The 55,340-nt window shown below is 64.3% G+C and carries 54 protein-coding genes and 1 tRNA gene (1 of these 55 running past the window's edge); 26 read left to right on the top strand and 29 right to left on the bottom strand.

Going from position 1 to position 55,340, the window contains the following annotated elements; genetic code table 11:
* Both MNBBLIKP_RS15910 and MNBBLIKP_RS15905 read left to right on the top strand, forming a co-directional pair.
* On the top strand, window positions 1-438 hold the 3' portion of the coding sequence (locus tag MNBBLIKP_RS15910) for a hypothetical protein (RefSeq protein WP_088311252.1). Its footprint begins 414 nt before the window's first position; 438 of the gene's 852 nt are visible here — the last part of the coding sequence; the start codon falls outside the window, past its left edge; the stop codon is at window positions 436-438.
* A gap of 76 nt (window positions 439-514) precedes the next feature.
* Entirely contained in the window at window positions 515-1,837 is a 1,323-nt protein-coding gene (locus MNBBLIKP_RS15905) for a homoserine dehydrogenase (RefSeq protein ID WP_088311251.1), read from the top strand.
* Between the two features lie 40 nt (window positions 1,838-1,877).
* On the opposite strand, the gene MNBBLIKP_RS15900 is transcribed toward MNBBLIKP_RS15905, so the two are convergent.
* From MNBBLIKP_RS15900 to MNBBLIKP_RS15885, 4 genes are read right to left on the bottom strand one after another with little or no spacing between them, the layout of a single operon-like run.
* Complete coding sequence (locus MNBBLIKP_RS15900; protein ID WP_088311250.1) at window positions 1,878-3,758, bottom strand: ABC-F family ATP-binding cassette domain-containing protein; 1,881 nt, start codon at window positions 3,756-3,758, stop codon at window positions 1,878-1,880.
* A gap of 20 nt (window positions 3,759-3,778) precedes the next feature.
* A complete protein-coding gene (locus MNBBLIKP_RS15895) occupies window positions 3,779-5,392 on the bottom strand; it encodes an MDR family MFS transporter (RefSeq protein WP_088311249.1) in 1,614 nt (537 codons plus the stop codon).
* A gap of 4 nt (window positions 5,393-5,396) precedes the next feature.
* Window positions 5,397-6,464, bottom strand: coding sequence for an HlyD family secretion protein (locus tag MNBBLIKP_RS15890; protein ID WP_088311248.1), 1,068 nt, complete (start codon window positions 6,462-6,464; stop codon window positions 5,397-5,399).
* Window positions 6,457-6,900, bottom strand: a complete 444-nt coding sequence (locus tag MNBBLIKP_RS15885; protein ID WP_088311247.1) for a MarR family winged helix-turn-helix transcriptional regulator — start codon at window positions 6,898-6,900, stop codon at window positions 6,457-6,459. Before MNBBLIKP_RS15885 ends, MNBBLIKP_RS15890 begins: the two co-directional genes overlap by 8 nt.
* 182 nt (window positions 6,901-7,082) lie before the next feature.
* Between MNBBLIKP_RS15885 and MNBBLIKP_RS15880 the strand changes: the two genes are divergently transcribed.
* The gene (locus tag MNBBLIKP_RS15880) at window positions 7,083-7,745 is read left to right on the top strand and encodes a nitroreductase (protein WP_088311246.1); all 663 of its coding nucleotides are present in this window, start codon (window positions 7,083-7,085) and stop codon (window positions 7,743-7,745) included.
* 4 nt (window positions 7,746-7,749) lie between these two features.
* Here MNBBLIKP_RS15880 and MNBBLIKP_RS15875 read toward each other — a convergent pair whose 3' ends face one another.
* The 9 genes from MNBBLIKP_RS15875 to MNBBLIKP_RS15835 all read right to left on the bottom strand — a co-directional run bounded on the left by MNBBLIKP_RS15875 (window position 7,750) and on the right by MNBBLIKP_RS15835 (window position 16,707).
* Complete coding sequence (locus MNBBLIKP_RS15875; RefSeq protein WP_088311245.1) at window positions 7,750-8,490, bottom strand: 3'(2'),5'-bisphosphate nucleotidase CysQ; 741 nt, start codon at window positions 8,488-8,490, stop codon at window positions 7,750-7,752.
* Window positions 8,491-8,510: 20 nt separating this feature from the next.
* Window positions 8,511-10,418 carry a sulfate adenylyltransferase subunit CysN gene (gene cysN / locus MNBBLIKP_RS15870; protein ID WP_088311244.1) on the bottom strand — a complete coding sequence of 636 codons (1,908 nt, stop codon included), beginning with the start codon at window positions 10,416-10,418 and terminating at the stop codon, window positions 8,511-8,513.
* Window positions 10,418-11,323 carry a sulfate adenylyltransferase subunit CysD gene (gene cysD / locus MNBBLIKP_RS15865; protein WP_088311243.1) on the bottom strand — a complete coding sequence of 302 codons (906 nt, stop codon included), beginning with the start codon at window positions 11,321-11,323 and terminating at the stop codon, window positions 10,418-10,420. Before cysD ends, cysN begins: the two co-directional genes overlap by 1 nt.
* Window positions 11,324-11,459: 136 nt before the next feature.
* Window positions 11,460-11,912 carry a MaoC family dehydratase gene (locus MNBBLIKP_RS15860; protein ID WP_088311242.1) on the bottom strand — a complete coding sequence of 151 codons (453 nt, stop codon included), beginning with the start codon at window positions 11,910-11,912 and terminating at the stop codon, window positions 11,460-11,462.
* Between the two features lie 15 nt (window positions 11,913-11,927).
* Complete coding sequence (locus tag MNBBLIKP_RS15855; protein ID WP_088311241.1) at window positions 11,928-13,529, bottom strand: carboxyl transferase domain-containing protein; 1,602 nt, start codon at window positions 13,527-13,529, stop codon at window positions 11,928-11,930.
* Entirely contained in the window at window positions 13,526-13,873 is a 348-nt protein-coding gene (locus tag MNBBLIKP_RS15850; protein WP_088311240.1) for a hypothetical protein, read from the bottom strand. The genes MNBBLIKP_RS15855 and MNBBLIKP_RS15850 overlap by 4 nt, the downstream gene beginning before the upstream one ends.
* Window positions 13,870-15,036, bottom strand: a complete 1,167-nt coding sequence (locus tag MNBBLIKP_RS15845) for an isovaleryl-CoA dehydrogenase (RefSeq protein WP_088311239.1) — start codon at window positions 15,034-15,036, stop codon at window positions 13,870-13,872. Before MNBBLIKP_RS15845 ends, MNBBLIKP_RS15850 begins: the two co-directional genes overlap by 4 nt.
* A gap of 148 nt (window positions 15,037-15,184) precedes the next feature.
* Window positions 15,185-15,258 (bottom strand) — tRNA-Cys (locus MNBBLIKP_RS15840).
* A 63-nt stretch (window positions 15,259-15,321) separates the two neighbouring features.
* Entirely contained in the window at window positions 15,322-16,707 is a 1,386-nt protein-coding gene (locus MNBBLIKP_RS15835; RefSeq protein ID WP_088311238.1) for an RNB domain-containing ribonuclease, read from the bottom strand.
* Between the two features lie 149 nt (window positions 16,708-16,856).
* Between MNBBLIKP_RS15835 and MNBBLIKP_RS15830 the strand changes: the two genes are divergently transcribed.
* The 5 genes from MNBBLIKP_RS15830 (at window position 16,857) to MNBBLIKP_RS15810 (ending at window position 20,996) form a co-directional block, all read left to right on the top strand.
* Window positions 16,857-17,969, top strand: a complete 1,113-nt coding sequence (locus MNBBLIKP_RS15830; RefSeq protein ID WP_088311237.1) for an S-(hydroxymethyl)glutathione dehydrogenase/class III alcohol dehydrogenase — start codon at window positions 16,857-16,859, stop codon at window positions 17,967-17,969.
* Window positions 17,970-17,992: 23 nt separating this feature from the next.
* Window positions 17,993-18,373, top strand: a complete 381-nt coding sequence (locus MNBBLIKP_RS15825; protein WP_088311236.1) for a VOC family protein — start codon at window positions 17,993-17,995, stop codon at window positions 18,371-18,373.
* Between the two features lie 207 nt (window positions 18,374-18,580).
* On the top strand, window positions 18,581-19,423 hold the full coding sequence (gene fghA, locus MNBBLIKP_RS15820; protein WP_088311235.1) for an S-formylglutathione hydrolase: 843 nt from the start codon (window positions 18,581-18,583) through the stop codon (window positions 19,421-19,423).
* Window positions 19,420-19,995 (top strand): molybdenum cofactor guanylyltransferase, encoded by a 576-nt coding sequence (gene mobA / locus MNBBLIKP_RS15815; RefSeq protein WP_088311234.1) that lies wholly within the window; start codon window positions 19,420-19,422, stop codon window positions 19,993-19,995. The genes fghA and mobA overlap by 4 nt, the downstream gene beginning before the upstream one ends.
* Window positions 19,996-20,051: 56 nt before the next feature.
* Entirely contained in the window at window positions 20,052-20,996 is a 945-nt protein-coding gene (locus MNBBLIKP_RS15810; protein ID WP_088311233.1) for an MBL fold metallo-hydrolase, read from the top strand.
* Between the two features lie 9 nt (window positions 20,997-21,005).
* Here MNBBLIKP_RS15810 and MNBBLIKP_RS15805 read toward each other — a convergent pair whose 3' ends face one another.
* A complete protein-coding gene (locus MNBBLIKP_RS15805) occupies window positions 21,006-21,425 on the bottom strand; it encodes a DUF1330 domain-containing protein (RefSeq protein ID WP_088311232.1) in 420 nt (139 codons plus the stop codon).
* A gap of 419 nt (window positions 21,426-21,844) precedes the next feature.
* Here MNBBLIKP_RS15805 and MNBBLIKP_RS15795 point away from each other — a divergent pair, with 419 nt between their 5' ends.
* Window positions 21,845-22,405, top strand: a complete 561-nt coding sequence (locus MNBBLIKP_RS15795; protein ID WP_088311230.1) for a hypothetical protein — start codon at window positions 21,845-21,847, stop codon at window positions 22,403-22,405.
* A gap of 548 nt (window positions 22,406-22,953) precedes the next feature.
* On the opposite strand, the gene MNBBLIKP_RS15790 is transcribed toward MNBBLIKP_RS15795, so the two are convergent.
* The 4 genes from MNBBLIKP_RS15790 to MNBBLIKP_RS15775 form a co-directional block, all read right to left on the bottom strand.
* Window positions 22,954-23,766 (bottom strand): crotonase/enoyl-CoA hydratase family protein, encoded by an 813-nt coding sequence (locus MNBBLIKP_RS15790; RefSeq protein WP_088311229.1) that lies wholly within the window; start codon window positions 23,764-23,766, stop codon window positions 22,954-22,956.
* Entirely contained in the window at window positions 23,756-24,535 is a 780-nt protein-coding gene (locus MNBBLIKP_RS15785) for a response regulator transcription factor (RefSeq protein ID WP_088311228.1), read from the bottom strand. Before MNBBLIKP_RS15785 ends, MNBBLIKP_RS15790 begins: the two co-directional genes overlap by 11 nt.
* Before the next feature lie 111 nt (window positions 24,536-24,646).
* Window positions 24,647-25,846 carry an LL-diaminopimelate aminotransferase gene (locus MNBBLIKP_RS15780; protein WP_088311227.1) on the bottom strand — a complete coding sequence of 400 codons (1,200 nt, stop codon included), beginning with the start codon at window positions 25,844-25,846 and terminating at the stop codon, window positions 24,647-24,649.
* Between the two features lie 44 nt (window positions 25,847-25,890).
* Window positions 25,891-26,460, bottom strand: coding sequence for a DUF2306 domain-containing protein (locus MNBBLIKP_RS15775; RefSeq protein WP_176399807.1), 570 nt, complete (start codon window positions 26,458-26,460; stop codon window positions 25,891-25,893).
* Window positions 26,461-26,542: 82 nt separating this feature from the next.
* Here MNBBLIKP_RS15775 and MNBBLIKP_RS15770 point away from each other — a divergent pair, with 82 nt between their 5' ends.
* The 4 genes from MNBBLIKP_RS15770 to clpS all read left to right on the top strand — a co-directional run bounded on the left by MNBBLIKP_RS15770 (window position 26,543) and on the right by clpS (window position 30,429).
* Window positions 26,543-27,022: a hypothetical protein gene (locus MNBBLIKP_RS15770; RefSeq protein ID WP_088311225.1), complete on the top strand. Its 480-nt coding sequence runs from the start codon at window positions 26,543-26,545 to the stop codon at window positions 27,020-27,022.
* Window positions 27,023-27,104: 82 nt separating this feature from the next.
* Complete coding sequence (locus MNBBLIKP_RS15765) at window positions 27,105-29,003, top strand: PHA/PHB synthase family protein (RefSeq protein ID WP_088311224.1); 1,899 nt, start codon at window positions 27,105-27,107, stop codon at window positions 29,001-29,003.
* 141 nt (window positions 29,004-29,144) lie between these two features.
* A complete protein-coding gene (locus tag MNBBLIKP_RS15760) occupies window positions 29,145-29,888 on the top strand; it encodes a phasin family protein (protein WP_088311223.1) in 744 nt (247 codons plus the stop codon).
* Window positions 29,889-30,054: 166 nt separating this feature from the next.
* Window positions 30,055-30,429 carry an ATP-dependent Clp protease adapter ClpS gene (gene clpS / locus MNBBLIKP_RS15755; protein WP_254913083.1) on the top strand — a complete coding sequence of 125 codons (375 nt, stop codon included), beginning with the start codon at window positions 30,055-30,057 and terminating at the stop codon, window positions 30,427-30,429.
* Here clpS and MNBBLIKP_RS15750 read toward each other — a convergent pair.
* The 6 genes from MNBBLIKP_RS15750 to MNBBLIKP_RS15725 form a co-directional block, all read right to left on the bottom strand.
* A complete protein-coding gene (locus tag MNBBLIKP_RS15750; protein ID WP_088311221.1) occupies window positions 30,426-31,169 on the bottom strand; it encodes an alpha/beta fold hydrolase in 744 nt (247 codons plus the stop codon). The two genes, clpS and MNBBLIKP_RS15750, sit on opposite strands and share 4 nt — an antisense overlap.
* A complete protein-coding gene (locus MNBBLIKP_RS15745) occupies window positions 31,166-31,630 on the bottom strand; it encodes a low molecular weight protein-tyrosine-phosphatase (protein ID WP_088311220.1) in 465 nt (154 codons plus the stop codon). Before MNBBLIKP_RS15745 ends, MNBBLIKP_RS15750 begins: the two co-directional genes overlap by 4 nt.
* The gene (locus MNBBLIKP_RS15740) at window positions 31,623-31,901 is read right to left on the bottom strand and encodes a hypothetical protein (protein ID WP_088311219.1); all 279 of its coding nucleotides are present in this window, start codon (window positions 31,899-31,901) and stop codon (window positions 31,623-31,625) included. The genes MNBBLIKP_RS15745 and MNBBLIKP_RS15740 overlap by 8 nt, the downstream gene beginning before the upstream one ends.
* A gap of 3 nt (window positions 31,902-31,904) precedes the next feature.
* On the bottom strand, window positions 31,905-33,452 hold the full coding sequence (ubiB, locus tag MNBBLIKP_RS15735; RefSeq protein ID WP_088311218.1) for a 2-polyprenylphenol 6-hydroxylase: 1,548 nt from the start codon (window positions 33,450-33,452) through the stop codon (window positions 31,905-31,907).
* Complete coding sequence (locus tag MNBBLIKP_RS15730; protein ID WP_088311217.1) at window positions 33,449-34,201, bottom strand: class I SAM-dependent methyltransferase; 753 nt, start codon at window positions 34,199-34,201, stop codon at window positions 33,449-33,451. The genes ubiB and MNBBLIKP_RS15730 overlap by 4 nt, the downstream gene beginning before the upstream one ends.
* A 133-nt stretch (window positions 34,202-34,334) precedes the next feature.
* Entirely contained in the window at window positions 34,335-34,862 is a 528-nt protein-coding gene (locus MNBBLIKP_RS15725) for a DUF1993 domain-containing protein (RefSeq protein WP_088311216.1), read from the bottom strand.
* Between the two features lie 162 nt (window positions 34,863-35,024).
* On the opposite strand from MNBBLIKP_RS15725, the gene mutM reads away from it, so the two are divergent.
* The 3 genes from mutM to dnaA all read left to right on the top strand — a co-directional run bounded on the left by mutM (window position 35,025) and on the right by dnaA (window position 38,168).
* Complete coding sequence (gene mutM, locus MNBBLIKP_RS15720) at window positions 35,025-35,840, top strand: bifunctional DNA-formamidopyrimidine glycosylase/DNA-(apurinic or apyrimidinic site) lyase (RefSeq protein ID WP_088311215.1); 816 nt, start codon at window positions 35,025-35,027, stop codon at window positions 35,838-35,840.
* A gap of 135 nt (window positions 35,841-35,975) precedes the next feature.
* Entirely contained in the window at window positions 35,976-36,236 is a 261-nt protein-coding gene (rpsT, locus tag MNBBLIKP_RS15715) for a 30S ribosomal protein S20 (protein ID WP_088311214.1), read from the top strand.
* A 501-nt stretch (window positions 36,237-36,737) separates the two neighbouring features.
* Window positions 36,738-38,168: a chromosomal replication initiator protein DnaA gene (gene dnaA, locus MNBBLIKP_RS15710; protein ID WP_176399806.1), complete on the top strand. Its 1,431-nt coding sequence runs from the start codon at window positions 36,738-36,740 to the stop codon at window positions 38,166-38,168.
* A 287-nt stretch (window positions 38,169-38,455) separates the two neighbouring features.
* Here dnaA and MNBBLIKP_RS15705 read toward each other — a convergent pair whose 3' ends face one another.
* Window positions 38,456-39,121, bottom strand: coding sequence for a response regulator transcription factor (locus MNBBLIKP_RS15705; RefSeq protein WP_176399805.1), 666 nt, complete (start codon window positions 39,119-39,121; stop codon window positions 38,456-38,458).
* Between the two features lie 187 nt (window positions 39,122-39,308).
* On the opposite strand from MNBBLIKP_RS15705, the gene MNBBLIKP_RS15700 reads away from it, so the two are divergent.
* The 5 genes from MNBBLIKP_RS15700 (at window position 39,309) to MNBBLIKP_RS15680 (ending at window position 46,406) form a co-directional block, all read left to right on the top strand.
* Entirely contained in the window at window positions 39,309-39,833 is a 525-nt protein-coding gene (locus MNBBLIKP_RS15700; RefSeq protein WP_088311212.1) for a hypothetical protein, read from the top strand.
* Window positions 39,834-40,289: 456 nt separating this feature from the next.
* Window positions 40,290-42,722: a TonB-dependent receptor gene (locus MNBBLIKP_RS15695; RefSeq protein WP_088311305.1), complete on the top strand. Its 2,433-nt coding sequence runs from the start codon at window positions 40,290-40,292 to the stop codon at window positions 42,720-42,722.
* A gap of 332 nt (window positions 42,723-43,054) precedes the next feature.
* Window positions 43,055-44,929, top strand: a complete 1,875-nt coding sequence (locus MNBBLIKP_RS15690) for a CHASE2 domain-containing protein (RefSeq protein ID WP_088311211.1) — start codon at window positions 43,055-43,057, stop codon at window positions 44,927-44,929.
* A 5-nt stretch (window positions 44,930-44,934) separates the two neighbouring features.
* Complete coding sequence (locus MNBBLIKP_RS15685; RefSeq protein ID WP_088311210.1) at window positions 44,935-45,501, top strand: SH3 domain-containing protein; 567 nt, start codon at window positions 44,935-44,937, stop codon at window positions 45,499-45,501.
* Complete coding sequence (locus MNBBLIKP_RS15680; RefSeq protein ID WP_088311209.1) at window positions 45,498-46,406, top strand: M48 family metalloprotease; 909 nt, start codon at window positions 45,498-45,500, stop codon at window positions 46,404-46,406. The genes MNBBLIKP_RS15685 and MNBBLIKP_RS15680 overlap by 4 nt, the downstream gene beginning before the upstream one ends.
* A 452-nt stretch (window positions 46,407-46,858) precedes the next feature.
* Here MNBBLIKP_RS15680 and MNBBLIKP_RS15675 read toward each other — a convergent pair whose 3' ends face one another.
* Window positions 46,859-48,568 carry a class I adenylate-forming enzyme family protein gene (locus MNBBLIKP_RS15675; protein ID WP_088311208.1) on the bottom strand — a complete coding sequence of 570 codons (1,710 nt, stop codon included), beginning with the start codon at window positions 48,566-48,568 and terminating at the stop codon, window positions 46,859-46,861.
* Window positions 48,569-48,579: 11 nt separating this feature from the next.
* Window positions 48,580-49,353: an SDR family NAD(P)-dependent oxidoreductase gene (locus MNBBLIKP_RS15670; RefSeq protein WP_088311207.1), complete on the bottom strand. Its 774-nt coding sequence runs from the start codon at window positions 49,351-49,353 to the stop codon at window positions 48,580-48,582.
* 159 nt (window positions 49,354-49,512) lie between these two features.
* Here MNBBLIKP_RS15670 and MNBBLIKP_RS15665 point away from each other — a divergent pair, with 159 nt between their 5' ends.
* Window positions 49,513-50,286, top strand: coding sequence for a HesA/MoeB/ThiF family protein (locus tag MNBBLIKP_RS15665; RefSeq protein ID WP_176399804.1), 774 nt, complete (start codon window positions 49,513-49,515; stop codon window positions 50,284-50,286).
* Here the strand turns inward: MNBBLIKP_RS15665 and MNBBLIKP_RS15660 are convergent.
* Window positions 50,275-50,976, bottom strand: coding sequence for an NAD-dependent deacylase (locus tag MNBBLIKP_RS15660; protein ID WP_088311206.1), 702 nt, complete (start codon window positions 50,974-50,976; stop codon window positions 50,275-50,277). The two genes, MNBBLIKP_RS15665 and MNBBLIKP_RS15660, sit on opposite strands and share 12 nt — an antisense overlap.
* A gap of 125 nt (window positions 50,977-51,101) precedes the next feature.
* Between MNBBLIKP_RS15660 and dapB the strand changes: the two genes are divergently transcribed.
* The 4 genes from dapB to nth all read left to right on the top strand — a co-directional run bounded on the left by dapB (window position 51,102) and on the right by nth (window position 53,756).
* Complete coding sequence (gene dapB / locus MNBBLIKP_RS15655) at window positions 51,102-51,830, top strand: 4-hydroxy-tetrahydrodipicolinate reductase (RefSeq protein WP_088311303.1); 729 nt, start codon at window positions 51,102-51,104, stop codon at window positions 51,828-51,830.
* The gene (locus tag MNBBLIKP_RS15650) at window positions 51,827-52,351 is read left to right on the top strand and encodes a hypothetical protein (RefSeq protein WP_088311205.1); all 525 of its coding nucleotides are present in this window, start codon (window positions 51,827-51,829) and stop codon (window positions 52,349-52,351) included. Before dapB ends, MNBBLIKP_RS15650 begins: the two co-directional genes overlap by 4 nt.
* Before the next feature lie 65 nt (window positions 52,352-52,416).
* The gene (locus MNBBLIKP_RS15645) at window positions 52,417-53,115 is read left to right on the top strand and encodes an ion transporter (RefSeq protein WP_176399803.1); all 699 of its coding nucleotides are present in this window, start codon (window positions 52,417-52,419) and stop codon (window positions 53,113-53,115) included.
* On the top strand, window positions 53,112-53,756 hold the full coding sequence (gene nth / locus MNBBLIKP_RS15640; RefSeq protein WP_088311203.1) for an endonuclease III: 645 nt from the start codon (window positions 53,112-53,114) through the stop codon (window positions 53,754-53,756). Before MNBBLIKP_RS15645 ends, nth begins: the two co-directional genes overlap by 4 nt.
* Before the next feature lie 180 nt (window positions 53,757-53,936).
* Here the strand turns inward: nth and MNBBLIKP_RS15635 are convergent, their stop codons facing one another.
* Window positions 53,937-55,244, bottom strand: a complete 1,308-nt coding sequence (locus MNBBLIKP_RS15635) for a dicarboxylate/amino acid:cation symporter (RefSeq protein WP_088311302.1) — start codon at window positions 55,242-55,244, stop codon at window positions 53,937-53,939.
* Between the last annotated feature and the right edge of the window lie 96 nt (window positions 55,245-55,340).

Raw genomic sequence — 55,340 nt, 5'->3', positions numbered from 1 at the left:
GCCCGAGATGCCCAGCTGGCCTGGAACCCCGCCAGTGAGGCATCCCTGAAGGCGATTCTGCAGGAACTCTATGCTCCCGGTGCGCCGCAAAAAGTGACGGGTGTGCGTGAAGTGATCCATGTTCCCGGCAACCTTTCGGGCGAGGGCGAAACCCAGTTGTTCTTGACTACCGCGAATGGCGAGCCCGCCGCTATCGCCGTGTCGCGCAGTCCGGGCCAACCGGCGCGGCTCAGCGTATCGTTCTCGGAAGTGCTGGGCGAGGCGACCGGCGCCCCCCGGCCCGGCACTCTGGCCTGGTACCGGCTGGCCTGCTTTCTGCCGCGGGTGCTGCCGGTGGGAGCCAACATATCGGAGGGTGAAAGCGCCCGCGCTGCCGCTGGGGCAGACTATCGTTACCTGCTGGATCAGCTGGGGCCCTGCGCGCGCAACCGGAAATAGCGCTGCACCAAGCATTACCTTCTTCCCAAGCGCGTCGCCGCTTGGCATGGGCGCGCCAGCATTGAAGGGAAGACAGATGGCCGAACCGCTTCGAATCGCACTCGCTGGCCTTGGTACCGTAGGTGCCGGGGTGATCCGGCTGGTCGAGGCCAATCAGGCACTGATCGCCCGCCGTGCCGGGCGCGGGATCGAAATCGTGGCAGTCAGCGCGCGCGATCGCAGCCGTAACCGCGGGGTCGATCTGTCGAAATATGCCTGGGAAGACGACATGGTCATCCTGGGCGAAAAGGACAATGTCGACGTGGTGGTCGAACTGGTAGGTGGGTCGGACGGACCGGCGCTGGCTTGCGCGCGGACCACGATCGAGGCTGGCAAGGCTCTGGTCACCGCCAACAAGGCGATGATCGCGCACCATGGGCTGGAACTGGCCGGCAAGGCCGAAGCGGCCAAAGTTGCGCTGAAGTTCGAAGCGGCAGTTGCCGGCGGTATTCCTGTGATCAAGGGGCTGCGCGAAGGCGCGGCAGCGAACGCGATCGAGCGAGTCTACGGGATCCTCAATGGCACCTGCAATTACATCCTTTCGACCATGGAAGACACCGGCCGCGATTTCGCCGACGTGCTGGCCGAGGCGCAGGCCAAGGGTTTTGCCGAAGCCGATCCGGCGTTTGACATCGAAGGCACTGATGCAGCGCACAAGCTGGCGATCCTGGCAGCGATCGCGTTCGGATCGAAAGTGGATTTCGCGTCGGTTGATACCGCCGGGATCACCCGTCTGCGCGCCGCAGACATCGCCCAGGCTGACGCGCTGGGCTATGTCATCCGCCTGATCGGCATGGCCGATACCGAAGAAGTGCCCGGCGGCACCCGTCTGTTCCAGCGGGTCAAGCCGCACCTGGTGCCGTTCGATCACCCGCTTGCCCACGTCGATGGTGCGACCAATGCTGTGGTGGCGGAAGGCAACTTTTCGGGCCGTTTGCTGTTTCAGGGCGCCGGCGCCGGCGAAGGCCCTACGGCGAGCGCAGTGGTGGCCGACCTGATCGACATCGCGCGTTCCACCATGAATGGGGGAGAAGTGGGTGCGCCCTTCTCGGTCCCGGTCGCCGAACTGGAAGAGATGGCGCCCGCCGATACCGGCCATCGCATCAGCCGCAGCTATCTGCGCTTCATGGTTACCGATCGTCCGGGCGTTCTCGCCGAAATCACCGCCGCGCTGCGTGATGCCGGGGTTTCGATCGAAAGCCTGATCCAGAAGGGCCGCGCGGGCGGCGACGGTGCAGTAATGGTAGCCATGGTCACCCACGAAGGCCCCGAAAGCGCAGTCAGCAAGGCGCTCGAACTGCTCGACGGTTCACCCAGTCTTACCGAAGCGCCGTTCGTGATGAACCTGCTCGGGGTCTAGGCTCAGGACTTCTCTCCGCCGCATCGCGGATGCACTGGCATCACGCCGCGACAATCGCCTCGAACGCTTCGCTGGCTTCCAGCCACGCGAGTTCCGCCGCCTCGATCCGGCTTTCCAGATCGGCGCGGCGTTTCATCAGGTCGGTCATGGTCAACTTGCTGAGCGACGGCGCGGCCTTGGCGGGATCGAACATCGCCTGATCGATCGCACTGCGTTCGGAGGTCAGTCGTTCCAGCTCCGCCTCGGCGGAGCGGGCGGCCTTGCGCAGGGCCTGGCCGCGTTCGCGTGCTTCGGCGTTGGCCTTGCGCTGGTCCTTCTTGTTGATCCCGCGCGCGGCGTCATCCTTGCGCACCGGGGCCGGATCGCGGGCGAGGACGAAAGCGATGTAATCGTCAATCGATCCGTCAAAGTCCTTCGCCGTCCCGCCATCGACCAGCACCAGCCGGTCAGCGGTCATTTCCAGCATGTGGCGGTCATGGCTGACGATCACCACCGCGCCCGAATAGTCGTTGAGCGCCTGGACCAGCGCCTCGCGCGCATCGACGTCAAGGTGGTTGGTCGGCTCGTCAAGGATCAGCATATGCGGCGCGTCGCGCGTGATCAGTGCCAGCGCCAGCCGCGCGCGTTCTCCGCCAGACAGTTTGCCGACCTCAGTGGTCGCCTTGGGGCCGGCAAAACCGAACCGGCCCAGCTGCGCGCGCACGGACGCCGGGCTTGCCGCTGGCATGGCCAGGGTCATGTGTTGCAGCGGGGTTTCGCCACGGTCCAGTTCCTCGACCTGGTACTGGGTGAAATAGCCCACCCGCATCCGGCTGCTGGCCGCCATCGCGCCGTCCATCGGGGTGAGCTGCGCGGCGAGCAGGCGGGCCAGCGTGGTCTTGCCGTTGCCATTGCGGCCCAGCAGCGCGATCCGGTCGTCAGGATCGATCCGCAGGTTCAGGCGGCTCAGCACCGGCACTTCGCCATAGCCGACCGAGGCCAGATCGAGCGTGATCAGCGGCGGGCGCAATTCGTCCGGCGCGGGAAAATCGAAGCTGAGCGAGGGGTCGTCGATCAATTCGGCGATCGGCTGCAGCTTGGCCAGCGCCTTGGCGCGCGATTGCGCCTGCTTGGCGGTCGAGGCGCGGGCCGAATTGCGCGCAACGTAATCGCGCAGCCGCTCGCGCATGGTGTCCTGCTTGGCCTTGGCCGAAGCGAGCTGGGCCTGGCGTTCGGCGCGCTGGCGTTCGAACGCGTCATAGCCGCCCGGGTACAGCGTCAGCTTGCCGCCCGACAGGTGCAGGATGTGATCGACCACGTTGTTGAGGAAATCGCGTTCGTGGCTGACCAGCAGGATCGTGGCGGGATAGCCGCGCAGGAAATCCTCCAGCCACAGCACCGCTTCCAGATCGAGGTGGTTGCTGGGTTCGTCGAGCAGCAGCAGATCGGGCTGCGAAAACAGCAATGCGGCCAGCGCGACGCGCATGCGCCACCCGCCGGAAAAACTTTCGAGCGGGCGGTGCTGGGCTTCTTCGTCAAACCCTAATCCGACCAGGATCCGGGCAGCCCGGGCCGGGGCCGAATGGGCCTCGATCGCGATCAGCCGCTCGTGCAGTTCGGCCAGACGGTGGGGGTCTTCGCAATGCTCGCTCTCCGCCATCAGAGTGGCACGTTCGGTATCGGCGGCGAGCACGGTTTCGAACGGGCTGGCATCGCCGCCAGGGGCTTCCTGCGCGATATAACCGATCCGACTGCCGCGCGGCATGGCAACCGCGCCATTGTCTGGCTCAAGCATGCTGGCGATGACCCGGACCAGGGTGGATTTGCCCGCACCGTTGCGTCCGATCAGCCCGATCCGCCCACGCGGCGGCAGGCTCGCGCTCGCGTCGTCGATGATCGTGCGTCCGCCAAGGCGCACCGTGATGCCGGATAGGTTGAGCATGGTTTGCGCCTAGAGCACAGTCAGTGCGGCAGGTCTACCGGGGGTTCGCCATCCGCCTTGCCGCGGGCGTTGGCGAGCCGCGCATCCACGCTGAGATCTGCCCGGCGCATGAAAGCGATCAGGGGAATGGTCAGCAGACTGAGCCACATCATCGCATAGAAATCATCAAGGTAGGCAATCATCGCCGCTTGCCGGTTCACTTCTGCGTCGATCAGCCGCAAGGCAGCCTCGCCCAGTGTCTGGAACCGGTCGAGCGCCGAAACGTCGATCATGGTCGAGAAGGAGGAGGTCACATGGCTGGCAAGGTCAGCGTGGCTGACTTGCAGGTTGCGCGCCATCAGGCTGATAACCACGGAAATCCCCACCGATGAACCGATCGAGCGCGACAGATTCAGCAGGCTGGCCCCATCGGTGCGCAAAGCGGGTGACAATGTGGCAAAAGCGCTGGCGTTAAGCGGGATGAATACCAGGCCCACCCCCACGCCCTGCACAAAGCCGGAAATGGCAATGTCCTGGTAAGACGTGTCAAGCGACCAGCCTGACATCTGGTAGAGCGAATAGCCGGCAAGGCCAAAGCCGGCGGCGATCAGCAGGCGCGGATCGACACCCTTGCGGATAATCATGCCGGATACCTGCATTGCCACCAGAGTGCCGACCCCGCGCGGCATCATGGCTTCGCCCGTATCGATCACGCCATAACCGAACAGGCGTTGCAGCATCGGGGGCAGCAGCGCCATGTTGGCGAACATCACCACGCCGACAATCAGAGTGAAGAACAGCGCGAAGAGATAGTTCGCGTCCGCAAACAGGAGCCGGTTGAACAAGGGTTCGCGGGCAGTCGCCAGATGGATCGCGCCAATCCATGCTGCCGATGCGGCGATCAGCACATAGAGCCAGCTCTCCATCGATTCGAACCAGTCGATATGATTGCCCCGGTCCAGCAGCAACTGAACGCTGGTCAGGGTCAGCGCGACCAGAAAAAAACCGGTCAGGTCAAATCGCCGCCGCAGCAGCGGGCGGGATGGCAATTCGGCAGCCATGATCGCCAGGGCAATCACCCCCAGCGGAACATTGACGTAAAACACCGATCGCCAGTTCCAGTTTTCGGTCAGCCACCCACCCAAAATCGGCCCCAGGATCGGCCCGACCATGATCCCCATGCCCCACAGTGCCATCATCTGCGATTGCCGCGATGGCTTGTTGGTATCGATCATCACCGATTGGCTGAGCGGCGAAATGAATGCTCCGGTTGCCCCTTGCAATGCCCGGAAAATCACCATCTGGGTGACGTTCTGGGCCATCCCGCACAACATCGAGGACAGCACAAAGCCTGCGACCGAAGCCATGAACAGGCGGCGTGATCCGATCCGGTCCGACAGCCAGCCGGTCAGCGGCATAGCCAGCGCGACGGCGACGATATAGCTGGTCAGGACCCAGCTGATCTCGTCCGGAGTGGCCCCCAGTGCTGCCTGCATGTGCGGAATCGCGACATTCGCGATCGTCGTGTCGAGAATCTGCAGCAACGACGCCAGCATTGTCCCCACCGCAAGCAGAGTGGGATTTTGGCATGGCAGGGTTGCTACGTCTGCAGCAGGGTTAAGCTGCGGATCGGCCACGGGGGCGCGGCTGGCCATGGCCCTAGCGTTTACGGCCGTCGGTGAAGACTTTTACCTTCACCGAAAGCCCCGCAATCAGCGTGCGGGGGCTGGCCTCGTCCAGCGCGATTCGCACCGGCACGCGCTGGGTTACTTTCACCCAGTTGCCGGTGGCATTTTGCGCGGGCAAGACCGACGCATCGCTGCCCGTGCCGGCGCCGATTGACGATACGTGGCCTTTTAGCTTGAGCCCTGGATAGGCATCGAATTTGACCTCTGCGGGCTGGCCAACGCGCATGTCAGCCAGTTCGGTCTCCTTGAAATTGGCCTCGATGTAGCTCGATCCGTCTTCGACCAGGGTCAACACGGGCAGACCGCTGATCATGTCCTGGCCAACCTGCAAGCGGCTGGCCTGGGTGATCTGGCCACTGACCGGTGCGCGCACTTCGGTACGGCGCAGTTGCAGTTCCACCGCACTGCGCTGAGCGCGGGCGGCGGCGATTTGCGGATAGACCCCGGGCAACTGCGATCCGCTGGCCAGCTTGGCCGCAGCTTCGGCTTGCTTGGCCTGGGCCAGCCGCAACGCTTCCTCGCCCATGGCGACCTGGTGCTGCGCGGCATCATAAGCTGCCTTGGTGGCAAAGCCCCGCTTCCACAGGGCTTCCTGTCGGGACAAGTTGGACCGGGCAAAAGCGATCTGTTCCTGCGCGGCCGAAATATCTGCCCCGGAAAGCGGCGCGGCATTGGCCAGCGCAACCTGGCTGGCCTGAGCCGTGGCGATGGTCGCATCGGCCTGGCTCAATTGCAGCTGGTAAGGTTCCGGATCGATCCGGAACAGCAGATCGCCGGCCTTGACATGGCCGTTGTCCTTGACCGCTACCTCGATGATCTTGCCGCTGACTTCGGCACTGATCGTAACCTTGTCGACATGGACATAGGCGTTGTCGGTTGCAACCTGGCCTTGCAGGCTTTGCCAATAGATCAGCCCGCCAATCAGCAATGCCAGCGGCAGCGAAGCCATCAGCATCAGTCGGCCCCAATTACGGCGCGGGGCGGGCTGATCAACCCGGGAGGCGGCATCAAGATCGATGCGCGGATCGGATTCAGCCATGGACAGCTACCCCTTCACTGCGCTGACCGGTGAAGTTGGCGCGGATCATGTCGAGCGTTTCCACCAGACCGTCCCGCCGGACCTGATCGAGCCCGAGCAGCATTTCATCTTCCAGTCCGGTCAGCGACTGGCGAACCTGATCGATCACCTGGCGGCTTCGCTCGGTCAGATGGACTCGCCAGGCGCGACGGTCCGCCGGATCGCGGCGACGCTCAAGCAGGCCGCTCTCTTCCATCCGGTCGATCAGGCGGCATAGCGATATCGGCTCAACCTCCAATCGCTCGGCGTAAAAGCCCTGATTTTCGCCCTCGGTGTGCTCAAGGATCAGCAGCAACCTGGCCTGGGTGCTGGTCATTCCAAGCTTGCGCACACGGGCATCAAACGCGCGCCGCAGCAGGCGCGCCGTGTCACTGAGCAGATAGGCAGCTATAGTCATCACATGCAGAGATATAATAGCCATGCTTATTAAATCAACCGCGTTCTTGCTTCTGCATGGCCGGACCGGTTCCGCCGGTCCGGCCGGTGCGCGGCGAAGCGCTTGACGCACAGGGCCTGCCGGATATGGCCGCAGGGTGATTCGGGCCGGACAGCGGCCTGCCTGTTTTGGGGGAATGCCAGATGAACGTTGCTGAAGCCGTTGCCACCCGCCGCTCAATCCGCGCTTTTCAGGACAAGGCTGTGCCGCTGGACACAATCCGCCGGGTGCTGGATCAGGCGCGGATGGCCCCCTCGGGCTGCAATTTCCAGCCATGGGAAGCTGTGGTGCTGACCGGTGCGCCGCTGAAAGCGCTGCAGGACGTCTTGCTCGCTTCTGAAGCGGACAGCCCGCTCGAATACGATTTCTCTGCCCCGGGCGAAGTGGAAAAATACAAGTCGCGGCTACAGGCAGTCGGTGCCGCGATGTACGGCGCGCTGGCGATTGGGCGCGACCAGTCCCAAGACCGGATGAATTTCGCGCGCAACAACATGATCTCGTTTGGCGCTCCGGTGTTGCTGCTGTGCCATTTCCCCAAGGCCTGCATGAAAGAGGCGCAGTGGTCGGACGTGGGCATGTGGCTGCAGACCATCATGCTGCTGCTGCGCGGCGAAGGGCTGGACAGCTGCCCGCAGGAATACATGGGCATGTACGGCCGCACCATCAAGGCGCACCTGGGGCTGGACGAGGGCCAGCTGCTGTTCTGCGGCATTGCGATCGGCTGGCGGGACGAGGAAGACCCGGTCAACGGCTTTGCCCGCGAACGCGTGCCGCTGGATGAACAGGTCCAGTTCCTGGGGTTCTGAGCGGCTATTCCGCCCCGTTCATTTCCCTGACCAGATCGAGCACCCGGTTGGCGTGCTCGGTCCGGCAGATCAGCAGGTCCGGCATGTAGGTATCGGCCTGGTTGTAGACGAGCGGGCTGCCATCGACACGTGAGCAGTGCAGGCCATGGGCCATGGCCACGGCGACGGGTGCGCAGCTGTCCCATTCATACTGGCCGCCCGTGTGCAGATAGATGTCAGCCTCACCCCGGACCACGGCCATGGCCTTGGCTCCTGCGCTGCCCATCGGGATCAGTTCTGCCCCCAGTCGCCCGGCGACGTTCACCGCTTCCGCGGCAGGGCGGGTGCGGCTGACGACCATGCGCAGTTGCTGCGGAGCAGGCGGCACGGGCGCGGGGCGGTCGCTGCGCAGCACCGTGCCCAGCCCCGGCAGCGCAACCGCACCGATGGTCGGCACGCCGTCCACCGCCAGCGCGACATGGACCGCCCAATCGGCCCGCGCCTCGCCATACTCGCGGGTCCCGTCGACCGGATCGACGATCCACACCCGCGAACTGTTCAGCCGATCGAGATTGTCCTTTTCCTCTTCGGACAGCAGGCCATCGTCGGGGCGCTGTTCGCGCAGCGCGTGGCACAGGAACTGGTTGGCCGTGGCGTCCCCGGCCTTGCCCAGCGCCTTGAGGCTGAGCACGCCGCTTTCGCGCACTTCGATCAGCAGTCGCCCGGCCACTTCGGCCAGATGTGCGGCAAGTTCGGCGTCAGTCATGGCGCGGGGCTAGCCTTCCGTCACTTCAGCGGCAAGAGCTGCTGGATGATGAAGTCGGCGGCCTGAGCGGCGGTCATCTCGGCAGTGTTGACGCGGATTTCGGGCGCTTCGGGCGGCTCATAGGGGCTGTCGATCCCGGTGAAGTTCTTGAGCTGCCCGGCGCGCGCTTTCTTGTAGAGCCCTTTGACGTCGCGCGCTTCGGCCACGGCCAGCGGGGTATCGACGTGGATTTCCACGAATTCGCCCTCGGGCAGCATCGCGCGGACCATGTCGCGTTCGGCGCGGAACGGGCTGATGAAAGCGGTCAGCACGATCAGCCCGGCGTCCGCCATCAGCTTGGCCACTTCACCGACGCGGCGGATATTCTCGATCCGGTCCGCTTCGGTAAAGCCCAGATCCTTGTTGAGCCCGTGGCGGACATTATCGCCATCAAGCAGGAACGTGTGGCGGTTCATCATGTTGAGCCGCTTTTCCACCTCGTTGGCGATCGTGCTCTTGCCCGCGCCCGACAGGCCGGTGAACCACAGCACCTTGGGGGCCTGATTCTTGAGCGCCGCATGATCTTCGCGGGTCAGGTCGGTCGCTTGCCAGTGGACGTTCTGGGCGCGGCGCAGGCTGAAATTGATCATCCCCGCCGCGACCGTGGCATTGGTCAGCTTGTCGATCAGCACGAACCCGCCCAGCGTGCGGTTTTCGGCATAGGGTTCAAACACTACGGCCTTGTCGGTGGTGATTTCGGCCACCCCGATCGCGTTGAGTTCGAGCGTCTTGACCGCGATGTGTTCCATCGAATTGACGTTCACGGCGTATTTGGGCTGCTGGACCGAGACCGAAACGGTCTGCGTCCCCAGTTTGAGCCAATAGGCCCGCCCGACATGCATTGCCGCATCGTTCAGCCAGACCAGTGTCGCTTCAAACTGGTCGGCGGCCTGCGGGGGATTGTCTGCCGCTGCAATTACATCGCCGCGCGAACAGTCAATCTCGTCGGCAAAGCACAGCGTGACCGATTGGCCGGCGAGCGCCTCGTCCAGATCACCCGCCATGGTGACGACGCGGGTGACCGTGCTGGTCTTGCCCGAAGGCAGCACCCGCACATCGTCCCCCGGCTTGACACTGCCGCTGGCGATCAGGCCCGCGAAGCCCCGGAAATCGAGGTTCGGGCGGTTGACCCATTGCACCGGCAGCCGCAGCGGCTTGTCCACATCAAGCGCGGACAGCACGTCGACTGTCTCAAGGTGCTCGACCAGCGTCGGGCCGGAATACCACGGGGTATTGGCCGATCTTGTGGTGATGTTATCGCCCTTGAAGCCGGAGATCGGCATCGCGGTGAAGCTCTCGATCCCGATCGACTGCGCGAACGCGGCATAGTCCGCCACAATCGCATCATACTTCGCCTGATCGTAATCGATCAGATCCATCTTGTTCACCGCCAGCACCAGATTGCGGATCCCGATCAGGTGGCACAGGTACGAATGCCGCCGGGTCTGCACCAGCACGCCCTTGCGTGCATCAATCAGGATCACCGCGAGATCGGCGGTGCTGGCACCGGTCACCATGTTGCGGGTGTACTGTTCGTGCCCCGGACAATCGGCGACGATAAATTTGCGCTTTTCGGTGTTGAAGAACCGATAGGCGACGTCGATCGTGATTCCCTGTTCGCGCTCCGCCGCCAGACCATCGACCAGCAGCGCAAAGTCGATTTCCTGGCCCTGGGTGCCGACTTTCTTCGAATCGGTTTCAAGCGCGGCAAGCTGATCCTCGAAGATCATCTTGCTGTCATACAGCAGCCGCCCGATCAGCGTGCTTTTGCCATCGTCCACGCTGCCGCAGGTGATGAAGCGCAGCATGGTCTTGTGCTGGTGCAGGTCCAGATAGGCGTCGATGTCATCCGCAATCAGCTGATCGGTGACGTAGATGGGGTCGCTCATCAGAAGTACCCCTGCTGCTTCTTGACTTCCATCCCGGCCCCGCCGGCATCCTTGTCAATCGCGCGGCCTTGACGTTCGCTGGTGGTGGTCAGCAAGGTTTCCTGGATGATCTGCGGCAGCGTCGCCGCGGTGCTCTCGACCGCCCCGGTCAGCGGATAGCAGCCCAGCGTGCGGAACCGGATCGAGCGTTCGACCGGCACTTCGCCGGGCTTCAGCGGGAACCGGTCATCATCGACCATCAGCAGCATCCCGTCGCGTTCCACCGTCGGGCGTTTATCGGCGAAATACAGCGGCACGATCGGCACATTGTTGAGGTGGATGTATTGCCACACGTCCAGCTCGGTCCAGTTGCTGATCGGGAAGACGCGGATGCTTTCGCCCTTGTGCTTGCGGGCGTTGTAAAGGTTCCACAGCTCAGGCCGCTGGTTCTTGGGGTCCCAGCCGTGGCTGGCGGTGCGGAACGAGAAGATCCGTTCTTTCGCCCGGCTTTTTTCCTCGTCACGCCGGGCCCCGCCGAAAGCGGCATCGAACTGCCACTTGTCGAGCGCCTGTTTCAATCCCTCGGTCTTCCACATATCAGTGTGCAGCGCGCCGTGATCGAACGGGTTGATCCCGCGCTCCTGCGCTTCGGGATTGTGATAGATCAGCAGCTCCATCCCGCTTTCATTGGCCATCCGGTCACGCAATTCGTACATCGCGCGGAATTTCCAGGTGGTGTCCACATGCAGCAGCGGGAACGGCGGCGGGCTGGGGTAGAACGCCTTGCGCGCCAGATGCAGCATCACCGCCGAATCCTTGCCCACCGAATAGAGCATCACCGGGCGCTCCGCCTCGGCCACCACTTCACGCATGATGTGGATCGCCTCGGCCTCCAGCCGTTCGAGGTGGGTCAGCGTGGCATTCATACGAAACCGATTCCTGCAAGGACTACCCGCTGCGGATAGCCGCATGGTTCCGACATTGCACCACTGTTAAGCGGATGCGCCGACAAGGAATCCTTTGTAGGTCCAAACCGGCCTTGCGCTCGCACGCCGCCGGTTCTCAGCCTGCCGCGCGCAATACCAGCGCGGATCGCAAGCAGCGGCAAACCACCTGGTTGCGCTGGTTGATCAGTTCATGCTGGAAAGTGACGATCCCGGCATTGGGGCGGCTTTTCGATGGCTTCAGTTCGACCACTTCGGTGGTGGCGCGCATGGTATCGCCGATGAACACCGGGCTGGGCATGACCAGCTTGTCGTAACCCAGGTTCGCCACCAGCGTCCCCAGCGTGGTATCCCCCACCGAAAGCCCCACCATCAGCGCGAACGTGAAAGTCCCGTTGACCAGGATCTGTCCGAACTCGCTCGCTTTGGCTGCCTCGACATCGAGGTGCAGCGGCTGGGGGTTATGAGTCATGGTGGAGAACAGCAGATTGTCTGTCTCGGTCACCGTCCGGCGGATTTCGTGGCTGATCTTGTCACCCACGGTCCATTGTTCAAAAGTGCGTCCGGCCATTGTTGCTGCTCTCCATCACATCCGGAACACGCCGAACTGCGGCCTGTCCGGGATCGGGGCCTCCAGCGCGGCGGCGAGCGCGAGGCCCAGTACGTCGCGGGTTTGCACCGGGTCGATCACGCCGTCATCCCACAATCGGGCGGAAGCGTACCAGGGGTTGCCCTCGTCCTCGTACTTCTGGCGGATCGGGGCCTTGAACGCTTCGGCTTCCTCGGCGGTCCAGTTCGCGGCATCGCGGTGGACCGTGGCGAGAACCGAAGCGGCCTGTTCGCCGCCCATCACGCTGATCCGGCTGTTGGGCCAGGTGAACAGGAACCGGGGGCTATAGGCTCTGCCGCACATGCCGTAATTGCCCGCGCCGAAACTGCCGCCAATCAGCACGGTCAACTTGGGCACCGTCGCGGTGGCGACGGCGGTAACCAGCTTGGCGCCGTGTTTGGCGATGCCCTCTGCCTCATACTTGCCGCCGACCATGAAGCCGCTGATGTTCTGCAGGAACAGCAGCGGGATCTTGCGCTGACAGGCCAGCTCGATGAAGTGCGCGCCCTTGACCGCGCTTTCGCTGAACAGCACGCCGTTGTTGGCCAGAATTGCCACCGGCATGCCCCAGATATGGGCGAACCCGCAGACCAGAGTGGTGCCGTAATGCGCCTTGAATTCGTGGAACTGGCTGCCATCGACAATTCGCGCGATCACTTCGTGGACGTCATAGGGCGCGCGCACGTCCTCCGGGACAATGCTGTAGAGGTCTTCGGCGGGGTACAGCGGCGCTTGCGGTTCCAGCACGGTCAGGCCGTGGCGGTGCGCCGGGCCAAGGTGGCTGACGATGTCGCGCACGATCGACAGCGCATGCTCGTCATTCTCTGCGAGATGATCGACCACGCCGCTTTTCTTCGCGTGAAGATCTCCTCCGCCCAGATCCTCAGCGCTGATTTCCTCGCCCGTCGCGGCTTTGACCAGCGGCGGGCCGGCCAGAAAGATCGTGCCTTGTTCACGCACGATCACGGTTTCGTCGCTCATCGCCGGAACATAGGCGCCGCCGGCCGTGCAACTGCCCATCACCGCCGCGATCTGGGCAATGCCCTTGGCGCTCATGTTTGCCTGGTTGAAGAAGAACCGGCCAAAATGGTCCCGGTCCGGAAACACCTCGGCCTGGTTGGGCAGATTCGCGCCGCCGCTGTCGACCAGATAGATGCAGGGCAGGTGGTTCGCCTCGGCAATTTCCTGCGCGCGCAGATGCTTCTTGACGGTTAGCGGGTAATAGGTCCCGCCCTTGACCGTCGCGTCATTGGCGAAAATCATGCACATCCGGCCCGAAACGCGCCCGATCCCGGTGATGATCCCCGCGCCCGGCACTTCATCGCCGTACATGCCATTGGCGGCCAGCTGGCCAATCTCAAGCAAAGGCGCGCCCGGATCGAGCAGCCGTTCGACCCGTTCACGCGGGAGCAGTTTGCCCCGGCTAATGTGACGCTCACGGCTGCGCTGATCACCGCCCAACGCGGCCGTGGCAACGCGCGCGTGCAAGTCTGCCGCCAGCGCCCGGTTGTGCGCCGCGCGGGCCTGCGTCTGTGGGTCTTCGGGGTTAAGGGTGGTGGGAAGGACGGGGGCGCTCATGGGCAGGTTCCAGCAATGGCGAGCAAGCCGGACACTGACAGTAAGGGCCAGCCGACATGCTTGAACCGGGTGTACAAGGCATCGAGCACACCCGCCAGCAACCATGCCGCTCCGGTCAGTCGGATCAGCGCCACCGGGGTGTCCGGCCATGCCACCAGCGCGGCAGTCAGCAGCATCAGCACGCTGGTATAATGCCAGGCAAATCGGACCAGTTTCGGGCGATAACCGCTGAGCACTTCGCTTGGCTGCGCGAGCAGCGGCACGATCAGGCGCTTCTCGCCGAAAGCAGAATGGGCGATCGCGGTCAGCGCCATGGCTGCTGCGGACATATAAAGCAGCGTCATCCCATTGCCCCGATCAATTCGCGCCCGATCAGCATCCGGCGAATTTCGTTGGTGCCAGCGCCGATGTCCAGCAGCTTGGCATCGCGCAGGAACCGCTCCACCGGCCAGTCCTTGGTATAGCCTGCCCCGCCCAGCGCCTGCACCGCCTCACCCGCGACGCGGAAGGCGTTTTCGGATGCGAGCAGGATCGCGCCGGCAGCGTCGAAGCGGGTGGTCTGGCCGGCATCGCAGGCCTTGGCCACGGCATAGACATAGGCCCGTGCCGATTGCAGCGCGACGTACATGTCGGCGATCTTGGCCTGCATCAGCTGGAACGTGCCGATCGGCTTGCCGAACTGCTTGCGTTCCCGGACATAGGGGATGACCACGTCAAGGCAGGCCTGGATGATCCCGATCTGCATCCCGGCCAGCACAACGCGTTCGTAATCGAGGCCCGACATCAGCACGCCGACCCCGCCATGCGTGGGGCCCATCACGTTCTCATCCGGGACGAAGCTATCGTCGAACACCAGCTCGCAAGTGGGGCTGCCGCGCAGGCCCATCTTGTCGATTTTCTGGCCAATGCTGAAGCCTGGCATGTCCTTTTCGATCAGAAAGGCGGTGATCCCGCGCGATCCGGCTTCGGGCGCGGTCTTGGCATAGACCACCAGGGTATCGGCATAAGTGCCATTGGTGATCCAGAATTTGGTGCCATTGAGCTTCCATCCGCCGCTGGCCTGTTCAGCCTTCAGTTTCATCGAAACCACGTCGGATCCCGCCCCGGCCTCTGACATGGCAAGGCTGCCGACATGCGCGCCGCTGATCAGGCCGGGCAGGTATTTCGCCTTCTGTTCGTCATTGCCCCAGCGGCGGATCTGGTTGACGCACAGGTTGGAGTGCGCGCCATAGGACAGGCCGACTGCGCCGCTCGCCCGGCTGACTTCCTCCACCGCGATCACGTGATCAAGATAGCCCAGGCCCAGCCCGCCCCATTGTTCCTCCACGGTGATTCCGTGCAGCCCCAGCGCGCCCATCGGCTCCCACAACTCGCGGGGAAAACGGTCATTACGGTCGATCTCCGCCGCCAGGGGCATGATCTGTTCATCGGCAAACCGACCCGCTGCTTCGCGGATCATCAGGGCGCTTTCGGTCAGGCCGAAATCGAAGTCTGGAGTGGCACGCATTGCAATTCCTCTGCCGGGCCGGAGCCCGCATCTTGTGTCTGAATGGGGTCCTTATGGCGGCAAAAGTGCGCTTTGCCTATCGGGCCAGATGCACGGCAATTCAGCACCATGCGTGCTGCGGGGCGCTTGAGCGGTGCTGAAGGAAAGGTGGAGGCCCGAGCCGGAATCGAACCGGCGTAAACGGATTTGCAGTCCGGTGCGTAACCACTCCGCCATCGGGCCTCACCTGCGGCATAGCGCAGAGACGGCGCCCCTAGCGGAGGCGGCGCGGCGGTGCAACTTGAATCATGAGACGCGGGTAAAGTGCAATTCGCGCCGTATCGGGTCGCTGCTGTCGAGCCTGACTCGCACCTGTCCGCCCGGCAGGACGGAGTGGGCATCGACCCGCGCCACCACTGGCGCATCGCACAGCTGGATCCGCGCGCCGTTCTGACCAAGGTCCGTGATGACTGCGGCAAAAGTCTCGCCCTCGCGCCCCGCCAGCGTGGCGGTTTCCGCCAGGTCGATCACCGCGCGGTCGATCTGGCTGGCGCGGGCGTCGGCCTTGGCCATGACTGCGGGCAGGCGCTGGAACGCTTCGTTCACCGCCAGCGGCACCGGCTGGCCATTGGCGATCGCATGGGCGGCGCGCAGGACATAGCGGTCGGCCAGTCGGCGCAAGGGCGCGGTCATGTGGCAATAGGTTGCGGCCATCGCGGCGTGCCACGGTTTGACCCCCGGCTGATAGGGCACATAGCTCGCCCCGTCGCCAGCCTTGCGGATCGCCAGCATGAACGCCTGCGCGGCGGGTTGGGCGGGATCGAGGCTGCGTTCGAACTGTTCGATCGGCATGGCGCCGGGCCAGCTGAGCCCGAAAGCGGCGGCCGTATAGCGCAGCCGCGCCACGGCCCGCGCATCGGGCCCGGCCATGACGCGGAACAGTCCGGTCCCTGCGGCATAGAGCGCGTCGGCCACCGCCAGATTGGTGGCCAAAGAAAGGGCGGCGTTCTGCACTTCGCTCTGCACCAGCGGGCGCAAGCGCAGGGTGAAGTGGCCCGCAGCATCGCGCTCCACCTCTTGCTCGGGCGGATCGATCCGCGCCGCGCCGCGCGCGTTTTCCGCAGCGGCGATCCGGCGGGCGAGTTCATCGAACTGCGGCGCGACATCCTCGGCCCGGACGCTGTCATAGGCGAGCTTGGCCCGGCTGCGGATCAATGCGCGTTCCACGCCTTCTAGTCTGACCGCGCCGTCAGGGGCCACGCGGGTGGTGAACAGGAAGCACGGGCGCGGGCCATCGGGCAGCAGGCTGGCAGCATGTTCGGCCAGCACCGGGGGGTACAGCCCGGCTTTGCCATCGGGCAGGTACATCGTTTCGCCGCGCAGCCACGCCTCGGTATCAAGCGCGTCGCCATCGGCCACAAACCACGGCACGTCAGCAATCGCATAGTGCAGCAACAGGTCGCTGCCTGCCGCCTCGATCGTGAAGGCCTGATCCAGATCGGTCGAGGTTGCGGGGTCAAGCGTGACGAAGGGCATGGCCGTGCGATCGGCATGCTCGCTCGGGCTGCGCCGCGCGGCGGCCTCGGCGGCTTCCAGTACGGGCGGCGGAAAAGTGGCCGGAACCTTGAACTGCTGGCGGATCGCGGCCAGTCCTTCGGTCAGCAGGCAATCGGGATCGCGCAAGCTCTTCATCAGCCGTGGCTATACCGCCGATCCGCGCTTGCCAAGCACTGCAGCCATGCGCATTACGCGCGATCAGCGGCATTGACGCCGCCCTGCGCAATTCAGTAAGCATTGCTTACAAAATATCACGCCCGCCGTGGAGAGGAGTACCCCCAGCCATGAAGACCCGCGCCGCAGTTGCCTTTGCCCCCAAGCAGCCGCTCGAAATCGTCGAGCTTGATCTGGAAGGCCCCAAGGCCGGTGAAGTGCTGGTCGAGATCATGGCGACGGGCGTGTGCCACACCGATGCCTATACGCTTGACGGGTTCGACAGCGAAGGGATCTTCCCCTCGGTCCTTGGCCACGAAGGCGCCGGGATCGTGCGCGAGGTCGGCCCGGGGGTCACCAGCGTCAAGCCGGGCGATCACGTGATCCCGCTCTACACGCCCGAATGCCGCCAGTGCAAAAGCTGCCTTTCGGGCAAGACCAACCTCTGCACCGCGATTCGCGCCACGCAGGGTCAGGGGCTGATGCCCGACGGCACGTCGCGGTTCAGCTACAAGGGCCAGACCATCTTCCACTACATGGGCTGCAGCACCTTTTCGAACTTCACCGTGCTGCCCGAGATTGCCGTGGCGAAAATCCGTGAGGACGCGCCGTTCCAGTCGGCCTGCTACATCGGCTGCGGGGTGACCACCGGGGTCGGCGCAGTGGTCAACACCGCCAAGGTGCAGGTGGGCGACAATGTCGTGGTGTTCGGGCTCGGCGGGATCGGGCTCAACGTGATCCAGGGCGCGCGGCTGGCCGGGGCCGGCAAGATCGTGGGCGTCGACATCAACCCAGACCGTGAGGAATGGGGCCGCAAGTTCGGCATGACCGACTTCCTCAACACCAGGGGCATGAGCCGCGAGGAAACAGTCGCCGCGATCGTCGCGCTGACCGATGGCGGCGCGGACTATACCTTTGATGCGACCGGCAATACCGAAGTGATGCGCACCGCGCTGGAAGCCTGCCACCGCGGCTGGGGCACCAGCATCATCATCGGCGTGGCCGAAGCGGGCAAGGAAATCGCCACCCGCCCGTTCCAGCTGGTCACCGGCCGCAACTGGCGCGGAACCGCGTTCGGCGGGGCCAAGGGCCGCACCGACGTGCCCAAGATCGTCGATATGTACATGACCGGCAAGATCGAGATCGATCCGATGATCACTCACGTCATGGGGCTGGAGGAAATCAACACCGCCTTCGACCTGATGCACGCGGGCAAATCGATCCGTTCGGTCGTGGTGTTCTGATTTTATACGGAGAGGAAAAGCCGATGTTCACGCACATGTTCCTTGGTTCGAACGACATGGATCGTTCGCGCAATTTCTATCAGGCCGCGCTGGCTCCGCTCGGCCGCCAGAACGTTATGCCGGCCGATCAGCCGCGCCTGATCTTCCCGTCGGAATCGAGCACGCTGATTGTCGGCCCGCCCGCCGATGGCCAGCCTGCCACCGCCTCCAACGGCTTTACGGTCGGGTTCGCGGCGGCTGACATGGCGGCGGTTGATGCGTTCCATGCGGCCGGTCTGGCCAATGGCGGCACTGATGAAGGCGCGCCGGGCCACCGTCCGGGTGCGCCGGGCAAGGCCTATGGCGCTTACTTGCGCGATCCCGACGGCCACAAGCTCTGCGCTTTCTGCCAGATGCCTGACTGACCCACCCCCAGCCCCTCCCGCATGCGGGAGGGGCTGGGGGTGGGTCAGTCAGGCANCGGCCACAAGCTCTGCGCTTTCTGCCAGATGCCTGACTGACCCACCCCCAGCCCCTCCCGCATGCGGGAGGGGAGCCTGAAGATAGGTCCCTCCCGCATGCGGGAGGGGAGTTTAATGATGGGCCTCTCCCGCAAGCGGGAGGGGGGAGCAATGATGATGGAACAGGTCAGCACCAATCGCAGCCACGGCGGCGCGCAGGGGGTCTATACCCACCAGTCTGCCGCCACCGGCACCCCGATGACCTTTTCGGTCTTCGTCCCCGACCATGCGCCGGGCACGAAACTGCCGGTCTTGTGGTACCTTTCGGGGCTGACCTGCACCCACGCCAATGTCACCGAGAAGGGCGAATTCCGCGCCGCCTGTGCCAAGGCGGGGGTGATCCTGATCGCCCCCGATACCAGCCCGCGCGGCGATGATGTACCCGATGACGAAGGCTATGATTTCGGCAAGGGCGCTGGCTTTTACGTCAATGCCACGCAGTCCCCCTGGGCTGCGAACTTCCGCATGCGTGACTATATCGAACAGGAACTGCCCGCGCTGATCGCGGCTGAATTCCCGATGGCCGATATGAACCGACAGGGGATCACCGGCCATTCGATGGGCGGCCACGGCGCGCTGACGATCGGCCTGCGTAATCCCGACCGGTTCAAATCGGTCAGCGCCTTTTCGCCGATCGTCAGCCCGCTCAATTGCCCGTGGGGCGAAAAGGCGCTGGGGGGTTATCTTGGACCGGACAAGGCCGCCTGGCGCGAATATGACGCCTGCGCGCTGATCGAGGACGGCGCGCGCCTGCCCGATCTGCTGGTCGATCAGGGCGATGCCGACAATTTCCTGCACGAACAGCTCAAAACCGGGCTGCTGGTGATGGCCTGCAAAAAGGCCGGGATCCCGGCCACAATCCGGATGCAGCCGGGTTATGACCATTCCTATTACTTCATCTCCAGCTTCATGGCTGACCATGTCGCCTGGCATGCGGAGCGGCTGAAAGCGTGACTCGCGCCCGCCGCCTGGGGGCGGTGCTGGCGGGCGGCCAGTCCAGCCGGTTCGGCAGCGACAAGGCACTGGCCATGCTGGACGGGGAAAGCCTGATCGCACGCGCGGTCGATAGTCTGGCCATGTGGTGCGATGCTGTGGTGGTGGTTGGCCGCGAACAAGGCCCCGCGCCGTGCATTCCGGACTGGCCGCGCCCCGGCATGGGGCCGCTCGGCGGGATCGCCGCCGCGCTGCGCCATGCCGAGGCTGAAGGATTTGCCGAAGTGCTGACCATCGGTGTCGATTGCCCCGATCTGCCAGATGACTTGCCCGCGCGGCTCGGCGCGGCCCCGGCAATGATCGCCTCGCAGCCGGTGATCGGCTTGTGGCCGGCCGGCGCGGCGGCAGATGTCGCCGCGATCCTGCAGGGCAGCGGCAAGCATTCGCTGCGGGCGCTGGCCGAACGGATCGGCGCGCGCGGGGTCATGCTGCCTAGCGACCCCGCCAATATCAACACCCCATCAGACCTGGCAGACCTGCGGCGGCGCGACAGTTCCGGCGGCGCCGGGGAAGGCGAAACCCAGCCCCACTGAGGTCATCGGACGCGCCGCTCTGGACGCACAGTATCGGCTGATTTAGACCTGCCGAAATGAGCCGCCTGACCCGAATTGCAGGAATCACTGCGGGATTGCTGATCGCGCTGCTGGGCGGCGCGCTGTTCTGGCTGTTCTACAGTAACGCGGCGCCTTCGGCGAAGTTTGCGCTCGACCTGGGTGAATTGCGCAGAGTGGCAGGTTCGGTGCCCGGTTCCGGGCCGACCCGGATCGAGATCGAGCAACTTTCCCACACCATGGTGCCCAAGATCGCCATCGTTTCCGGAACCGGCTGGGGCAAGATCGATATGGTGCGGGCCAGTTACCGCGTTGCTTTTGCGGATGGGCGCTCGATCATCATCGATACGGCGAATGCAGAGGGTTTTGCGAAACGGTTCGGTGCGTTCAGTTACGATAATGGCGCGTGGCAGCGCATGATTGCAGCGATGGACAAGGCCGCCGCCATTGTCGTCACCCATGAACATGGCGACCACATCGGCGGACTGCTGGAAACGCCGCATCGCGCTGCTGCTTTTGCGCGGGCCGTGCTGACCCAGGAACAGGTCGATGATCCCGCCGGATCAGAGCCGCTGCAATGGCCGGATCTGCGCGCGCTCAACCTGCGCCCGCTCCGCTATGACCGGCTGCACGTGCTCGCCCCCGGCGTAGTCCTGATCAAGGCCGCCGGGCACAGTACCGGATCGCAGATGATCTATGTCCGCCGGGCCGATGGCCGGGAATACCTGTTCATGGGGGACACGGCGTCGCTGCTCGACAATGTCCTGCTGCAGCGGATCCGCTCGCGCTATGTCACTTCATGGCTGAGGGGGCACCAGGATGATCGGGGCGCGGTCATGGCGCAAGTGATGGCGATCCACGCCGCGCTGCAATCCCAGCCGGACCTGATCCTTGTTCCCGGGCATGACGGGCAGCAGATGCAGCACCTGATCGACCAAGGCCTGCTGGTGTCAGGCTTCAGCGGCCAGGCGCTGGTTAAATAGGTCCTGACCCTAGGGCAGCGGTGTAAGCGGCAGTAGCCGCGAATCCTCCAGGGCTGCGGTTCGGTGGCCGATCGCTGCGGTCAGATAGGCTTCGTTGCTGGCAAAGGCGATGAACGCTTCGACGCTGCTCTGCCGGATCAGCATGGCGCGATCCCACCGCTCCTCCGCAGGTCCGATGAAGAATGCATCCCCGGCCCCCATGAACAGCAGCTCACCGCCGCTTTCAAGCAAGTGGGGCATGGTTTCCGCGACATAGAGATCGAATGCCTGCGCCCCGCTGATCGGCGCGGCGGGCTTCAGATCAGGATGCGCGGAATAATCCGCTACGTCCCGAAACCGCAGCAGGTTCAGCATCACGACCGGGCCGACGATGCCCCGGCCAAACAGTGCCATGGCGGATTGCTGTGTCGGTTCAAGGTAATGGGTCATGAGCAGGTCCAATCGGCAGTTGACGATTCGCTGCTACGGCAGTGCGCCGCTTGGGGCAATCCGGCCTACCGCCGCATTCCCGCAGACGCGCAGTGGCGGCTGGCAGTCAGGCCTCGCCGTCTTACACATTTCCAAATTCTCGTCGGCCCGGCGCAAGCGGTGATCCAGGGTGTTCACAGCATGGCCCAGCCCCGCGCGAGGATGACGATACTTGGGGAATCGGGGCTGGGGAGCGGGTGGGTTCTGGCGGTCCCCGGACTGCGTCGCGCCTTCGTGATGATGCACCCCATCACCACATCGGATGCTTCTTGCCGAGAACTGCCAGAACCCATCTTCAAAAGTCAGGATCAGTGCAGGTTGGTATTGTTGCTGAACAGGCGTGTCGTTGTCTCGTCGCCACCTTGATGGATCGATGGTCGATGGTCGATGGCTTGATGTCCCAATCGTTCTGTGATCTGGAGACGGTGGCGGCAGAATTGGAGGCGGTGGTGTTGACGTTGATGCTCATGCTGGCGGCGCCGGCCTACGCCGTACCGCCCGGCCTGGCCGAAGTAGGCGGTCTGGAAGGTTGCTGGCGAGTAAGCGGGCAGGTTCAAGGCAAAGAGTCGCCGTCGATTGCGCAGGGCAAATGGCATCTGGGCCAACGCTATTTCACTCTGCACCTGCGCGCGACCGGGGCGGACCCTTATGAAGCAGCAATCACTTATGGCGCTGGCGAGCAGCCCCGAGGCATTGGGTCAGTATTTTCAGACACTTTCGGTGGCCTGTATGAACCCTCGTTGGGCCTTGGTGAGCTGGACCAGGACGGGTTTGTGCAACGCTACCGATTTTCGGACGCGACGTATCTCAATCGTTTCAGCCGCAACGGCACTGGCTGGCGTTGGACCATCACCGAGCAGCCCAAGGACAAGCCGTCGTCAGTATTCGCCGACTATCAATTGAGCCCGGCCCCATGCCGCGGGATGCGGTTCGATTATTGAGGTCGTGACCTGCCGTGTCAAAGCGGTGTCGAAACCAAACGGTTGTGACGCCAACTGAGCGTCCGCTTTCAACTATCGTAATCCGATAGCAGACAGTCAGCGTCCCTCCCAACACTCGAGCCGCATTCGCCCTTGAAGGCAAAGCGTCAGTTCAGCCAAAAACCTCTCGTCGCCCGTGTGGCGAGGCAGGTGGCTCGCGGAGCCTTGATCCGGGGCTTGGCTGCCTTTGCTGGCGTCGCGGTTTGACCTTGGCTCACCGAATAAAGCCCGGCCCCGCGTCAAGCCCGGGGCGACGGAACGGTCTGTTGAGGGGCGAGTCCACGCACCCCAAAGGCGCCGCCGCCCCAGGCAGTGAGAGCCACAATCCATTTTCCTACACGCCGCGAATCTGCGATTCTTGCGGGGTGAGGCGAGTGCGATTCGTCTCTGCCCTTTCTCATTGTTGGCAAGGCGGGGTCACACGAAAGTCACGCAAAGTGACACCGGCAAGCGGGGGGTAATTATTTCCCTCAGGACCGTGTCCAGTGTGTCCAGTCTGTCGCCCGCGATTATGGATCGACGAAGCTGGCGGCGCGTTTTTCCATCTGGCTCATCACGGCTTCGATCTGGTTCTTTGATCCGATCAGCGCCTGCTGTTCGATGCTTTCGGCCATCAGGATCTCGTCGGTCGAGGCGTGAAGATAGGCACCGAACAGGCGCTTGGCGGCGCGCTGGGCGTGGGGATTGCGATTGGCGATTTCGGCGGCAATCGCACTGGCGCGGGCGACCGGGTTGGGATCGACGATCGTGGCGAAGCCATATTCCAGCGCCTGTTCGCCGGTGAATTCGCGGTTGGTATAGGTCAGTTCGCGCAAGGTATCGTCACGCACGGTGCCGCGCCACAGGGCGTAACCGGCCATGTCGGGGACCAGCCCCCATTTCATTTCCATCACCGCCAGCCTTGCGGCGGGATCGACCACCCGGATATCCGCCCCGCTGGCGATCTGCAGCCCGCCGCCAAAGCAGACCCCGTGGACCGCGGCGATTACCGGGACGGGCAGCTTGCGCCACTGCATCGCCACCTGCTGAGGGCCGTTGGAATTGCCGTGGGTGCGATCGGTCAGCGGGTTTTCGCGGTGCCGCCCGGTCTGGGCCATCGATCCCATATCGAGCCCGGCGCAAAAGCTGCGGCCTTCGCCCGCCAGCACCACGCAGCGCAGCCCGGGCATGTCATACAGCGCGCGGCCGGCATCGAGCAGTGCGGCGAACATGTCGGGATCGAGCGCGTTCATCTTGTCCGTGCGGATCAGGCGGACCTGGGCGACGCCGTTCGGCTCCATGGTGATGGCGACGCGTTCGTTCGGCTTCAGCTCATAATGCATGGCGCGGTCTGGCTCCCGGTGTGGTCATTTCCTGTTCTGCCGGTTCCTCGCCCAAACGCAGGTGGGCGTCCAGTGCCAATTTGCCCTGAGCTGGGGGCAGGGGCAGGCCAGGGCCCTGCACCGGGCTCGCCGAAGTCAGGGCGAGGCGATAGGAGCCATCGGGCAAGGTTTCGATCAGCCCATCCAGCCCGGCCAGGCGCAACTTGCCGCGCAAGCGGCTGACGTGGACCGCCAGGCTGTTGGTCTCGGGCCGGAATTCCAGATGCCAGACATCGCGCAGCAGCACTTCGGCCGCGACCGGGCCGCCCGGTTCATCGGACAGCCGCCAGGCCAGCGCAAATTCGCGCGGGTGCAGCGCCAGAGCCCGCCCGGCAACCATGCCGTCCCGGGCCAGCAGATCGAGCCGAAGCGGGCCAAGCTGGCGGTAGCGCGGCAGCGCACCGGCCTGGCGGATGCGCAGCAGGGCGCGTTCCTCCAGCTCTTCGATCCCGGCGGTCGGGGGCAGCGCATCGCCAAACCCCAGCCGCAGCAGCCGGGCGCGCTCGGCACTGTCCGCCACGCCCAGCATGATGATCCGCACCCGGCGGCGCGGGGCAGAGCTGGTCAGTGCGAGCCATTCGGCAAACGACAGTCCCTGCGGGGTAGCCAGCAGCGGGTGCAGCTCATCCTCGCCCGGCGCGCGGACGCATTCGGTCAGCCGCCAGCCGAGCCGGCGCAGATCCCAGGCGGCGGGGAGCGGCCCCACCGCCAACCATTCGAACCGCCGCAAGAGGCCCCCTTGTGCTCACCACAAATGGATGAGCAGGCTGCACGGTTTACCATTTGCTGCAAGCAAGTTCGTAGCAAGCAGAGCAGCTTGTGCGAAATTGCCGGAACTGTCCTAGGCCGCCGAGCTGTTGACACCCATGCTGGCAAGATACTTGCGGATGTTGCGGGCGGCCTGGCGCAGACGCTGTTCGTTTTCGACCATGGCGATCCGGACAAAGCCTTCGCCTTCCTCGCCATAACCGACCCCCGGGGCGACGGCCACTTCGGCGTGGGTGAGGAGTTGCTTGGAGAATTCCAGGCTGCCCATGTCCTTGAGCGCGGGGGGGAGCGGAGCCCAGGCGAACATCGAGGCCTTGGGGCTGGGAATGTCCCACCCGGCGCGGCCAAAGCTTTCGACCAGCACGTCGCGGCGCTTTTGATAAAGCTCGCGGTTCTTCTCGACAATGTCCTGCGGGCCATTGAGCGCAGCGCAGGCAGCGGCCTGAATCGGGGTGAAGGCACCGTAGTCGAGGTAGCTTTTGACCCGCTTCAGCGCCGCGATCAGCCGCTGGTTGCCAACCGCGAAGCCAACCCGCCAGCCGGCCATCGAAAAGGTCTTGGACATCGAGGTGAATTCCACCGCCACGTCCTTGGCCCCCGGCACCTGCAGGATCGACGGGGTCGGATTGCCATCGAAGTAAAGTTCGGAATAGGCGAGGTCCGACAGCACCCAGACCTTGTTCTCCTTGGCCCAGGCGACCAGCCGTTCATAGAACGCCAGATCAACAGTTTCGGCGGTCGGGTTCGACGGATAGTTGACGATCAGGATCGACGGGCGCGGCACGGTGAAGGCCATGGCCCGGTCCAGCGCGGCGAAATAGGCTTCGTCCGGCGTGGTCGGAACCGAACGGATCGTCGCCCCGGCAATGATGAAGCCAAAGGTGTGGATCGGGTAGCTGGGGTTGGGTGCCAGCACCACATCGCCCGGCGCGGTGATCGCGGTAGCAAGGCTGGCAAGCCCTTCCTTGCTGCCCATGGTCATCACCACTTCGGTTTCGGGATCGAGATCGACCCCGAACCGGCGGGCGTAATAATTGGCCTGAGCCTTGCGAATGCCGGGGATGCCGGACGAGGCCGAATAGCCATGCGCGTCAGGCTTTTGCGCAACTTCGCACAGCTTGTCGATCACATGGGCCGGCGGGGGCAGATCGGGGTTGCCCATGCCCAGGTCGATAATGTCCTTGCCTGCCGCACGTGCCGCTGCCCGCATGCCGTTGACTTCGGCGATGACATAGGGCGGCAGTCGCTTGATGCGGTAGAATTCCTCGGACATTGGACCTTTCCAGTTGCGCCGGAAGCGGCGCTGCCCGGTCCTTATCAGGCTTTTGGCGGAAAGCCACCCGTGCGTTTCAGCCACAACGCAGTCAGCAGCACCGGCAAGCCCCAGGCCAGCCAGGCATCGCAGGCATAGAACCAGGTGTAGTAGCGGTACGACCCATAGATCGCGAATAATGCCAGATAGACGCGAAAGAACACCGCCCCGCTGGTCGCCGCCGCCATCAGCAGCATGCAGGCGCGATGTGCGGCGCGGTTGCCGCGGCGGATGGATCGCAGGCCCAGTCCCAGCAGCACCAGCCACAGCAGCCCCTGCGCGCTGAACCCCATGGCCGAAGCGATCGTTACCGGCTGAACCCAGGCGACCGGAAAGGCGGTGAGCCCCGCCAGCGCCACGTCCAGCGCCGCCAGCCGCGCCACCGGGCGGTGCCAGCGGGCCCGCCCGCTCAGCAGGATGGCGCCGGGCACCAGCAACAGCGCCAGCCCGCCAGTGACCATATGGACCGGGAAGATTACCGGCAGCAGCTCGGCCTTGATCAGCAGTTCTTCGGGAAAATCATCGATCACCAGCGGTGCGCGCAATGCTTTGAACGCGGTGACTATTACAAACACCGCCAATCCTGCTAGGATGATCCCGCGAAGCAGCCGCGCAGGAATCGCGCTACCCGGTGCCGGCCCTGAACTGGAGGATGACATGAAACCCTTATCCCACCGTCTGGTCCACCTGTCGATTGCCGCCTTGGCATTGGCAAGCAGTGCCGTCCAGGCCCAGCCCGCCCCGACCAGCCCCTATTTCGGGCGCTGGACCACGACCGAGCCAAACCGCGTCTTTACTGTGCGCGGCCGCGACTACCGGATGATCGACGTGGCCCCCTGCGGCAAGGATTTCTGCGGGGTCAGCGTAGGGGACAAGGGGGTCTGCGGGCCGGTCCTGTTCCGCTTTCTGGCCAAGCGCCTCGATGGCCAGGACCAGCCGCTGCGCGGCCACGGCAAATGGGGCAAGGAGCGCAAGAACGTAGTGATCTTCCACTACGACAACGATCCGGCGGATGGCGGCAAGCAGCTCGAACTGTACCTTGGCAAAGGGTACGACTTTGGCGAACGCTCTGACAATATGCCCAGCTTCCATTCAGTCTACCAGCCCAAGGGCAAGGCTGTGTGCAAAGCTCGCTGATCCGCACGGGTACATGGCGGGGAGGAGAGGACCCGAAACTGCAACATGCCGGGCCTAAGTGCCCGGCCAACGGAGTCCTTTGATGTCTGACAAGACTGATCCCGCCGATCTCGCTTCCGCCTTTACTGGCATGCTCACCCAGCAGGCCGAAATGGCGCAGCAGCTGTTCGCCCAATTCGCCCCCGACGTGGCTGCTGCGGGCGAAGGGCAGGCAAAGGGTGACATGACCCAATGGGCCAGCGTTGCCCAGCGGCTGCAGACGATGTGGAGCGAGTTCCAGTCCGGCCAGGCGGCAGACATGGCCGGCCAGCTCCCCGGCTTGCTGTTCGGCGATCCGGGTAATTTCTCCGGGATCATGCAAGGCTGGCTGAAGGCCCTGCCGCTGTCCTCGCCAGAGACCCAGCAGCGGATGTGGCAAGACAGTGTGGCGCTGTGGGAAGGCGTGCTGGGCCAATACGGAATCGGCCCGCGCGCGCATGAAAAGGGCGAAGGCGGAATTCAGCTGCCGCGCAAGGACCGCCGCTTTGCCGATCCCAAATGGCGCGAACAGCCGTTCTTTGCGCTGGTTCACCAGACCTATCTGCTGCTGGCGGAACAGATCCTCGCCATGGCCGAACAGGCCGAAACCGGCGATGCGGCCCGCAGCGAACAACTGAAATTCGCCGCGCGCACGCTGGTGGAAATGCTAAGCCCGGCGCATTTCCCGATGACCAACCCGCTGGTGGTCGAAAAGACGATGGCAACGCGGGGTGAGAATCTGGTCAAGGGAATGGAGCATCTGCTCGCTGACTTGAAAAAGGGCCAGCTGACCCACGTTGATCCGCAGGCGTTCCGGCTGGGCGAAAATATCGCCAGCACACCGGGCAAAGTGGTGCGTGAAACCCCGCTGTACCAGCTGCTGCAATACAGCCCGACCACTGAAAGCGTGCTGGAAGTGCCGCTGGTGATTTTTCCGCCGTGGATCAATCGCTTCTACATTCTCGATCTCAGCCCGGAAAAAAGCTTCATCCGCTGGGCGGTGGAACAGGGCATCACTGTCTTCGTGGTCTCGTGGAAGTCGGCTGACGAAAGCATGGCAGAGCTGGTCTGGGACGATTACATCCGGGCCCAGATCGACGCGATCGATGCGGTGCGCGAACGGTTGGGCGTGCAGAGCGTCCACGCCATCGGCTATTGCGTTGCCGGAACCACACTCGCCGCGACCCTGTCGGTGCTGGCGCGGCGGGGCGAGGCGGACAAGGTCAAAAGCGCGACCTTCTTCACCGCCCAGGTTGATTTCGAGCAGTCGGGCGAACTCAAGGTGTTCATCGACGATCAGCAACTGGATGCGCTGGGCAAGATGTCGGCGCAGACCGGTTTCCTTGACGGGCGCTATATGGCCGCGACCTTCAATCTGCTGCGCGGCAATGACCTGATCTGGAACTATGTGGTCAAGAACTACCTGCTGGGTGAGGACTATCCGGCGTTCGATCTGCTGCACTGGAACGGCGATGTCACCAATCTGCCGGCCAAGTGGCACATGTCGTACCTCAAGGACTTGTACCGGGATAACAAGCTGGTGGTGCCCGATGCCCTGAGCGCGGATGGCACCCCGATCGATCTGACCCGGATCGAAACTCCGGCCTATATCCAGGCCGGGCGTGAGGACCACATTGCGCCCGCCGCCAGCGTGTGGCGATTGACCCGGCACTTGCGTGGGCCGTGGACCTTCCTGCTGGCCGGATCGGGCCACATCGCCGGGGTGGTCAATCCGCCTGACGCTAGGAAATACCAGTACTGGATCAACGAGGGTCCGGCGGAGACGCTGGAAGACTTCGTGGCCGGGGCGAGCGAAACACCGGGCAGCTGGTGGCCGCACTGGCTTGGCTGGCTGCGCCGGCAAGACCAGGCCGAAGTGCCCGCCAAGGGCAAGCGGGTGCCGGGTGCGAAGGGCGATTCGGTGCTGGGAGACGCCCCAGGAAGCTATGTGAAGTCGCGGTAAACCTCTGATTTTCTGGCTTGCGCGGCAATCTATGCTGCACTGCACAAAAAATCCTTGACTTCGCGGGTGCAATATCTATTTTGTGCACTGCAACATGACCCGTGCCGATGGTCGGCGCGGCTCACGCGAAGGATATGGACGATGGCTGAAGCCACCGAAACCAAGATGGATCAGGCGCTGGCCGACGTTGTCGCGGAAAAGGCTTATGCCGAAGCCGCTGCTGCGGTTGAAGCCAAGCCCGCCAAGGCGGCTCCTGCTCCCAAAAAGGCTGCTCCGGCGAAAAAGGCCGTGGTTGCCACGAAGGCTGTTGCGGCCAAGCCGGTCAAGGCTGCCGTAAAGCGCAAGGCTGCCAAGCCTGCCGCAAAGAAGACCGTGAAGGCTGCCGCGTTCAATCCGGCCGCCAAGACCACCCCCATCTCGCAGATCAAGGATAGCATCATGGCCAAGACCCAGAACGTCGCCGAAGATTTCACCGTCAAGGCGAAGGAAGCTTTCACCGAAGCGCAGGACCGCGCCAAGGCCGCCTATGAAAAGGGCACCGCGTTGTTCGCCGATGCCGGCGAATTCAACAAGGGCAACGTCGAAGCGATCGTCGAATCGGGCAAGGTGCTCGCCGCTGGTCTCCAGACCCTCGGCAAGGACTATGTCGCCGAAGCCAAGACCGCGCTGGAAACCGTCCAGGCTGACGTCAAGGAACTGGCCGCGGTGAAGAGCCCGGCTGACTTCTTCAAGCTGCAGGGCGAAATCCTGCGTCGCAACTTTGACGCCGCCGTGGCTTCGGGTTCGAAGCATTCGGAAATGATGGTCAAGCTGGCCAATGACAGCTTCGCCCCGATCTCGACCCGCGTCGCCCAGGCGATCGAAAAGGTCAAGCAGGCCGCCTAAGGGCGCGCCGCTCCTCGCGGGAACCGGTGCCTCCTCTCCGCGCCGGTCTCGCGGGTTCCCATCCGGGTCGGTCAGTCACTGCGACTGACCGGCCCGTTTGGCTTTTTGCAACACCTGTGCTGCACAGCACTTGTCCAAGTGCCCCCTGATGCGATATTTTAGCCCGATGCTGATCGACACTGCCTTCGTTTCCAGACCCTTCCGCGCGGCGGAGGATGGTGATCGCGATGGCGATTCGGGCGGTCAAAACCAGATCGGTGTTGCCACCAAGACCCGCGCCAAGCCCAAAAAGCCTAGCCAGTTCAAAGTGTTGATGCTGAATGACGATTACACGCCGATGGAATTCGTCGTGATGTGTCTAAAGCGGTTCTTCAACATGGATCTGGAACAGGCGACGCGGGTGATGCTGCACGTCCACCAGAAGGGGGTCGGGGTCTGCGGGATCTTTCCCTATGAAATCGCCGAAACCAAGGTGAATCAGGTGATGGATTTCGCCAAGCAGAACCAGCACCCGCTGCAATGCACGCTCGAAAAAGCCTAGATTCTTAGCAGCGCGGCTTGCAGCGTCGAATAGTGCGAACAGCCCGGCAATAGCTGCAAGCTCGATCCCGGCAGCGCGGCGTGGAGCGCGCGACCCATTGCGGGCGGGGTCCAGTTGTCCGCATCGCCCTGCCAGATCGTGACCGGCACCGCGACCCACGCCAGATCGTCGCGCCAATCGGCGACATAGGCCAGCACTTCCCGCTCAAACCCGCGCGCATCGCGGCCAAGGCCGTCGCGCAGCACTTGCGCCATCGCGTCGCGGAACACCGGGTCGCGCGCCAGCGCCGCGTCACCCCCTTGTGCGGTGGCAAGCAGGCGGCTCAGCAGAAAGTGCGGGGCATGGCGGGAAAGCAGGCGCTCGGCGCGGACCAATGCCGCGAACAGGCGCGGGCGATCTGCAGCCAGGCGAAAGATCGGACCGCCCGCCATATCAGGCAGGAAATTGCCCAGCTGCAAAGGCGCGGCAGGGGAGATAAGGTGCAGCGCGTGCACCCTCGTTCCCATCCGCGCGGCGATCTGCAGCGCCGCAAAGGCCCCGGCGGAAAAACCGATCAGGCTGACCCCGTCCGGGAACAGACCGGCCAGAGCGGCGGCAATGCTATCGAAGGTCACATCCGGATCGTTGCGATCGACCAGCCAGGCCGCATGGGCCAAGCCGGGCGGCGCGTTGCCTGCCCATTCCCCCGGCCCACCCGGCATCCCGTGGAAATAGGCGAAGGGCAAGGGTGCTGCGGTCATTGCCGCAAAGCTGTCACCAAAGCCCGGGCGGCGCGGGTCACGTCGTCCCAGGTATATTCGAAGTTCTCCTCGCCGCCGTAATAGGGATCGGCCACTGCCGCCCCCTCGCGGCCCTTGACCAGATCGAGCAGCAGAATGGGCCGGGTTGGTGCATCGGCCGGGACGATTGCCCGAGCATTCGCCAGGTTGGCATGATCCATCACCAGCACATGGCTGAAGCGGTGGAAGTCTTCCGCCACCAGTTGCCGCCCGCGCAAGTGCCCGATTTCAACCCCATGTGCCCGCGCAGTCTGAACCGCGCGCGGATCGGGGGGCTCGCCCACGTGGTAATCGGCGGTTCCGGCGGAATCGCAGGTCACGCGCAGCCCCGCACGCTCAGCCTCGGCGCGAAACGCCCCTTCGGCCATGGGGGAGCGGCAGATGTTGCCAAGGCACACAAACAGCACCGCGGGTTCAGTCATCCTGCTCACCATAGCGCTCCATCCGGAACGCGGCCTTGAGGTAATCCTCCGCCGCCGCTTTGAGCTGGGGTTCCTTGGCAAAGGCTTCGGCTGGCAGCGGGGCCACGCCCAGCGCCTCCATCAAGGTCCACAGCGCGAACTTGCGGCTGGGCTCGCGCTCCACTCCAAAACCGATCCCCAACCGCTCCAGCCCGCGCTCGTATTCGGCCTCGGTCAGCGTGCCGGGATCGTGGGTGCCGAAGAAGTGCTGGATCAGGGTGTCGAGGTCCATGACCTAAAGCCAGCCCAGCGCCTGCGCGGCCCACAGCGCGCCGCCACCAGCCAGTGCCGCGATCAGATAGCCCGGCCAGCGCCGTTCGCCGCGCTTGTCCCACACCAGTTCCACCTCCGGCAGCGGGGGCGCATCGGGCGCGCCGCCTTTGGGCGGAAACTTTTCCTCGATCCGGCGGACCAGATCGGGCAGGCCAAGCAGGGTCTGTGCGTCCTTGCGCAGCCGGTCGGCAATCGCGGCCTCGGGCCCCAGCTCATCGCGAATCCATTCGCGGACATAGGGCGCGGCGACGTTCCACATGTTGATCTGCGGATCGAGCTGGGTTGCCAGTCCTTCGACCATAACCATGGTCTTTTGCAGCAGCAGCAGGTGCGGCTGGGTCTGCATGTCAAATTCGCGAGTGATCGCGAACAGCGAATCGAGCATCTGCCCGACCGACAGCTCGCTTACGGGCCGCCCGCGCGTCGGTTCGCCCACGGCGCGCAGCGCGGTCGCGAATTCATCGACCGAGTGATAGCTCGGCACGTACTGCGCCTCGAAATGAATTTCGGCAACGCGGCGGTAGTTGCCGGTGGTCAGGCCATAGAGAATCTCGGCCAGCCACAGCCGCGCACGGCGGTCGATCCGGCCCATGATCCCGAAATCGATCGCGGCGATCGTGCCGCCTTCCTGCACGAACAGGTTGCCCTGATGCATGTCGGCATGAAAATAGCCCAGGCTGATCGCTTGTTTCAGGAAGGTCAGCACCAGCCGTTCGGCCAACCTGGGCAGGTCGTGGCCCGCCGCGCGCAGCGCTTCGGTCTCGCTGATCTTGATGCCGTCGATCCAGTCGATCGTCATGACCCGGCCATTGGTGCGGTCCCAATCGATCCCGGGGACGCGGTAGCCAGCCTCAGCCTGCATCTTTTCGGCCAGTTCCGAGGCAGAGGCTGCCTCACGCCGCAGATCAAGCTCGCGCAGGGTCCAGCGCTTGAAATTGGCGATCACCAGCCGCGGACGCAGCCGAGCCGGTTCGCCGCCCAGCCCTTCCAGATGCGCGGCGGCCCATTCATAAGTTTGGATATCGGCGCCGAACTTTTCACGGATCCCCGGACGCAGCACTTTGACCGCAACCGTGCGGCCATCGGTGGTCACGGCCCGGTGGACCTGCGCGATCGAAGCGGCGCCGACTGGCGTCTCTTCAATGCTGGCAAACAACGCTTCGACCGGCTTGGCAAAGCTCGCCTCGATCTCGCGCTTGATCGCGGCGAAGGGCACCGGCGGCAGGCTGTCCTGCAGCGACAGCAGGTTGTGCGCCGCGCTGTCCCCGACAATGTCGGGGCGGGTGGCCAGCGTCTGCCCCAGCTTGATAGCGGCGGGGCCTATCGCCTGAAACGCCCCGGCATAGTCCGGCTCGCGCGGCTGGAATGTGCCGAACCGGGCCAGCCGCACCAGCCGCCGGATCTGCGGCGGGGTATTGGGATCACGCTCGATCCCGCGCAGCGCGCCATGCCGCGCCAGCGTGCGGCCCCAGCTGAGCAGCCGCAATATATGCGTGCTGGGCCGGGTCAAATTTTCCAGCCGCTGTGAATGGCCACCAGCCCGCCCAGAATCGGTTCCACCCGGGTGTTCACGAAGCCCGCGGTGCGGATCATCTTTTCGAATTCGGGCATGGTCGGGAACCGGCGGATCGATTCGATCAGATAGCGATACGAATCCGCGTCGCCCGCAATCGCCTGGCCGATCCGGGGCACCAGCTGGTGCGAATAGAAGTCATAGGCTTCCTTGAAGCCGGGCCATTCGGTGGTCGAAAACTCCAGGCAATAGAACCGCCCGCCATGCTTGAGCACGCGGTAAGCTTCGGCCAGGGCCTTGTCGATCCGGGTGACATTGCGGATCCCGAAAGCGATCGTATAGGCATCGAAGAACCGGGCAGGAAAACTCAGTTCCTCGGCGTTCTGGCGCGACCAGACCAGGCTGTCGAGCCCGCGCTCCCCGCCCTCTTCAATCCTTTCCAGCGCGCGTTCGATGCCCACGTCCAGCATGTCCTGATTGATGTCGCTGACCGTGATCAGCGCGCCTTTGGCAGCCATGCGGAACGCGATGTCGCCGGTGCCGCCCGCCATATCCAGGATCTGTTCGTGCGGTTGGGGGCGAACCCGCCGCACGAACTTGTCCTTCCACAGCCGGTGCATGCCGGCCGACATGGCATCATTCATCACGTCGTACTTTTTGGCGACGCTGGAAAAGACTTCGCCGACGCGCGCGGTCTTCTCCTCGGGAGAGACCTCTTCGTAGCCGAAAGATACTGTGTTCTTCATGCCGCGCGCCTTAGCGAAGCGCGCGGCTGGGTGCCACTTCTTTCCGCCTGACGGCGGTGCGGAAAAGCCATCCGGCTTTTCCTGGCCGGGCCGGCCAAGCTGATCGCGGAGGCGATCAGCGCACCCGACAAACCTACTCGGCGGCGGGCGGCGGGAACATGAACGGGGCAAGGTGGGCGAGGAAATCCTGCTTGCCGAGGTCAACGCCGTTCGCGCGCAAAATCGCGTAAGCCATGCTGGCGTGGAAATAGAAGTTGGGCAGCGCGAAGCCGGTCAGAAAGGTGTGACCGTCAAACCGGATGCCCGCGCCGTTGGGGAACGTGATCACCACTTCCTTGGCCAGGCCCGCGTCATAGGCAGCCGCATCGGCGCTCTGCAGAAAGGCGATGGTCTTGTCGCAGCGGACACGAAGCTCGGCAAAGGTGGTTTCGGTATCTGGCATGGCGGGGGCATCGACCCCGGTCAGCCGTGCCGCAGCGCCTTTGGCCGCGTCCGATGCGATCTGGATCTGGCGGGCGAGCGGAAACATGTCCGGCGCCAGCCGCGCTTCGATCAACTCGCCCTCGCTCTTTTGCGCGGCGGCTTTGTCCAGCCAGTTCTTGATGTTGGTCAGCATGGCGATGAACGCGGGCACGCTGGATTGATAGGGTGAGGCGGACATGGATGATTCTCCCGGGGACGGTTGGTTGTGCGGCGCCGGGTCTAGCCACGCCGACGATTGGTTGCAATTCGAAACTTTGATTGATTGTGCCCCTCCCGGAGAGGGGACAGCTCTTTATTGCGGCCGATGGACAAGCGATGCTTCGCACCCTACCTCCCCTCCATGCCGGAGCTTCCCGAAGTCGAAACCACCGTGCGCGGTCTGGCGCGTTATCTGGAAGGCGCGCAAGTGGTGCGGGTTGAACAACGCCGTGCCGATTTGCGGCGGCCGTTCCCGGACGGGCTGGTGCAGCAACTGACCGGGGCCACGGTTATCGGACTGGGGCGGCGGGCCAAATACGGACTGATCCATACGAATCGCGCGCAGACCATGGTGTTCCACCTTGGCATGTCGGGGCGCTGGCGAATCGAACCTGAGGAATTGGGGCCGCACGATCATCTGGTGCTTGAAACCGGGGCCGGGCACCGCCTGTCGTTGTGCGATCCGCGCCGGTTCGGTTCGGTCGATCTGCTGGACAGCGCGGCGCTGGAAGCATGGCCGCAATTCGCAGCGATGGGCCCGGAACCGCTGGGCGATACACTGACCGCAGACCATCTCAAGTCCGCGCTGGCCGGGCGCAGTGCGGCGATCAAGCTGATGCTGCTCGATCAGCGGATCGTTGCCGGGCTAGGCAACATCTACGTCTGCGAGGCGCTGTTTCGCGCGCGGATCGATCCGCGCAAGGCGGCAGGCCGCGTTTCCTACCCCGCGCTGGGGCGACTGGTTCCCGCGATCAAGACGGTGATTGCCGAGGCGATTGCGGCGGGTGGATCGACTTTGCGGGACTATGCCCAGCCCGATGGGCAGCTGGGCTACTTTTCCAAACAGTTCGACGTCTATGATCGCACCGGCCAGCCCTGCACCGCCTGTGCCGCGCCGATCCAGCGCTTTGCCCAAGGCGGGCGCAGCACCTGGCATTGTGCGAAGTGCCAGAAATAGCGGGATCGCTTGACGATTCGGGAACCGCTCGCTAAGGGCCGCGCTTCCTGCGGGGACGGCTCCGGTCGATTCTCCCGTTTTTGCACGAGATTCAACTGACAGGGCTGCATCAAGTCAGCCGAACGAAGGACGAAAATGGCCAATACGCCGCAAGCCAAGAAGCGCATCCGCCGCAACGAACGTCGCGCCGAAATCAACGGCAACCGTCTCGGTCGCATCCGCACTTTCGTCAAGAAGGTGGAAAGCGCGCTGGCCGGTGGGGACAAGGCTGCGGCCGCTGACGCCCTCAAGGCTGCCCAGCCCGAACTGGCACGCGGCGTGGCCCGCGGTGTGCTCCACAAGAACACTGCGTCGCGCAAGCTGTCGCGTCTTACCAAGCGCGTCGCCGCGCTCTGATTCGCGAATCGGCGGGCCAGAACGGCCCCCGCCGTGGAACGAAATCCGAACAAGGCCGGTGGGTTCTCCGCCGGCCTTTTCTGTTGCGCACTGCGGCGTAAATGCTGCGTTGCACTAAGGTGATGGAATCCGGCGATTCGCACAGCGCGCGCGAAAAAAATCCATACCTAACAGGTTGTTAGCCATAGCCATGGGATTCTCCCTGCGAACCCAGTGTCAAGGCCAATTATTTCAGTTTATTTACGCCTCGGACCTTGCCCTCTGCCGCCACTGGTCCATAAAACCGGAATTGCCCGTGGCGCTTTCTGCCCGGGCATCACTGAACAAATTCGAAGTGTCGTCCAACCGCTTTTCGGGGGTCGGTTGGTTCTGTGCCCGGGCCGCAATGCCCCGGCATAGGTGGGTGTGGTATTTATTTTGGGGGCGTACCGGGTGACTGGGACGGGTACGGGCGGGCTGCGCGGAAATGCGCCTGCCGACAACAGGACTGAGCGCGAGCGCATGATGGAAGAACAAGAAGCGCTCGATCTCGCGGCTGACTGGGCCGATATCAGCCAGGGGCTCCGCAAGGACCTCGGCCAGCAGCTTCACAGCCAGTGGATCAAGCCGGTCCAGCTGGGCAGCTTCTGCAAGGAGACGGGCACGCTCGATCTCTATCTGCCAACCGAATTTTCCGCCAACTGGGTGTCTGATCGCTTTGCCGACCGGCTTTCGCTGGCCTGGAAGATCGCGCGGCCGGATGTGCGGCATGTGCGGATCTCGGTCTTGCCGGGACGCCGCGCCATGCCGGGCCTGCGGCTGGGCGGGGAAGAGCGCGGGCGGCGCGGGTCGGGTGACAATGGCATGGGTTCGCAGCCCGGCGATGCGCTCGGCCTTGGCGCGGCAGAGCTTGGCACCCTGGGCCAGACCTCGATCGGGCTCGATCCCTCGCTGACCTTCCAGAGCTTCGTCACCGGCGCGGCCAATGTGCTGGCCAGCAACGCCGCCCAGCGCATGGCGGCGACCGAGACCCCGCAGTTCGCCCCGCTCTATCTCAAGGCGGCGACCGGGCAGGGCAAGACCCACTTGCTCCACGCGATCGGCCACGCCTATCTGGCGAGCCACCCGCGGGCGCGGATTTTCTATTGTTCGGCTGAACGCTTCATGGTCGAATTCGTCCAGGCGCTGCGGCAAAACCAGACGATCGAGTTCAAGGCGCGCCTGCGGGGCTTCGATCTGCTGCTGGTTGACGATATCCAGTTCATCATCGGCAAGGCTTCGGCGCAGGAAGAACTGCTCTACACGATCGACGCACTGCTGGCCGAAGGCAAGCGGCTGGTCTTTGCTGCCGACCGTGCGCCCCAGGCGCTTGACGGGGTGGAGCAGCGCCTGCTCAGCCGGCTCAGCATGGGCCTGGTGGCCGATATGCAGCCCGCCGATATCGAGCTGCGCCGCGCGATCCTCGAACACCGCCTCGCCCGCTTTTCGCCCACACACGTTCCGGCGGATGTGGTCGAATTCCTTGCCCGCACCATCAACCGCAACGTGCGTGAACTGGTCGGCGGGCTCAACAAGCTGATCGCCTATGCCCAGCTGACCGGCCAGGCCGTGTCACTGCAACTGGCCGAGGAACAGCTGACCGATATCCTTTCGGCCAACCGCCGCCGGATCACGATTGACGAGATCCAGCGCACCGTCTGCCAGTTCTACCGGGTTGACCGCACCGAAATGGCGAGCAAACGCCGCGCCCGTGCAGTAGTGCGTCCGCGCCAGGTGGCGATGTACCTCGCCAAGGTGCTGACCCCGCGCTCCTACCCCGAAATCGGCCGCAAGTTCGGCGGGCGCGATCACTCGACCGTGATCCACGCGGTTCGCCTGATCGAGGACCTGCGGACCCGCGATGCCGACATGGACGGTGACGTCCGCAGCCTGCTCCGCCAGCTGGAAAGCTGAGGCAGAGCGGGGGCTTTAACCCGCGCTTCGGGCTGGTTCCGAGGCGTGTGGAGGCCCTTCGCAGGGACATCAGGCACCAGCCAGCAACCAAGCCCCTGCCGCGACTCGCGCATTTGCGTGAGTGGCGGGGGTTTAGTTGATGAAACCCATCCGCGGCGCGTTCATTGGCAGAACGAAAATGCCGGGGTTCCTGTTCCTCACGTTTCAAAGAGCCGATGAGAACATAACAGGTTCGAACCCTGTAGGAAAATGGCAATCTGGCTGGCGGCTGCTATCGGTCGGGCCGTTTAGACCGAATCCAGCACGTAGCCCAGCGAGCGCACCGTGCGGAGCACTTCCGGCACACCGTGAGCGGCGAGCGCGCGGCGGAGGCGGCCGATCCAGACGTCGACGGTGCGATCGTCGATCACGCCGCTGTCCTTGCCAATCCGCTCGATCAGCGCGGCGCGGCTGAACACCTGATCGGGATGTTCGATGAAAAAGGCCAGCAGCCGGAATTCATTGGGGCGCAGCGGCACGGGAAACCCGCGAAAGCGCGCCTGATGCGCGGTCAGATCGAGCACCAGTTCACCGTGGGTCAGGCGCTGGGCAGCCGCGCGCACCGCTTCGCCCTGATCGACCCGGTCGATCCGTTCGACCAGCCGCGCCGGGCTGAGCGGCCCGATCATGTAATCGTCCGCCCCGGCCCGCAGCGCGCGGCGCTTGTCATCGGGATCGGCTTCTTCCAGCACCATGGTGATATGGCTGTGACTGGTGGTGCGGGCTTCGCGCAGGCGGCGGACCATTTCCAGCCCGGAAATCTCGGGCAGCAGCCAGTCGACAAAGCACCACACTTTCCCGTCAAACCGCTCACCCGGCACCTGGCTGCCCAGCGGCATCGCGCGCAGATCGGGCCGCACCCGCGCGAGGTCGCGCAGCAGCTTGGGATCGGGCGAAGTGAGCAGCAGGGTCATCGACATAGGGTCTTGAGCACAGAGTTGGGGCGCGGTTGGACGGTCCGCACAATCTGCGCTGCCTGCGTGACGGTTTGATGACGCCAATAATTCACCGCGCAGTTGTCATAATTCTGTCACAGTAAAACGGATGCAACGCGGCGCGTTTGGGCCTATTTTCCTTTGCGGAACAACCAGAGGTCCAGAAATGAAAGTGCGCGCATTGCTGGGACTGGCCTTGTTGACTCTGTCCGTCCCGGCCCATGCTGAGCGACTGACTTTCGATCACCGGCTGCAGCCCCGGCTCAAGGCCGTGCTCGACAGCGGTGATACCTCGCGGATCGATTATCAGGCCGGCAATCCGCGCTATATTGTTGACCGGATCGCAGTGCAGGGCACTTCGGCCGCGGACTGGACCGAACTGCTGGAAATCATTGCCCGCACTCCGGCCAAAGGCATGCGCAGCGCTGCCGACTGGATGACCGAGCTGACCCGCGCAGCCGATGCGCGCTGCGCCGGGCGAGTCGATGTGCTGGCGCAGGATGACGCTTCGATCACGTTCGAACGCCACGCCACGGCCATTTGCCCCGCCGAACCGGTCCGGCGCAGCCTGTACCGCGTGGTTGCGGGCAAACGCTCGCTGTTCCTGCTCGCGGTCCACGAAAAAGGCGCACTGGCCGACGATGCGCGCGCCCAATGGCTGGCGATGCTCGCCTCGGCGCATCTGAACTAGCGGCTGGCGCTGCTTTCGCACCGTCGCTTTGGATCGGGGTTCACGCAGAGGCGCAGAGGCAGAAAGGGAGGCGCAGAGGAGTAGCGCTTGCGGCGCAGCCGCTTGTTCGTGCTGACTTTGCGGAACTACCCGACGCAGTTGCGCAAATGAGCCTGCGGCGCAGCACCGCCCCTCCGCGCCTCCCTTTCTGCCTCTGCGCCTCTGCGTGAACCCCNCCTCCCTTTCTGCCTCTGCGCCTCTGCGTGAACTCTTGGCCAAAGCGACGCATCGATCACAATCTTCCTCCCCGGCCACCCGCGTGACAGCAAGTGGTCATATTGCTGTCATGCAACCTACGCCGAAGCGACACATGACAGGCTTAGAGGCGGCGCTGAGGCTGGCCGGGGGCGATTCGATACCGGGCTGGCGACTCGAACAAGAAAACGCTGACCCAGGGAATTTCACCCCATGAACCGCATGACTGCCTGCTCGCACGCCTCTCGTTCCGCACTGGCCCTGGCCCTGAGCCTGGGCCTGGCCGGCCCCGCTTTCGCCGCCGTGACCGTGACCGACACCGGCGTGACCGTTGATGGCGCGGCGGACGAAGCCGCGCCGGCTCCCGCAGAAGATCCGCAAGCCACCGATCATTCGGGCCTGACCGAAATCATCGTCACCGCCACCAAGCGCGAAACCAACCTGCAACGCACTCCGATCGCGATTTCGGTGATGGCCCCCGAAGCGATCAAGAACCGCCACGTGCAGAGCCTGATCGATCTGGCCGACGGCGCGGTGCCCAGCCTGCGGGTTGCCACTTTTGAAGCACGTCACTCTGCGCTGACCGTCGGCATTCGCGGAATTGTGCCGTTCGATGCCAACCAGACCGCGCGCGATCAGGGCGTGGGGGTTTACATTGACGGCGTGTACCTTGGCCGCCAGCAGGGCCTCAACACCGCGATGTTCGATGCCCAGCGGATCGAAGTGCTGCGCGGGCCGCAAGGCACCCTGTTTGGCCGCAATACCGAAGGCGGCGCGGTCAGCATCGTCACCAAGGAACCGAGCGGCGAGTTTGGCGGACGACTGGTTGGCGGTGCGGGCAATTATGGCAGCTACTCGACCGAAGCCCACGTTGACCTGCCCAAGATCGCGAACATCGCGTTCAAGGTCGACGGGGTGATGCAGCATCAGGACGCGACGGTCAAAAACCCGCTGTCGGGGCAGTATGGCTGGAATTACCACAACACCGTGGGTGGCCGCGTTTCGGCCAAGTGGACCCCGATTGACGGGTTCTCCGCCGTGCTGACCTATGACAAGGCCAAGGACGAGAATACCCCGAATTACAGCCAGCTGATCAACTACAACCCGCTGGGCAAAGTGGTTGGCCAGTATGATCCGGTGACGCTGCGGCTGGTTGCCCCCGGCAGTCCGGCGGGCACTTCGGTGGTTTGCAGCACTTGCATCGCCCCGCTGTCGTCGCTGGTTCAGGTCAATGCCGGTCGCCAGACCGTTGCTGAAATCGGCGTGCCGCAACAGCTCAGCGTGGACCGTACCAAGGGGTTTGGCGCGACGCTGAAGTACAAACTGTCGCCCGCGCTGGAACTGCGTTCGATCACCGCCTGGCGCTCGGTTGAAACCGAACAGTGGGATAACTCGGGCGGCGCGCACCGCACGATCTATGCCCCCAATGCCAACTTCAGCCGCTATTCGCTGTCGTACCTGACCCAGGACCAGTTCAGCCAGGAATTGCAGGCTGTCGGCAGCGCCGGGCAGTTCGATTATGTGTTCGGGCTGTATTATTTCAACGAACACGTCCGCGAATTCGCCGCCACGCCCAGCACCAACAAGTGGAACACGACCGGCACCGCCTATACCATCAACGATGCACAGACCTGGAACATGAACAACTGGGTGCGCCAGCGCGACAGCCAGGCCGTCGCCAAGAGTTATGCTGCCTTCGCTCAGGTAACCTGGTCGCCAACCGAGCAGATCCATATTCTGGCTGGCGGGCGCTATACCAAGGACAAGCGCGACGGCGTGCTGACCCGCGTGCAGGGCAAGGTTTCAAACTTCCCGTTCATTTTCGACAAGGGCCGGTTCGATCCGATGATCACGCTGTCGCTCGATGCGGCGGACGGGGTCAACCTCTATGCCAAATATTCGACCGGCTACCGCGCTGGCGGCGCCAACAGCCGTTCGCAGACCTTTGCGCCGTTCGGACCGGAAGCGGTCAAGGCCTGGGAAGGCGGGGCCAAGCTGGACCTGCTGGATCGCCGCGTGCGGCTTAACCTGGCGGCTTACCTGATGAACCGCACCGGCACCCAGATCGACTTTGACAACGTCGATACCGTTCCGACCAGCCCGACCTTCAATCTCCACACCGAGGAAACCGCGAATGCCCCTGGCAAGTCGAAGATCCGCGGGTTCGAAGCCGAACTGACGGTCAAGCCGACTGAAAACCTGACCATGGGCGCGTCTTACGCCTATACCTATACCAATGTGCCGGACACGCTGAACCCGTTCCTCAGCACGGCGGCCAAGCCGGTTTACACCAAGGTGTTTGTGGTGTTCACCCCGCGCAATGCCGCTTCGGGTTACCTCGATTACGAGATCCCCTTCGGTGGCGGCGATGCGAAGATCAAGTTCCACATCGATGGCAACTATTCGAGCAGCGCCTATTCGTTCCAGAACGAAGATGTGCCGGTGGAACCGAACTTTATCGTCAACGGCCGTCTGGCCTTGGCCGACATCGGGCTGGGGGACCGTCAGAAGCTGACCCTGTCAGCCTGGGTGCGCAACCTGTTTGACGAAACCCATTACTACCGCCGTTCGAACGCCAATGACGGCGTGCTGGGTTCCTACGCCAACTTCAACCCGCCGCGCACTTTCGGGTTCGAAGCAATGATCAACTTCTGATCGGGGCGCTAGGGTCAGGACCTATTAACCGCGCCTTCGAGGTTTGAGTCAGAATGGCTCAGGGCTAGGAAGGAAGGCGCAGGAATATGTCGATATTTCAAGACTTTCTGACGAAGCGTTGGGCCATTCTGGCCAAATCCCTGCCGCCTCGAAGGCGCGGTTAATAGGTCCTGACCCTAATCCCTTCCTCCCTGACGGGCGGGCAGAGCGATCTGCCCGCCCGCTTTTTTGCCACCGCTCCGGCGGCATGGAAAAGCCATCCGGCTTTTCCTGGCCCATCCGGCCCGCGCGCCCCGGTTGCCTAACCCTTCCTGCTCGGCCACACTCCGGACATGACCCTAGGCTCAATCCAGAACTGGTTGGTGTGGCGCAAGTGGGGGCGGTGGGGCGTGCTGGCGGCGCTGTTCGCCGCGCTGGTGCTGCTTGACTATGGCTGGCTGGGCCTGTCGCGGATCGTCGATCAACGCGGCGGCGATCTGCTGCTGCGGGCCAATGCGGCGCAGCGGCCCGTATCGGACCGGGTAGTGGTGATCGATATCGATCAGCGCTCGCTTGAAGCGATGAACGATCTCGCCGGATCGTGGCCATGGCCGCGCTCGGTCCATGGCGAATTACTCGATGGAATCGCCGCCCAGCGCCCGCGCGCGGTGGCGTTCGATATTCTGTTCAACGAGTCCGACGTCTATCGGCCTGACAGCGACGCCGCCTTTGCCGACAGCGTGGCGCGCAATCCCAATGCCTGGCTGGCGATGACGCTCAACGCCGATGGCGCGGGCGCTTTGGTCAGCGATATGCCGCCCGCTGTGCCGCGCACCGCGCTGACCAATCCGCCGCGCGATGCGCGGGTGCCGCTGATGATGCCGCTGGCGCTGCTGTCCCGGCCCGAGGCACTGCGCGGCGGACTGATCAACTTTACCCCCGATAGCGACAATGTGGGGCGGCACCACCGGCTGGCGATGGACCGGGCGGGGTGGCGGTTCCCTTCGCTTGCCGCGCGGATCATGACCGATCTGCACCGCCCCTTGCCGGCCGGCCCCGACGTGCTGCTCAACTGGCGCAGCGGCTGGCAGCATGTGTCCTATGCCGATCTCTATCTCGATGCGCTGCGCGAACATCGGCTGCGCCCGCCGGACGAATTCAAGGACAAGATCGTGGTGATCGGCACCGCCGCGCCGGGACTGATGGACCTGCGGCTGACGCCGCTTGGCAGTACCTATCCCGGGGTGGAAATCCTCGCCACGGCGCTCGACAATCTTGATCGGGGGGACTGGCTGCGCGAAGTGCCGCGCGCCCGGCTGGCGCCGCTGGCGCTGGCGCTGATTGCGCTGGTCGGCCTGGGGCTGGCCCGCGGGGTCAGCGCCAACCGGCTGGGCTATGCCATGGCCGGGATCACGGTGCTGGCAATCGGCGCGATGTGGCTTTTGCTAACGCGGGGCACTTTCGTGCCGGTGCTGGGGGCGCTGGCCTGGGGCTGGACCTGTTACCTGGCGGCCAGCGCCATCGCCTATCTCGATGAACGGCGGGTGCGGCTGCGCACTTCGGGCATGTTCAAGCGCTTCCTCGATCCGCGCGTGGTCAACGATCTGATCGAACGCGGCGATCTCGATTACCGGCGCGAGGCGCGCAGCGCGGAAGTGACCGTGCTGTTTTCCGACATTCGCGGCTTCACTGCCTTGTCTGAGCAGGCCAGCCCCGAAGAAGTGGTGGCCATGCTCAACGCCTACTTCTCGCGCCAGACCGATGTGGTGTTCGCCCATGGCGGTACGCTCGACAAGTTCATCGGCGATGCGATCATGGCCTTCTGGGGCGCGCCGGTGGCCGATCCTGACAGCGCGGCCCATGCCGTCGGCGCGGCCTTGGCCATGGCGCAGGCGCTGCATGATCTGCGCGGGGAGATGGGCGTGCTGGGCGCCGGGCTGGAAATCGGGCTGGGGCTGCATACGGGCCGCGCGGTGGCGGGTTTCATCGGTTCGGCCGACCGGCTCGACTACACGGTGATCGGCGATACGGTGAACCTTGCCAGCCGGGTTGAAGGGCTGACCAAGGGCGTCGCCCCGGTGCTGGTGACCGAAGCAACACGGCTGGCAGCGGGCGATGCATTTTTGTGGCGCGATCACGGGCTGTTTGCGGTAAGAGGGCGGCAGAACGAGGTCCGGCTGTTTGAACCGCTGGCGCGGAACGATCCAGCCACAACCGAGGGGAATTGAGCGCGATGCGCCGCTTGCGTCTGGCCCTGCCTGTGCTGCTGGCCATAGCCTTGCCCCTGGCACCGGCCATGGCAGAGCGCGCGCAGGTCGTTCGCGCCGGGGACCTGATGGCCCAGCCCTTCATCGATGCCGCCAAGGCCGGGCCCTTGACCGCGAACCAGGGTGTCACCGTGCTCAAGCGCCAGGGCGGCTGGGTCCAGGTCACGGCCGATGGCGGCAAGACCGGCTGGATTCGCGCGCTCAACCTGCGGCTGGTTGCCGGGGCTGGCCCGGTCCCGGTCCCGCGCGGCGGCCCCAGGCTGGCACTGCAAGGCGGAGCGAAGAGCCCGCTTGAACCCGCCGGGCTGGCCGGCCGCAAGAACAGGTTGCAGACCGGCAGCAGCCGCCAGACCGTGACCACCGGGGTCAAAGGGCTGGATGAAGAGAACATCCGCCAGGCCAGCTTCGATCCCGAACAGCTCGACAAGCTCAATGCGCTGGGTGCCAGCCCGGACCAGGCCCGGACCATGGCCGCAGCTGACAAGCTGGCCGAGAACAAGGTTGATTACCTCAAGAAGGGCAAAGTGAAATGAGGGGTGCCCTGATCGCCCTGATCGCGCTCGCGCTCGGCGTTCCGGCACAGGCGCAGCTGCCCGGCATGGGCGAATTCAACGGCCTGCTCAACAAGGCCAAGGCGCTGGGCAAGGTCGGGGACAGTTTTCGCAAGATCGGTGAGCAGGAGGAAGTGCAGCTGGGCGGGGACCTTGCGGGCATGATCCTGGGGGCAGCGCCGCTGGTGGAGGATCAGGCCGAACAGGACCACGTCAACCGGCTGGGCCGCTGGCTCGCGCTGCACAGCGAACGGCCTGACCTGCCGTGGAAGTTCGGGGTGATCGACAACGGCGATTTCAATGCCTTTTCGATGCCCGGCGGCTATGTGCTGGTCACGCGCGGGCTGATCGAGCGGATGCGCAGCGAAGCCGAGCTGGCCGGGGTGCTGGCGCACGAGATCGCCCACGTCACCCGCCGCCACCACATCACCGCGTTGCAGCGCCCGCTGCGCGAGCAGGCGCTGGGCGACATGAACAGCTATTTCCACCCGGTGAACACCGGCGTGATTCCGGGCCAGTTCCGCTCTGCGCTGATGAAAGCAGGCAAGGAGATGTACACCAAGGGCCTGAGCGAAGAGGACGAGTACGAGGCTGACCGGATGGGCGTGGTGATCGCCGGGCGTTCGGGCTTTTCACCGTTCGGCCTGGCCGGCGTGCTGCAAACTCTCAGCGCCGGGACCGGCGACCGCGCCTATGCGCTGGATGCCAAGACCCACCCCGAACCGGTCAAACGGCTCGAACAGCTCGACGCGGCGATGGGCACGCGGCTGGATACGCTGCCCGGGGTGATCGAGGATAGCGCCAGCTTCGTGACCTTGCGCAACCCGCCGCCACCGATCAAGGCTGGCGGCAAGCCGAAGCCGAAAGCCAAAGGCAAGAAGGGTTAGAGTGGATTATCAATTTAAGGATCCTCCCCCTGTGGGGGAGGTGGCTCGCGCAGCGAGACGGAGAGGGGCTGTGCAAGGAAAGCCGCGATAGAGCCTGATGACATAAGATTGATCCGCCCTGATTGGACGGCAAGACCCCGTGGCAAGGCGCGGCGCGCAGCAGGGGCTGGTTGCCCCTGCAAGAGCCGCAACGCTGTCCACGGGGTCTTGTCGTCCAACCCCTGCGGGGCGGGCCGATTTTGCTCCGTGAACAGCGTTGCTCGTCGATCACGATGCTACGGCATCGCTCACTCCTCGCGCCTCGCCACGAACCAAAATCGGCTCCGTCAGGGCGGGTCAATCTTATGTCATCAGGCTCGAGCAGCTGCGCGCTANCCTTCCACCATCCTGCGGATGGTCCCCCTCCCCCGTTGGGGGAGGATCATGACGGTTCAGAAAATTCGAGTTGCTCTCTAACCCGCCACCCCCGCGCTCAGCCGGTCGCGCAGTTCGCGGCGCAGGAATTTGCCGCTGGCGTTGCGGGGCAGGGCCTCACCTTCGAACCAGACATAGCGCGGCACCTTGTGCTTGCTCATGTGTTCCAGGCAGTGCTTTTGCAGCTCGGTCTCGTCGCAGGTACTGCCCGGCTTGACCACCACGGCCACGCCGATTTCCTCGCCCAGCCGCTCGTCCGGCACGCCGAACACGCAGCATTCGGCAACCGCGGGATGGCGATAGACGCAGGCTTCAACTTCGGTGCAGCTGACGTTTTCACCGCCGCGGATCACCAGATCCTTCTTGCGGTCGACGATATAGACGAATTTGTCCGAGTCGATCCGGGCGACGTCGCCGGTATGCAGCCAGCCATCGGTGATGGTCTGCGCGGTGGCATCGGGACGGTTGATATAGCCCTTGATCACCGGGCTGCCCTTGACCCACAGCTCACCCACTGTGCCCGGCGGCACATCGTTGCCGTCATCATCGACCACGCGGGCGTCGAAGCTGGGCATATAGGGGCCGGCGGTATCGGGCCGGGCGACGAAGAAATCGCCGCTGACGCTGGTGATGATCCCGCAGGTTTCAGTCATGCCGTAACCGGTGGTTGGCCGCGCGGTGGCAACCTTTTCGTCGATCTTGAGCACCAGATCGGGCGGAACCTGCGCCCCGCCGCCGGACAGGCCGGTAAGGGTGGAAGTGTCGGTCGTCGCAAAGTCCGGGTGGTTGATCAGCTCGCGGCTCATCACCGGGACCCCGCTCATCGAACTGATCTTCTCCGCCGCGATCAGTTTCAGCGCCGCGCCCGCATCCCAGCGGTACATCAGCACGATCGTCCCGCCGGCCGCGCTGGTCAGGTAGGCGCCGCAATTGTTGGCGGTGACGTGGAACAGCGGGGTGGTCAGCAGCACCACCGGCACCGGCGGCACTTCGGGGGGCAGCTCACCCTTGGCCCGCTCCATCGCCAGCGCAGAGCTGGCCCCGGAAAACAGCATGTTCATCAGGTTGGCAATGCAGCCCCGATGGGTCAGCTGCGCGCCCTTGGGAAAGCCGGTCGTGCCTGATGTGTAGAAGATGCAGGCGTCCATATCGGGATCGACCGTGACCTGCGGCATGGTGCCGGCGCCCGCGACGACATCGGCCCAGGGGGTCACATCGGCCGCATAGTCAGGCAGGCGCACGCCGACCAGCAGAATCGGCACTGCCGGGTCCTGCACCGCGCGGTAGGCGGCGAGCCGTTCCTTGTCACAGATCATCGCCTTGGGCGCCGAATCCTTCAGCGCATATTCCATTTCCTCGCCGGTCCACCAGGCGTTCATGCCGACCACCGCGATCCCGCAGCTGACGCAGGCCCAATAGGCGGTGAGCCATTCGGGGTAATTACGCATCGCGATTGCCACGCGGTCACCCGGGGCCACGCCCTGTTCGAACAGCCACGCGGCCAGCGCCCCCGCCTGGCGGTGCGCCTCAGCATAGGTCAGCCGTTCGCCTTCATAGACGATGTAGTCGCGCTCCCCGAACATGGCGGTGGAGAGCCAGAATTCGCGCACGCTGGGCGGGGCGTTCTTGAAGCAGCGCAGCTGGTGGCCCAGCACTTCCTGCTCGACGATTTCGAATTGCCCGCCGGGGCCGGTCAGTTCCGCGCGCGCGCGGTTCAGTTCAGCATAGAGCTTCGTCGTATCGGTCATGGTCAGGAATCCTATCTGGCGGTCATGCCGCCATCGACGACCACTTCGCTGCCGGTCATGAAAGCAGCGCGGTCCGAGGCGAGGAAAACGATGGCGTCGGCGATGTTGCCCGGCACGCCCATGTGGCCCAGCGGGTGCATCGCGGCAACCGCATCGCGGCTCTCGTTGCCGCCAACCCCGCCGGCACCCGCGAAATCATCGATCAGCTGGCGGGCCATGTCGGTTTCGATCACCCCGGGGTGGACCGAATTGACCCGGATCCGCGCCGGGGCCAGTTCCAGCGCGGCACCTTTGGTGAACAGCCGCACCGCACCCTTGGTCGAATTGTAACAACTCGCGCCCGCCGCCCCGCGCAGCCCGGCGACCGAGGACAGGTTGACGATCGCCGCCCCGCCCGGCCACTTCGCCGCGCGCTCTGCCAGCAAGGGGATCGCCGCGCGGGTGCCCATGAACACCCCTTCGACATTGACCGCATGCAGCCGCCGCCAGTCATCCAGCGTCGTTTCGGTGATCGGCTTGAACAGCCACAGCCCGGCGTTGTTGACCAGGATGTCGAGCCCACCAGCTTCGGCGCGCAGCCAGTCCATGGTCGCGGCCCAATCGGCCTCACTCGTCACGTCCTGCGCGCGGGCGATTCCGCCCAGTTCGGCGGCCAGCGCTTCGGGTGCGGCAAGGTCAGTCACGGCCACGGTCGCCCCCGCCTTGGCCAGCGCCCGTGCCGCAGCTTCGCCCAGCCCGCGCGAGGCCCCGGTTACCAGCGCAATTCTACCCGCCAGATCGTTCACACATCCTCCGCCCGTTTGTCGTTTGGCGGCAGTGTGGCGGCGATTTGCGATTCTGTCACTAGGGTTCGCACCCTAAAATGGTCGACGGTCCTGACCCTAAAACGGCCGACCCATTCTCACCCTCGCCAGTCCGGGCGATTGTGCGTAAGGGCAAGGGCGATGACTCTGCCGCCGGATCGCCTCAACCGTTTTGCCCGCCACATCGTCCTGCCCGAAATTGGCGGGGCCGGGCAAGTTGCGCTGGCCCAGGCGCATGTGGTGCTGGTGGGCTGCGGCGGGATCGGTTCGCCCGCCTTGCAGTACCTCGCCGGGGCGGGGATCGGGCGACTGACCCTGATCGACAGCGACGTGGTCGAACTCAGCAATCTGCAGCGCCAGACGATCTACACCCCCGCCGACATTGGCCGGTCCAAGGCAGAGGTTGCGGCGCAGTGGGTGGAGCGGTTCGATCCGGGCCTCGAAGCCTGCGCGGTCGCCGGGCGTTTGGGGGGGGAGGTTGACGCCGCGCAGGTCCTCGAGGGTGCGACCGTGGTACTCGACGGTTGTGACAATTTCGCGACTCGCCTCCTCGTATCCGATACCTGCGTGCAGCTTGGCGTGCCTTTAACCACGGCGGCGGTCGGGCGCTTTCAGGGCCAGGTCGCGAACTTTGCCGGGCACCTGCCAGGGCACAGCTGTTATCGCTGCTTTGTCGGCGATGCCTTCGATGCAGAGGACTGCGATACCTGCGCGGCGGACGGCGTGCTGGGGGCGCTGGTTGGCATGGTTGGCACTTTCGCCGCCATGGCCGCGATTCGCGTGGTGCTGGATGGCAAGGCCGCGCTGGGCGATCCGCAGTGGGGCAAGCTGCACCTGCTCGAAGGACTGGTCCCCAGCCTGCGCACGATGCGGATCGTCAAGGATCCGGAATGCCGGGGCTGTTCAGCCGGCTAATACCTCCGCCACCCATTGCGGCACGACCGCGCTCGCCGGGCCAAGCCGCGATTCGTGGAACAGGCGCGATCCCTGCGACGGTTCAAGGTTCAATTCCAGCGTTTGCGCGCCCAGCTCGCGCGCGTTCTGCACCAGTCCCGCCGCCGGATAGACCGCGCCCGAAGTGCCGATGGACACGAACAGGTCCGCCCCGCGCAGCGCGCGATAGATGCGGTCCATGTGGTAGGGCATTTCGCCAAACCAGACGACGTCGGGGCGCAGCGCGCGCGCCTCGCACTTGGGGCAGGGCGGGCGATCGATCAGCGGCCCGGTCCAGCGGTGGCGGGCATCGCAACAGGTGCACCAGGCATTGAGATGTTCGCCGTGCATGTGCAGCACCCGCCGCGCGCCGCCGCGCTCGTGCAGGTCATCGACATTCTGCGTCACGATCAGCAGTTCGCCCGGCCAATTCGCGTCGAGTTCGGCCAAGGCCAGATGCGCGGCATTGGGCGCCTTGGTCTGGATCGCCGCGCGCCGCATGTCGTAAAATCGCAGCACCAGATCGGGATCGCGGGCAAAGCCTTCGGGCGTGGCGACGTCCTCTACCCGATGCTGTTCCCACAGGCCGCCCGCGCTGCGGAAGGTATCGATTCCGCTTTCGGCGGAAATCCCCGCGCCGGTCAGGATCACGATGTTGCGGATTTCGCGCACTCCAGTTTCCCTCCACGTCACCCTGAACTTGTTTCAGGGTCCATTTCTCCCCATAGACCGCCGTATCTGGGGCACGATGGATGCTGAAACAAGTTCAGCATGACGCGCCTTTGCTGGAGGTTGGTTTGGCACGCATCGGCATCATCGGCAGCGCGGGACGCATGGGGCAGGCACTGATCGACGCCATTGCCGCTGCGGGTGAAGTTCACGCGGGCGGGGTCGACAAAGGCGATGATCTGGCCGCGCTCGCTGCCGGGTCTGACGTGCTGGTCGATTTTTCCAGCCCGCACGCACTGGAAGGCAACCTTGATACGGCCATGGCGGCTGGGGTGCCGATCGTGGTCGGCACCACCGGGCTGGAAGAACGCCACCACTGGCTGTGCGATGCAGCGGCGGAACAGATTGCCCTGCTGCAGACCGGCAACACTTCGCTTGGCGTCACCCTGCTCGCCCATCTGGTGCGTGAAGCGGCGGCGCGGCTGGGTGAGGACTGGGATATCGAGATCAGCGAGACCCACCACCGGATGAAAGTCGATGCCCCCAGCGGCACCGCGCTGCTGCTGGGCCAGGCGGCGGCAGAGGGACGGCAGGCAGATCTGGGCGCGGTCAGCGAACGCGGGCGCGACGGGATCACCGGCGCGCGGGCGCGCGGCGGAATCGGCTTTGCGGCACTGCGCGGCGGCAGCGTGGCAGGGGATCACACCGTCCACTTCCTGGGCGATGATGAACGTCTCAGCTTCTCGCACCTCGCCGAAAACCGCCGGATCTTTGCCAAGGGCGCGGTCCGCGCGGCGCAGTGGTTGATCGGCAAGGCGCCGGGGCGCTATACCATGCCGCAGGTGCTCGATCTGTGATCAGCGCGGCGGACGTGGCGGGCTGCCAGTGGCTTGAGCCGGGCGGAGTGCAGGCCGCGCAGACGATTTGCGCCTTCCTGCAGGACATCGGGATCGCCGTGCGGATTGAGCCGGTGTCGGGCGACATGTTCCTGCCCGGGATCGATGTGCATCAGGGCGCCGTGCGGATCGATCCGGCGCGCGCCGCCTATCCGGGCGATCTGCTGCACGAAGCCGGGCACCTGGCGGTGATCGAGGCCGAGCGGCGCAGCGGGACCAGCGCGGTAGAGGCTGATCCGGGCGAGGAAATGGCGGCTATGGCCTGGTCGGTTGCCGCCGCCACCCATTGCGGCCTGCCGCTCGAGGTGGTGTTCCACCCCGATGGCTATAAGGGCGGCTCGGCGGAAATGATCAGTGCCTTCAGCGGTCCGATGGGCCCCGGCGTGCCCCTGCTTTCCGCCTGGGGGATGAGCGCCGAACCCCACCGCGCCGCCGAATGGGGCCGCGATCCATTCCCCGCGATGACCCGGTGGCTGCGTTGAAACGCGTCCGTTCTTGGCTTCACCGGCAACTTGACGGGGATCCAAGGGGCGATGGTCGGCTGTCGGTGTTCAATTGGGCATTGGTGATGCTCATTGTTTTCGCAGTCACCACAGCAGTGCTGGCAACCGAGCCTGAAATTTTTCACCGTTACCCGCAGTTCTTTCAAATCATCGAGCCTCTTTTCGGGATCATTTTTTCGATCGAATATGGTGCACGGCTATGGACCGCATCAGAAACCGCAGGTGACGAAAGTGACCTGAGGAAGCGAATTCAATTTGTCTTCTCGCCAATCGGAATTCTCGATTTAATTGTTCTTCTGGCGACACTTACGCCGCTCTTGGCTGCTGACTATGCTATCCTGCGGCTTGGCCGACTGTTCCGCCTTGTCATGCTGGCCCGGCTGAGCCGCTTCACTCTGGCGTTTCAGGATTTGGCCAAGGCGGTCGTTGCTCGGCGGTTTGAATTGTTTGTAACGCTGGCGCTGGCAGGCTTCTTGCTCTTGTTCGGCGCTACGGCGCTTTATGTCGTTGAAGGCGACATTCAGCCTGACAAGTTCGGAAGTATTCCAAGAGCGCTTTGGTGGTCGATCATTACGTTGACTACCGTTGGCTACGGAGATGTCTCACCCGTTACGCCCCTGGGAAAATTCCTGGCTTCGTTGGTGGCTTTGGCCGGAATCGGGCTTGTCGCAATGCCCACTGGGATCATGGCTGCCGCTTTTAGCGATGCCATGGAGCGCAGGCGGAAGGGCGGCGAGGCATGAAACGCGAGGCGATTTTCGAGTTTTTCCGCCGTCTGGCCGAAGACAATCCCTCGCCCGAAACCGAGCTGCTGTTTGGCAATACCTATCAGTTGCTGGTCGCGGTGGTGTTGTCGGCGCAGGCGACCGACGTGGGGGTGAACAAGGCGACGCGGGCGCTGTTTCGGGATGTGCAGACCCCGGCACAGATGGTGGCGCTGGGTGAAGAGGGGCTGAAAGCGCATATCAAGACGATCGGGCTGTTCAACGCCAAGGCGAAGAATGTGATCGCGCTCAGCGAAATTCTGGTGCGTGATTTCGCAGGTGAGGTTCCGGCGGACCGCGATGTGCTGACCACGCTGCCCGGCGTCGGGCGCAAGACTGCCAATGTGGTGATGAACTGTGCCTTCGGGGCGGAAACCTTTGCGGTCGATACCCATATCTTCCGTGTCGGCAACCGCACCGGCATGGCCAAAGGCAAGACCGTGCTGGCGGTGGAAAAGGCGCTGGAAAAGAAAGTCCCCCAACCGTTCCGCGTCGGCGCGCACCACTGGCTGATCCTGCACGGCCGCTATGTCTGCAAGGCGCGGCGGCCGGAATGCTGGCGCTGCGGGGTGGCGGACATGTGCGCCTTCAAGCCGAAGAGTGAGGGGCCGAGGAAGTAGGGGGTTCGCGCAGAGGCGCAGAGGAAGAAAGGGAGGCGCAGAGAGGTTGTGCCTGCGGCGAAGCCGCGCTTCTCATTGACCTTGCGATTGACGCAACGTGGCAAATGGGAAGCCGCTTCGCGGATGGCGCGACTCCTCCGCGCCTCTTTTTCTTCCTCTGCGCCTCTGCGTGAACCCCTTCTACGCCCCACCCTCCAGATGCAGCCCTTTCTTGCCATGCTCCGGCGTTTCGCTGGGCGCGGCGGGTTCGGGTGCATCGGGGTCGAACGGGGGCTGGAGCATGCCTTCCCACTTGGTAATCACCGCCGTCGCAACCGAATTGCCCAGCACGTTGGTGGCGGTGCGGCCCATGTCGAGGAACTGGTCGATCGCGAGCACCAGCGCGATTCCCTCCACCGGCAGGTTGAACATCGCCAGCGTCGCCGCGATCACCACCAGACTGGCGCGGGGCACGGCGGCGATGCCCTTGGAACTGATCATCAGGGTCAGCAAGATCAGCACCTGCGTGGTCATGTCCAGATGGATGCCATAGGCCTGCGCGATGAAGATCGTCGCAAAGCTGGCGTACATCATCGACCCGTCAAGGTTGAACGAATAGCCCAGCGGGATCATCAGCCCGGAAATGCGGCGCGGCACCCCGAACCGGTCAAGCTGTTCGAACAGTTTGGGCATGGCCGCTTCGCTGCTCGCCGTGGAAAAGGCGATCATCACCGGTTCGCGGACATAGCGCACCAGCATCAGCGCGCGGCGGCCCAGGAACAGGAACCCGACCCCCAACAACAGTGCCCAGAGCAGGCCCAGACTGAGATAGAATTCGCCCAGCAGCTGCGCGTAAGTGCCCAGGATCCCCAGACCGTTTTCCGCCACGACCTTGGCCAGGGCGCCGAACACCGCGAAGGGGGCAAAGCGCATGACATAGCCGGTTACCTGCAGCATCAGGTCGCCCAGCGCCTCGGCCCCGCGCACCAGCGGCTTGCCCTTTTCACCGATGGCGGTGAGGCCGATTCCGGCGAACAGGGCAAAGACCAGAATCTGCAGCACGTTGTTTTCGCCCATCGCCGCGATGATGTTCTTGGGGAACACGTGTTCGATGAATTCGAACAGGTCGAGCTTCCTGACCTCGCCGATGCTCGCCGCCTTGGCGGTCAGATCCACGCCCACGCCGGGCTGGAACAGGTTGACCATGACCAGCCCCAGGCTGATCGAAATGAAGCTGGCGAGGATGAACCACACGATCGCGCGGAACCCGATCCGGCCCACCGCCGCGCTGTCGCTCATATGTGCGAGGCCCGAAACGATCGTCGCCAGCACCAGCGGCGCGACCAGCATCTTGATCAGGTTGAGGAAGATCGTGGACAGCATCTGGAACGACCGGGTCCAGTGTTCGGTGCTCATCACCCCGGCCAGCTGGCCCTGGTTGACCAGCCAGCCCACGAAGATCCCCAGCACCATCCCGGCCATGATCGCCTTGGTCAGGTGCTCGCTCAGCACGTGGAGCAGCAGGCCAAAGGCCGAACGGCGCTGGGTGGTGGTGGTCATCGTGCTCCCCTTGCTGGTCTTTGCGGAGTGGTAACAGGGGCGGGG

The organism is Novosphingobium sp. B 225 (assembly GCF_002198665.1).
Taxonomy (GTDB): domain Bacteria; phylum Pseudomonadota; class Alphaproteobacteria; order Sphingomonadales; family Sphingomonadaceae; genus Novosphingobium.
Note: the sequence above shows the minus strand (reverse complement) of the source record. Positions and strands in the feature narration are given on the sequence as shown.

Bases quoted from the DNA above. Each gene is read 5' to 3' on its own strand.
- MNBBLIKP_RS15905 (WP_088311251.1), top strand. From the start codon at position 515: ATGGCCGAACCGCTTCGAATCGCACTCGCTGGCCTTGGTACCGTAGGT.
- MNBBLIKP_RS15900 (WP_088311250.1), bottom strand. From the start codon at position 3,758: ATGCTCAACCTATCCGGCATCACGGTGCGCCTTGGCGGACGCACGATC.
- MNBBLIKP_RS15895 (WP_088311249.1), bottom strand. From the start codon at position 5,392: ATGGCCAGCCGCGCCCCCGTGGCCGATCCGCAGCTTAACCCTGCTGCA.
- MNBBLIKP_RS15890 (WP_088311248.1), bottom strand. From the start codon at position 6,464: ATGGCTGAATCCGATCCGCGCATCGATCTTGATGCCGCCTCCCGGGTT.
- MNBBLIKP_RS15885 (WP_088311247.1), bottom strand. From the start codon at position 6,900: ATGACTATAGCTGCCTATCTGCTCAGTGACACGGCGCGCCTGCTGCGG.
- MNBBLIKP_RS15880 (WP_088311246.1), top strand. From the start codon at position 7,083: ATGAACGTTGCTGAAGCCGTTGCCACCCGCCGCTCAATCCGCGCTTTT.
- MNBBLIKP_RS15875 (WP_088311245.1), bottom strand. From the start codon at position 8,490: ATGACTGACGCCGAACTTGCCGCACATCTGGCCGAAGTGGCCGGGCGA.
- cysN (WP_088311244.1), bottom strand. From the start codon at position 10,418: ATGAGCGACCCCATCTACGTCACCGATCAGCTGATTGCGGATGACATC.
- cysD (WP_088311243.1), bottom strand. From the start codon at position 11,323: ATGAATGCCACGCTGACCCACCTCGAACGGCTGGAGGCCGAGGCGATC.
- MNBBLIKP_RS15860 (WP_088311242.1), bottom strand. From the start codon at position 11,912: ATGGCCGGACGCACTTTTGAACAATGGACCGTGGGTGACAAGATCAGC.
- MNBBLIKP_RS15855 (WP_088311241.1), bottom strand. From the start codon at position 13,529: ATGAGCGCCCCCGTCCTTCCCACCACCCTTAACCCCGAAGACCCACAG.
- MNBBLIKP_RS15850 (WP_088311240.1), bottom strand. From the start codon at position 13,873: ATGACGCTGCTTTATATGTCCGCAGCAGCCATGGCGCTGACCGCGATC.
- MNBBLIKP_RS15845 (WP_088311239.1), bottom strand. From the start codon at position 15,036: ATGCGTGCCACTCCAGACTTCGATTTCGGCCTGACCGAAAGCGCCCTG.
- MNBBLIKP_RS15835 (WP_088311238.1), bottom strand. From the start codon at position 16,707: ATGAAGAGCTTGCGCGATCCCGATTGCCTGCTGACCGAAGGACTGGCC.
- MNBBLIKP_RS15830 (WP_088311237.1), top strand. From the start codon at position 16,857: ATGAAGACCCGCGCCGCAGTTGCCTTTGCCCCCAAGCAGCCGCTCGAA.
- MNBBLIKP_RS15825 (WP_088311236.1), top strand. From the start codon at position 17,993: ATGTTCACGCACATGTTCCTTGGTTCGAACGACATGGATCGTTCGCGC.
- fghA (WP_088311235.1), top strand. From the start codon at position 18,581: ATGATGATGGAACAGGTCAGCACCAATCGCAGCCACGGCGGCGCGCAG.
- MNBBLIKP_RS15810 (WP_088311233.1), top strand. From the start codon at position 20,052: ATGAGCCGCCTGACCCGAATTGCAGGAATCACTGCGGGATTGCTGATC.
- MNBBLIKP_RS15805 (WP_088311232.1), bottom strand. From the start codon at position 21,425: ATGACCCATTACCTTGAACCGACACAGCAATCCGCCATGGCACTGTTT.
- MNBBLIKP_RS15795 (WP_088311230.1), top strand. From the start codon at position 21,845: ATGGTCGATGGCTTGATGTCCCAATCGTTCTGTGATCTGGAGACGGTG.
- MNBBLIKP_RS15790 (WP_088311229.1), bottom strand. From the start codon at position 23,766: ATGCATTATGAGCTGAAGCCGAACGAACGCGTCGCCATCACCATGGAG.
- MNBBLIKP_RS15780 (WP_088311227.1), bottom strand. From the start codon at position 25,846: ATGTCCGAGGAATTCTACCGCATCAAGCGACTGCCGCCCTATGTCATC.
- MNBBLIKP_RS15770 (WP_088311225.1), top strand. From the start codon at position 26,543: ATGAAACCCTTATCCCACCGTCTGGTCCACCTGTCGATTGCCGCCTTG.
- MNBBLIKP_RS15765 (WP_088311224.1), top strand. From the start codon at position 27,105: ATGTCTGACAAGACTGATCCCGCCGATCTCGCTTCCGCCTTTACTGGC.
- MNBBLIKP_RS15760 (WP_088311223.1), top strand. From the start codon at position 29,145: ATGGCTGAAGCCACCGAAACCAAGATGGATCAGGCGCTGGCCGACGTT.
- clpS (WP_254913083.1), top strand. From the start codon at position 30,055: ATGCTGATCGACACTGCCTTCGTTTCCAGACCCTTCCGCGCGGCGGAG.
- MNBBLIKP_RS15750 (WP_088311221.1), bottom strand. From the start codon at position 31,169: ATGACCGCAGCACCCTTGCCCTTCGCCTATTTCCACGGGATGCCGGGT.
- MNBBLIKP_RS15745 (WP_088311220.1), bottom strand. From the start codon at position 31,630: ATGACTGAACCCGCGGTGCTGTTTGTGTGCCTTGGCAACATCTGCCGC.
- MNBBLIKP_RS15740 (WP_088311219.1), bottom strand. From the start codon at position 31,901: ATGGACCTCGACACCCTGATCCAGCACTTCTTCGGCACCCACGATCCC.
- MNBBLIKP_RS15730 (WP_088311217.1), bottom strand. From the start codon at position 34,201: ATGAAGAACACAGTATCTTTCGGCTACGAAGAGGTCTCTCCCGAGGAG.
- MNBBLIKP_RS15725 (WP_088311216.1), bottom strand. From the start codon at position 34,862: ATGTCCGCCTCACCCTATCAATCCAGCGTGCCCGCGTTCATCGCCATG.
- mutM (WP_088311215.1), top strand. From the start codon at position 35,025: ATGCCGGAGCTTCCCGAAGTCGAAACCACCGTGCGCGGTCTGGCGCGT.
- rpsT (WP_088311214.1), top strand. From the start codon at position 35,976: ATGGCCAATACGCCGCAAGCCAAGAAGCGCATCCGCCGCAACGAACGT.
- dnaA (WP_176399806.1), top strand. From the start codon at position 36,738: ATGATGGAAGAACAAGAAGCGCTCGATCTCGCGGCTGACTGGGCCGAT.
- MNBBLIKP_RS15705 (WP_176399805.1), bottom strand. From the start codon at position 39,121: ATGACCCTGCTGCTCACTTCGCCCGATCCCAAGCTGCTGCGCGACCTC.
- MNBBLIKP_RS15700 (WP_088311212.1), top strand. From the start codon at position 39,309: ATGAAAGTGCGCGCATTGCTGGGACTGGCCTTGTTGACTCTGTCCGTC.
- MNBBLIKP_RS15695 (WP_088311305.1), top strand. From the start codon at position 40,290: ATGACTGCCTGCTCGCACGCCTCTCGTTCCGCACTGGCCCTGGCCCTG.
- MNBBLIKP_RS15690 (WP_088311211.1), top strand. From the start codon at position 43,055: ATGACCCTAGGCTCAATCCAGAACTGGTTGGTGTGGCGCAAGTGGGGG.
- MNBBLIKP_RS15685 (WP_088311210.1), top strand. From the start codon at position 44,935: ATGCGCCGCTTGCGTCTGGCCCTGCCTGTGCTGCTGGCCATAGCCTTG.
- MNBBLIKP_RS15680 (WP_088311209.1), top strand. From the start codon at position 45,498: ATGAGGGGTGCCCTGATCGCCCTGATCGCGCTCGCGCTCGGCGTTCCG.
- MNBBLIKP_RS15675 (WP_088311208.1), bottom strand. From the start codon at position 48,568: ATGACCGATACGACGAAGCTCTATGCTGAACTGAACCGCGCGCGCGCG.
- MNBBLIKP_RS15665 (WP_176399804.1), top strand. From the start codon at position 49,513: ATGACTCTGCCGCCGGATCGCCTCAACCGTTTTGCCCGCCACATCGTC.
- nth (WP_088311203.1), top strand. From the start codon at position 53,112: ATGAAACGCGAGGCGATTTTCGAGTTTTTCCGCCGTCTGGCCGAAGAC.